Genomic DNA, 56413 nt, shown 5'->3' on the forward strand with positions numbered 1-56413 from the left:
TCGTCGAAGTCCATATTGCGCTTGCGGTCGATATAGCCGGTGGCGCAGAACTTACAGGCCAGCGAGCAGCCGATCTGCGAGGAAACGCAGGCGGTAAAGCGCTCCTCGGTGGGGATGAGCACGCCTTCGCAGAGGTGTCCTTCATGGGTGCGGAAGCGGCTTTTCACCGTACCATCGGCACTGTACTGGGTAGCATCAACCGCCAGGGCCGGGAGCGTGAAGTGGTTGCCCAGCTTCTGGCGCAGGTCCTTGCTCAGGTTGGTCATGTCGGCAAAGGAACGGGCGCCCTTCATCCAAAGCCATTCCCACACCTGCTTCGCCCGGAATTTCGGTTCGCCCAGCACTTCGAAATACTGGATGAGGTCTTCCTGCGCCAGCTGGCGGATATTGCGGATGTTTTTTTGAGTTGCGCTCATGGCGCAAAGATACGTGAACCGGCGGGGGAGGGGTGTTAACCCCTTGTCAAGGGTAGCCTGCCGGTGCGACCGAAAGCTTTATTTTTACCGAAACCAATCCACAATGAAACTGCTTACGATCCTCATCGCCTTCCTGCTGCCGCTGTCCGTCCTGGCCCAGTCAGATTCCACCCTGGCCGAATACAAAGGCACTTATACGTTCCCGGAAGGAAGCCAGGTGACTTCGGCCGAAGTGCAGCTGCGCGACGGGAAACTCTATATCAGCTCGGCCATCGGGGGCTCCATCCTGACCCAGGTGAGCAGGGATACGTTTCACCTCGACGCCTATAACGGGCAGCTCTACTTCCGCCGGAAAGCCGGTAAAGTAAGCGGCATTTACGTAGAAGTGGGCCAGATGATACTCGACGGGGAAAAAGAGGAAACGTCGAAGTCTGCCTTTCGCCGGCCGCGGATTTTCATGGCCCGCTAAGCGGGATAGCCCCTAACTTGCGCCCCTCAGGACGGCCCGCCCGGGAGGCCCGGGCGGCGCAGCTCCAAAGCGTCCTGCCCACCATTATGCGCACCGTTTACGTTATCGACACCCTCCGCACGCCCATCGGTAAATACGGGGGGGGCCTTTCTTCCGTACGCCCCGACGACCTGCTGGCCGGCGCCATCAAAGCACTGCTCGAACGCAACCCTTCCGTTGATCCCGCTGCTATTGAAGATGTGATTGCCGGCGATGCCAACCAGGCCGGCGAAGACAACCGCAACGTGGCCCGTATGGCGGCGCTGCTGGCCGGCCTGCCGGTGACCGTGCCGGGCAATACCGTTAACCGCCTTTGCGCCTCCGGCCTCCAGGCCATCATGGACGCTACACGCCAGATCATGACCGGCGACGCCGAGCTCATGATCGCCTGCGGTGTGGAGAGCATGAGCCGCGCGCCCTTCGTTATGGCGAAAGCAACATCACCCTTCCAGCGGGCCACGGAAATTGTCGACACCACGCTTGGCTGGCGCTTTGTGAACAGCCGCCTCGCCGATGTGCATTATCCATACAGTATGGGCGAGACCGGTGAAAATGTAGCGAAGCAGTGGCAGATCTCCCGCGCGGCACAGGATGCCTGGGCGCTTCGTTCCCAAAACAATTATTTCGCCGCGCTCGAAGCCGGCAAGTGGGCGGAGGAGATCGTTCCGGTGGAAGTGACCGAGGGCAAGGAAAAGAAGATCGTGGATACCGACGAGCACCCCCGCCGCACGACAGCTGAGAAGCTGGCAACGCTGAAGCCCGCTTTCATAAAGGACGGCACCGTTACCGCCGGCAATGCCGCCGGCCTCAACGACGGTGCGGCCGCGATGCTGCTGGCTTCGGAAGAAGCGGTGCAGAAATATGGACTGAAGCCGATCGCCAAAGTGGTGGCCATGGCTGTTGCCGGCGTGGATCCCGCCATCATGGGCATCGGCCCGGTGCCGGCCACGCAAAAGGCGCTCCGGCGCGCTTCGCTTTCCGTTGCCGATATTGACCTGGCGGAGCTCAACGAAGCCTTTGCCTCTCAGGTGCTGGCTTCGATGCAGGAGTTGCAGATTGATTCCGAAAAGGTGAATGTCAACGGCGGCTCCATCGCGCTTGGTCACCCGCTCGGCTGCTCGGGTGTACGCATCTCCACTACGCTGCTTCACGAGCTGAAGCGCCGCGGCGGCCGCTACGGTCTCGCTACGATGTGTGTGGGTGTGGGCCAGGGCGCGGCGATCATTTATGAGAATTTGTAATTTTTGATTTCGGATTTTCGAGATGCAATCACGGCTGGAAAAATCTCAGATCGGAGATCATAAATCTGGAATCCTGAGTGGTGTCGGGAACGAAAATTGCGACTCTTTATCATGATGAAACAAGCCGTCTTGCCTGTTGTGTTCTGCCTCCTGGCCTGCAATCCCTACAAGGCGTTGCGGAGCGACCGGGTATCGCTTCCGGCCGCGGGTGAGCTGAGCCTCAGGGTGCCGAAGGGTTTCAGGGAAGCCCGCACCGACAACGAGGCGGGTGGCCGCGTGGTGCGCAGCTATCATTACAACGACGGTACCGTATTCTATGTAGCCTATGTGCCCGACCGGGGCGATCTGCAGCCGATCGATCATGCGGTGCACGTGCCGGGGTTCAGCTCCGTTGGTGATACGCTGTTCAAGGAGCTGGGTGCTTTCGAGCGGTACTGGCGCGAGGATCGCAAGGGGTTGCTCCGCGCGGGTTATGTCAATGTAAGTAAAGGAAAGCCGGAAGTGCTTTTCGATTCAGCGGTAAACTATATCCGGCGTGTCAACCACTGATCCGTGGTGCAACGAATTCATTTAAGAAAAACAAAGCCCCGGTGTTCCGGGGCTTTGTTTTTGGGTGTTGGTGTCAGCTCTTTAGGAATCCGGCAAGATCTTCGAAAGGCACCGAGGTTTGTTTGCCGGTGGTAAGCTCTTTTACGAGTGCCGTCTTCTCGGACACTTCCCGGCTGCCGATGATCACGGCGTAGGGAATATGCTTTTTCTCTGCGTATTTGAATTGTTTGTCCATCCTGGACGCTTCGTGGTAAAGCTCACCCGAGGTGCCGGCCATGCGAAGCTCCTGGAGTAGCCCGTAAGCAACGCGGCTTTCGGCATCGCCCAGGTTGAAGAAGAGCGCGCGCGTGCTTTGCGTCAGCGCTTCGGGGAAAAGCCGCAGTTCTTCCAGCACGTCATAAATACGGTCGACACCGAAGGAAATGCCCACGCCGGGCATGTCGGGTACGCCGAAGAGGCCGGTGAGATCATCGTAACGGCCGCCGCCGCCGATGGAGCCGATCTTCACTTCAGCAGGCGCTTTCACTTCGAAGATGATGCCGGTGTAGTAGTTGAGCCCGCGCGCGAGGGTGAAGTCGAGCACGAGATTGACCCCCTCGCCGGTAACCATATTGCCTACAAACTCAATTTCTTCGATTCCCTTTTTCGCTGTCTCGTTGTCGCCAAAGAGTTCTTTAATGGCGACAAGCTTTTCTTCGTTGCTTCCGCCGATCTCGAGGTAGCGCTGGATGGTGGCGATCTGCGCTTCGTTCAGTCCGCGCCCGGCGAGTTCTTCTTTCACCTTATCCAGCCCGATCTTATCCAGCTTGTCGATGGCGATGGTGATGTCCATCATCTTTTCGGCGCCGCCGCTGATCTCGGCGAGGGCGGCCAGCAGCTTGCGCGAGTTGATGCGCAGCTCGTAGCCTTTGAGCCCGAGCTGTATAAATACGGTGTGGTAGATGGAGCAGAGGTCCACTTCGTTCATCAGCGAACGGGAGCCCACCACGTCGGCATCGCACTGGTAGAACTCGCGGTAGCGGCCTTTTTGCGGACGGTCGGCGCGCCATACGGGTTGCACCTGGTAACGCCTGAAAGGAAAAGTGAGGCTGCCATGGTTCATCGCTACGTAGCGGGCAAAGGGAATGGTGAGATCGTAGCGGAGGGCGCGCTCGGTGAGGTCTTTGGTGCTTTTGCCCCCGAGCACTTTCTCGAAGGCGGCGCGGGCCGACGCTTCCTTCTCGGGCCGGTCGAGACCGTTGTTGAGGATCTTGAAAATAAGCTTGTCGCCTTCCTCGCCGTATTTGCCCATAAGGGTGTCGAGGTTTTCCATCGCGGGCGTTTCGAGGGGCTGGAAGCCAAAGCGCTCAAAGACAGTCCGGATCGTGTTGAGGATATACTGGCGCTTGCGGACCACCTCGGGTCCGAAGTCGCGCGTGCCTTGCGGCAAAGAGGGTTTCTGGCTCATGTTAATTGTTAGGCCGTAGTATTACGGGATGCGTATTTTTCAATGATGCGGTCACAGGCGGCGTCGATCAGTTTGTATACATCATGGTAGCCCGGTTCTTCGCCATACCAGGGATCGGGCACGTCTTCGTCGGCGCCGGGATGCACCTCGTTGAGCAGCAGGTCTACTTTCCCGGCATTCCAGTGCCGGCCCGCGATGCGCTTCATATCGTCCACCACATCGCCGGCCATGGCGTAGATCTTGTCATAGCGATCCATGTCGGCGGCGGTAAACCGTCGGGCGCGCTGCTGGCAGATATCCACGCCGTTCAGTTGCGCCACCTTTTGCGACAGCCGGTGCGGCGCCTCGCCCACGTGGTAGCCGTTGGTGCCGGCGCTTTCCACCGTCCAACGGAGTCCGGCCGCCGCCGCCTTGTGCTTCAGAATGCCCTCTGCCAGCGGGCTGCGGCAGATATTACCGAGGCAAACCATCAGGATCTTCATATCGCCGCAAAGGTAATGTGGTAATGCGGTAATGTGTGAATGCGGTAATGTGGTAATGCGGTAATGTGTGAATGCGGTAATGTGGTAATGCGTGTTCGACGCCATGCTCTTTAATGTCTTCCCCCTGTTCTTCCATCCGTATTCGGCCTTCTTTTCTCACATTACCGCATTACCGGATTACCGCATTGTTTTCTGTGGATTTCGAAACGCCCCTGCATCCCATAGAAAACCCCACTGCCATGACCCACTTCGACATTCAGAAAGCATCCCTGCTCGACCTGTTGTTTGAGCAGCGCAACAAGCAGTACGGCGCCTACGTGCTTCGTAAGTATTACGCCAACCGTCTTTCGGTAGCCCTGGGACTAACGCTTACGGCCGCCTTCTCCATCTTCTTTATTGCAGGACGCCTCGGCGCACCGGGCGCTTCGGATCGCGGGAGCCTGCTTCCCGGGGAGGGTGTCGTGTTGAAAACCTTTGAGCTGCCGAAGCCCGAAAAGCAGCCCGAAGTAACAAGGACGGTCCAGAAGAAAATGCAGACGGAGCACTACACCAAGAATATCCAGATCGTGAAAGACATCGATAAGCCCGACCTGGCGCGGATCGATGCGCTCGATAAAGCAGTCATCGGCGGTCACCAGGCGACAGGCGATGTGCCGACGGCCGATGTGCACGTGGACCTGCCGGTAGGGCCGAAAGTAGTGGCCCCGCCAGTTACGCCGCCGGCCCCTCCGGAAGAACCCACCTTCGTTCCGAATCCTTCGGAGGCGCCGCAGTTCCCCGGCGGTGACGCCGCCTGGCGCGGATACCTCGGCAAGATGCTTACGACGCCATCCGATATGGAAGCCGGCGAGAAACGCTCGGTGCTGGTGCGCTTCCTCGTATCGGAAGAAGGTGTGGTGACCGGCTTCCAGATCCTGCGCTCGGGCGGCGCCTCTTTCGACAACGAGGTGCTCCGCGTGCTGCGCCGCATGCCCCGCTGGAAGCCTGCGCGGCAGAATGGCCGCGCCGTGGCCACCGCCTTCCAGCAACCCGTCACCTTCCAGGCCCCCGAAGAGTAGAAGGGACGGCAGCCCGGTTTTTGCAACTTGGAAGCGAAAATTGCCTAATTTGCCCAACCCAACAGGAATCAATGGTAGAAGAGTACGAAAAGAAACGCCGCCGCCAGGTCGGCACCATGCGCGCGATCATGGACTATGCCATGGGGATCGTGTTTGTGCTGGTAGGGCTCTTCTTTTTCTATGCTTTTTTTACCAAAACGCCGATCATGGGCCGCGAGCCCGGCGGGCTTGACGTAGCCATCGGCGTCCTGTTTGTGGTATATGGAGTTTGGCGCGTTTATCGCGGCTATAGGAAGAATTACTTTAAGGAATGATGAACGGCACCCGGATGGCGCGATTTGGCAACCGATTACTGGCTTTACTATTGGCAGGAGCCCTGCTCACCGGCTGCGGTGGGGAGCGCGATCCTGATGAGCCGACAGATACCCGCACAAGCGGCACGATCCATATCAGTGCCGACGAGTCTTTCCGTCCCGTCATCGACTCGGAGATCCGGGTATTTGAAGCCTTGCATCCCGGCACCCATATCATCCCCCATTATAAGCCCGAGGCTGAGTGCTTCCGCGACTTCGGGGTCGACTCCATCCGCTGCGTCATCGCCACCCGCGCCTACAGCCCGCAGGAAAAGGCCTTTATCAACGATTCGCTGAAAACCGAAGTATCCTACAACGTGGCGGCCTACGACGCCATCGCGGTGATCGTTCACCCTTCCTCCAAAGACACGCTCTTTACCCTTCCCGAGATCCGCGACCTGCTTACCGGCAAGTCGCAACGCGGTCTGCGCCCGGTGATGGATGGCCTCAAGGCTACCAGCACGGTGCGCTTCCTGATGGACTCGGTGCTCCGCGGCGCCCCACTCGGCGCCAACGTAACGGCGGCCGATAACAGCGCCGGCGTGATCGATTATGTGTCGCGCAACCCCGACGCTGTCGGCTTTCTCGGGGTCAGCTGGGTGGGCAACCCGCAGGATAGTACCCAGCTCAGCTACCTGAGCCGCATCAAGGTGGCGCTGCTACAGGATGCCAAAGACACGGCCCGCTTCGTGTGGCCCGCCCAGTACAATATCTGGTATAAGCGTTACCCGCTCCGGCGCGACCTCGTGGTAGTACTCAAGGAACGTCACAATGGCCTCGGCCATGGTTTTGCGAATTATCTGACCACTACCAGCGGCCAGATGGTGTTTAACCGCGCCTTCCTGATGCCCGCGATGATGAACTTCCAGGTGCGCTCGGCGGAGGTAAAGGAATAGTTGCACAGGCATTGAAGGTTGTTAATGAAGGGATTAATTAAGTGTTAGAACTTCAACCTTAACAACCTTTAGGTAAACTAAAGAACAAAATTTGAGCTCTTACTAAAAACGAAAAAGAAACGGATCATGAAGAAATCAGCCATTGTTTTGTTGCTTGCTGTGTTTTTCGCACTCGGTGCGGGCGCCCAGTCGGTTCAGGAGGGGATAGGTCACCTCTACGCCGACCGTACCGCCAGCGCCAAAAGCACCTTTGAGCGGATCCTGTCGGCTAACCCGAACAACATCGAAGCCATTTACTGGCTGGGCCAGACATACCTCCAGCTCAATCAGCCCGCGGAAGCGCGCAACGTTTACCAGAAAGCCCTTTCCACCAACGGGAATGCGCCCCTGCTGCTTGCCGGTATGGGCCACGTACTCCTGGTTGAAAATAAAGCCGGCGAAGCCCGCCAGCAATTTGAAACCGCCATCAACCTGAGCCGCGGCAAAAAGGGTGAAGACCCCGCCGTGCTCAACGCCATCGGCCGCGCCAACGTGGAAACCACGAACGGCGATGTAGCCTACGGCCTCGCCAAGCTCCAGCAGGCTGCCCAGCTGGCGCCTACCAATGCGGATATCCAGATCAACCTCGGTAACGCCTACCGCCGCGCCAAGGAAGGTGGCCAGGCTGTAAAGGCCTACACCGCCGCCGCCGCCAACGGCATGCCGGCCGTAGCTTACTACCGCATGGCCCGCATCTACGAAACCCAGCGCAACTGGGACGTGGTGACCGAGAACCTCAACCGCGCCATTGCCGCCGACCCCAAATTCGGCCCGGCTTACCTGCGCCAATACAACTATAACCTGTTCTACAAGCAGGACTTCAACGCGGCCGAAGACTGGGCCCGCAAGTACGTGGCCGTGGCCGACCCGAGCATCCAGAACGAAGTGTTCGGCGCCCAGACCGCCTTCCTGCAGAAGAACTACGATAAGGCCATTGAAATAGGCAACCGCATCATTACCCAGAGCGGCAGCACGCCCGCCAGCCCCGGTGTTTACCGACTGATGGCCTACTCTTATGTAGAAGGCAAGAAAGACACCGCTGCGGCCCGCAAGTATGTTGATCAGCTGTTTGCAACCGCCAAGGGCGACGAGCTTGTTGCCAAAGACTACACCCTGAAGGCAACGATCTATTCGAAAGAAGACCCGGCCCAGGTGGTAAATATTTATATGGATGCAGCAAACGATGACACTACCCTGCGCAACAAGCTCCTGATTCTCCAGGAAGCCGTTGACTGGGCCAAAACCAACAACCGCAAGGTTGCCGAGGGCGATCTCCGCCTGGCCCTGCATCGCCTCAACCCCAACTCGAGCCCGGCCGGCCTCTTCCAGATTGGTCTGCCGTACTACCAGGGCGCAGCCTTCGTGAAGGCCGACAGCGTATTCCAGGCTTACAGCCGCGCGCTTCCCGACTCGATCTATGGTTACCTCTGGAGCGCCCGTGCCCTCGCCAATATCGACACCACGGGTAAGCAAGGCCTGGCGGTTCCCCAGTACGAGCAGGTGCTCCGCGTATCGTCGGCGGACAAAGCCCGCCTCGGCATCTATGGCTACGAAGCGGCTACCAACCTCGCCAACTACTACGTGAACGAGAAGAACGACCGCGTCAAAGGAGCTGAAATGCTCCGCAAGGCACTCGAGTTCGACCCGAGCAAGCAGGCACAGCTGGAGCCGGTTATCAAGCGGCTTGAATCTGCGCCGGCCCGGCCCGCAGCCCCCTCGAAGCCCGCGGCACCCACGAAAGTGAAGACTGCGCCCAATAAAACGAAAGTGAAAAAAGGATAACACGCGGAAACCGCGGAAACCACGATAGTTCAGACAGAAGTCCCGCTTGGCGGGACTTCTTTATTTTTCAGCGTTTTCAGCGTTTTTCGCGTGCGAAACCGCGGTTTTTTGCCTCAAAATATTCACGCTCCAGATTGATGGCTGTACTGTATTTTTGCCGCCGATTCAACAGCCTATGTTCCATTTGCTTCAAGCCGACATTACCCGTGCCGTCCGCGACGTCAACAGCGCCGGCAGCTACCTGCCCGTGGCGCTCCAGTTTCTCTTCGCCGCCGGCATGATCGGTACCCTGATGGCCGTGACCCACCTGCTGGGCCCCAAGCGCAAGACGGCCGACAAGCTCGCCAACTTCACCTCCGGTATCGAAAGCCATGGCGACGCCCGCCAGCCGATGGCCATCAAGTATTTCCTGGTGGCGATCCTGTTTGTGCTTTTCGACGTGGAAGTGATCTTTTTCTATCCCTACGCGGTTAATTTCAAAGGGCTCGGTTGGAGCGGTTTTTGGGCTGTAGTGATGTTCGTCGCGTTCTTCCTTTGCGGGTTTATTTATATCGTGAAGAAGGGTGCGCTGAAGTGGGAAGACTAGTTCATCCGCAGAAGGGCGCCGTGCGGACCGGACTTTGACAATCGCGCGCTCTTTTGCAAAAGTTAAAAAGAAGAATTTATGGCACGTCCTGTTTCCTATAATATCAACGAAAAGCCGCTGGAGAAAGACATCTCGCTGGTGGATATGCCCGACGGCTACCAGGGTGAAGGTTTTTTCGCCCAGAAGCTGAGTGAGGCTGTGGGCCTTGCCCGCAAGAACTCCATCTGGCCCCTTCCTTTCGCTACTTCCTGCTGCGGTATTGAATTCATGGCCACCATGGCCTCCCACTACGACCTGGCCCGCTTCGGCGCCGAGCGCCTCGGCTTCTCGCCCCGCCAGTGCGACCTGCTGATGGTGATGGGCACCATCTCGAAAAAGATGGCACCCGTGGTGCGCCAGGTATACCTCCAGATGGCCGAGCCCCGCTGGGTGATGGCGGTAGGCGCCTGCGCCTGCTCCGGCGGCGTGTTCGACTCCTACAGCGTGCTGCAGGGCATCGACCAGGTGGTTCCGGTAGACGTTTACGTTCCCGGCTGCCCCCCGCGCCCCGAGGCGATCATCGACGGCATCCTCCGCATCCAGGACCTGGTGGGCAAGGAAAGCCTGCGCCGCCGCAACTCCGAACATTATCAAAAGCTCCTGGCGAGCTACGGTATTCAATAAAAACACTCCGGGCTCCCCTTCCCATCGGGAAGGGGCCGGGGGATGGGTCTTATGGCATTGACAAACGAACAAGTACAACAGCAGCTCCTGGAGCGTTTCGGCGACAAGGTGAAGGCCTTCGAGGAACCCTATGGCATGCTGACCTTCGAAGCCGACCGCGATCAGAACATCGCGGTGCTTCAGTATTTATACGAGAACGGCTTCCGCTTTCTCACCGACCTCACCGCGGTGCACTACCCGGCCTACGCGGGCCGCGAGCTTGCGGTGGTATACCACGTGCACAACCTGGTAGAGAACTTCCGCCTGCGCTTCAAGGTGTTCGCACCCGTGGCGCAGCCCGACGTGCAGAGTGCCACGGTGCTTTATGAAAGCGCCAACTGGCAGGAGCGCGAGGCCTACGATTTCTATGGGGTCAACTTCACCGGGCATCCCAACCTGAAGCGGATTCAGAACGTGGATGAGATGGACTACTTCCCGCAGCGCAAGGAGTTCCCGCTCGAAGACCAGACCCGCATCGACAAGGACGACGAGATGTTCGGCCGCGGCGGCTCCTTCGACTTCGGCAACCGCCGCGAAGACGGAGCGCCGACGCTGCACACGCTGCCGGAGAGCGAAAAATAACGCTTCGGCATACTTCGCAGGTCACTCTTCGGCAGGCTCAGAGTGACAGGCCTTACCAAACGAAGAGCCCGCAATGTCAGGCCGAGCTTGCCGACGCCTACGACACAAACGACGATAACATGGCTACGAACACACCATATTCCCATATCCCGCTTCCCGAAGGCTCTATCGAGAAGGAAACGACCACCATCAACCTCGGGCCGACGCACCCCGCCACGCACGGCGTGTTCCAGAACATCCTGGAGCTCGACGGCGAAAAGATCGTGTCGGCGGAGCAGACGATCGGTTATATCCACCGCGCCTTTGAGAAGATCGCCGAGCGCCGCCCCCTGTACCAGATCACCCCGCTGACCGACCGCCTCAACTACTGCTCGGCGCCGATCAACAACATGGGCTGGCACATGACCTGCGAAAAGCTGCTGGGCATCCAGACGCCGAAGCGTGTGGACTACCTCCGCGTCATCATCATGGAGCTCGCCCGCATCGCCGACCACATCATCTGCAACTCCGTAATCGGGGTAGACACCGGCGCCTTTACCGGCTTCCTTTACGTGATGCAGTACCGCGAGCTCATTTACGAGATCTGGGAAGAAGTGTGCGGCTCGCGCCTGACGACCAATATCGGTCGCATCGGCGGCTTCGAGCGCGACTTCAACGATATCGCCTTTACCAAGCTCGAGAAATTCCTCGACGAGTTCCCGGCCGTGCTGAAGGAGTTCGAAAGCCTCTTTACCCGCAACCGCATCTTCATGGAGCGCACCATCGGCGCCGGCCCCATCTCGGGCGAGCGCGCGCTCAACTACGGCTTCACCGGGCCCAACCTGCGCGCCGCGGGCGTCGACTACGACGTGCGCGTGCACACCCCTTACAGCTCTTACCAGGATTTCGAATTCAGCATTCCCACCGGCAACACCGGCGACTGCTACGACCGCTTCCTGGTGCGCAACGGCGAGATGTGGGAATCGATTTCCATCATCCGCCAGGCTTACCGCAAGCTGCAGGATATGAAAGGCGACGAGGCGGGCATCTACCATGCCGACGTGCCGGAATACTACCTCCCCGAGAAGAAGGACGTATACACCAAGATGGAAGCCCTCATCTACCACTTCAAGATCGTGATGGGTGAGATCGACATTCCGCCGGGCGAGGTATACCACAGCGTGGAAGGCGGCAACGGTGAGCTGGGCTTCTACCTCATTTCCGACGGAGGCCGCACGCCTTACCGCCTGCACTTCCGCCGTCCCTGCTTCGTCTACTACCAGGCCTACGAAGAACTGGTAAAAGGTTCGATGCTCTCCGACGCCATTATCGTGATGTCGTCGCTGAACCTCATCGCCGGCGAGATGGACGGGTAAGAAATCTTTAGATCTTGGATCTCAGGATCTCGGATCTGTTGTAGTGAAGTAAATGTGCTGATAGAATTGTGGTTTGGTGAGTGGGAAGGATGGTTTGAACAGAAGACACCTTACCAATTAACCAATAGACCAATTAACTAATAAACCGTTTTTGACCGTGACGTTTTCTGAAGAGAAACTCAATAAAGTACGCGAGATCGTGGCGCGCTACCCGCAGGGGCAGCAGAAGAGCGCCCTGATTCCGGTGCTGCACCTGGCACAGGAAGCCAACAGCGGCTGGCTGTCGGCCGAGGCCATGGACTACGTTGCCTCCCTGCTCGATCTGAAACCGATCGAGGTGTACGAGGTGGCTACTTTCTACAGCATGTTCAACCTGAAGCCGGTGGGCAAATACCTCTTCGAGGTGTGCCAGACCGGGCCCTGCATGCTCAACGGCTCCGACGACATCATTGCCTATATCAAGGAAAAACTGAACATCGGGATCGGTGAAACCACCACCGACGGAATGTTCACGCTCAAAACCGTGGAGTGCCTCGGCGCCTGCGGCTATGCGCCGATGATGCAGCTCGGTAAGTTCTACAAAGAGCACCTCACCCGGGAGAAGGTGGATGCCATTATTGACGAATGCCGCCGCAACGCGGTTCAAAACAATTAAGATGCGTTTAGCTCCCTATATCATGTTCAACGGCAACTGCGAGGAAGCCCTGAACTTTTACGCGAAGGCACTTGGCGGACAGATCCAGGGCCTGCAGTATTTCGAAGGCGCGCCGGTGGAGACTGCTCCAGAGGATGCAAAAAAGGTAATGCACGCCCAGTTTTCGGCCGGCGGGTTGTTCCTGATGGCCTCCGACGGCCAGCAGAACGAAGCCGTGGGCGGCATGGTGCACCTGAGCCTCGACTTTTCTTCGCAGGAAGAGATCGACCGCACCTTTGCGGCCCTGAGCGAAGGCGCCCGCGTTACGATGCCGCTGCAGGACACCTTCTGGGGTGCCCGCTTCGGCATGCTCACCGACCAGTTCGGTGTTAATTGGATGTTCAATTTCGACAAGGAACCCAAGCAAAAACAATGATCCAAAGCGGCACTGCCGCATATCTGATAGACCATGGGTAAAAAATTATTGCTCGAACACGCACACGTAGAAGGCATCCGCTACTTCGACACCTACCGCCGCCACGGCGGTTATGCCGCGGTGGAGAAGGCGTTCAAGATGGCGCCCGCCGACATCGTGGAAGAGGTGAAAAAGAGCGGCCTCCGCGGCCGTGGCGGCGCCGGCTTCCCCACCGGCATGAAGTGGAGCTTCCTGGCTAAGCCCGAAGGCGTTCCCCGCTACCTCGTGTGCAACGCCGACGAATCGGAGCCCGGCACCTTCAAGGACCGATACCTGATGGAGTTCATCCCGCACCTCCTCATCGAAGGCCTCATCATCTCCTCCTTCGCCCTTGGCTCGGAGCGCACCTATATCTACATCCGCGGCGAATACGCCTGGATCGTAGATATACTGGAAGAAGCCATCGCCGAAGCCAACCGCGCCGGGTTCCTCGGAACGAATATCCTCGGCACCGGCTTCAACTGCCAGATCTATGTGCAGCGCGGCGCCGGCGCCTATATCTGCGGTGAAGAAACGGCCCTGATCGAGTCGCTCGAAGGCAAGCGCGGCAACCCGCGGATCAAGCCGCCCTTCCCGGCCATCAAAGGCCTTTACGATTGCCCCACGGTGGTAAACAACGTGGAGACACTCGCGGCGATAGTGCCCATCATCAACGGGGGAGCTGAAGCCTATGCCGCCATCGGCGTCGGCCGCTCCACGGGTACCAAGTTGATCTCCGCCTGCGGCAACATCAACAAGCCGGGCATCTACGAGATCGACATGAATATTTCGGTAGAGGAATTCATCTACAGCGACGAATATTGCGGCGGCATCCCCAACGGGAAGCGCCTCAAGGCCTGCATCCCGGGCGGTTCTTCCGTTCCCATCCTGCCGGCCAACCTACTGCTGAAAACGGCAAAAGGCGAGACCCGCATGATGACCTACGAAAGCCTCGCCGACGGCGGCTTTGCCACCGGCTCCATGATGGGATCGGGCGGTTTTATCGTGCTCGACGAAGACCAGTGCGTGGTGCGTCACACCTTCTCGCTGGCGCGCTTCTACCGCCACGAAAGCTGCGGCCAGTGCTCGCCCTGCCGCGAAGGCACGGGCTGGATGGAAAAGATCCTCCACAAGATCGAGCACGGCAAGGGCGATATGCGCGACATCGACCTGCTGTGGGACATCCAGGCCAAGATTGAAGGCAACACCATCTGCCCGCTCGGCGACGCCGCCGCCTGGCCCGTGGCTGCCGCCATCCGTCACTTCCGTGATGAGTTTGAGTGGCATGTGCTCAATCCCGACGAAGCGCAGAAGCGCAACTTCGGGCTCGCACACTACGCAGATCCTATTTCTGTAGCTGTTAGTTAATCATGAAAACGACGCTCCGGAAGGAGCACCCTGTATATGGCTGAAGAAAAAAAGATGTTCACGGTAACCATCGACAACATCAAAGTTGAAGTGGAAGCCGGAACGACCATCCTGATGGCGGCACGTAAGATCGGCGGAGACATCGTTCCCCCGACCATGTGCTTCTACTCGAAGCTCGATAAGACGGGCGGTTACTGCCGCACCTGCCTCGTGCGGGTATCGGCCGGTTCCACCGCCGACCCGCGCCCCATGCCCAAACTCGTGGCTTCCTGCCGCACCGCAGTTATGGACGGTATGGTGGTGGAAAATATCACCAACCCCGCGGTGCTCGAAGCCCGCAAGGGCGTGGTGGAATTCCTGCTGCTCAATCACCCGCTCGACTGCCCCGTGTGCGACCAGGCCGGTGAGTGCGACCTGCAGGATCTTTCCTACGAGCACGGCAAGGAAGGCACCCGCTACGAGTTCAAGCGCCGCACCTTCGAGCGCATCGACCTCGGCCCCTATATCCAGTTGCACATGACGCGCTGCATCCTGTGCTACCGCTGCGTGCACGCCGCCAACCAGGTGGCCGGCCAGCGTGAGCACGGCGTGCTCGACCGCGGCGACCACGCACAGATCGCCACCTATATCCAGCAGTCGCTCGAAAGCCCCATGATCGGCAACGTAATCGACGTATGCCCCGTGGGCGCCCTCACCGACCGCACCTTCCGCTTCAAGAACCGCGTGTGGTTTACGAAGCCGGTAGACGCGCACCGCGACTGCCCGCACTGCACCGGCAACGTACGCCTTTGGCTGCGCGGCGACGACGTGCTCCGCGTTACGGCCCGCAAAGACCAGTGGGGTGAGGTGGAAGAATGGATCTGTAACGAATGCCGCTTCGAAAAGAAGAAGGTGAGCGACTGGACCATCGAAGGCCCGACACGCGTTGACCGTCATTCGGTGATCGGCGCCGGCCACTACACCGGTATCCGGAAGCCGAAAGAAATCTTCAAGGAGGTAATGGACGGCCGCGACCCGAAACTGCTGATGGACATCCATACAGTCTCCGACGTGAACAAGGTCAACCTGAACGAGATTCCCGGCCCGGCCACCGGCGCTACGTTCAGCGGCAACCCGAAATCCGCCGGCACTAATATTACCGATGTGAAGGAAGGTGTCGGCCGCAATATGCTGGGCACCGACTCGACGAACCCGAACACTCCGTGAACCGTGAGCCGTGAACCGTGAGGGTGTTTGACGACGCTTTCTCCGGTTCACGGTTGATGGCTGACGACTCACGATAACAAACCGGGAGCATCCTCCCACACCGACGACAACGCTATGTACCTACTTATGGCCGAATGGCTGATCACCCTGATTGAAAAGTTCGCACTCATTGCGATCATCGTTACCACCGCGCTGGTGGTGGCCATGTACAGCACCTATGCCGAGCGCAAGATCGCGGCCTTCCTGCAAGACCGACGCGGTCCCAACCGCGCGGGTCCTTTCGGACTGCTGCAGCCCCTCGCCGACGGCGTGAAGCTGTTCATGAAAGAAGAGATCATCCCGAACGCTTCTTCCAAAGTGCTCTTCATCATGGGCCCGCTGCTGGCCATGATCACCGCTACCATGACCTCGGCGGTAGTTCCCTGGGGACCGACCTCGGAGTTCTTCGGCCACCTGATGCCGCTGCAGATCGCCGACATTAATATCGGTGTGCTGTACATCTTCGGCGTCGTATCGCTGGGCGTTTACGGCATCATGATCGGCGGCTGGGCATCCAACAACAAATTCTCGCTGCTGGCCGCCATCCGCGGCGCCTCGCAGATGATCTCCTACGAACTGGCCATGGGCCTCTCGCTGCTGGCTGTACTGCTGGTGGTGGGTGACCTCCGCATGAGCGTCATCGTCGACTACCAGGTGCTGCATGGATGGAACATCCTGTACCAGCCCCTCGGCTTCCTCATCTTTTTTGTGTGTGCCCTTGCCGAGTGCAACCGCACACCCTTCGACCTGCCCGAAGCGGAGAACGAGCTCAACTTCGGCTACCACCAGGAATACTCCTCGATGAAGCTTGGCTTCTACCTCTTTGCCGAATACATCAACATGTTCATTTCGGGTGTGGTGATGGCAACGCTTTTCTTCGGCGGCTGGGATATTCCCTTCTTCAACGAGGCGGCCCACAACGGCGCCTGGTGGGTAGGCCTCCTCGGCTTCGCCTCGCTGATGGGCAAGGCCTTCCTGTCTATCTTCCTGTTCATGTGGATCCGCTGGACCATCCCGCGCTTCCGCTTCGACCAGCTGATGAACCTTGGCTGGCGCGGCCTGCTGCCCCTGGCACTTGCCAACATGATCATTACCGCGGGAGTCGTCCTGTGGCTCAATAAAGACAATAACGGCGCACAGCCCCAAAATGGGCTAAATTCGCAGCCGTCCAAATCCGAACAAGTAAGCCTGACACATGCAACTCACCAATAGAAACAAACAGGTCGAGCGCAAGCCGATGACGTTTGCCGAGAAGATGTACCTGCCCTCGATCTTCAAGGGCATGGGGATCACCTTCAGCCATATGTTCAAGAAGAAGCCGACGATCAACTACCCCGAGCAGCAACGTCCCTTCTCGGCTGTGTTCCGCGGCCTGCACATCCTCAACCGCGATGAAGAAGGACGCGAGCGCTGCACCGCCTGCGGCCTGTGCGCCCTTGCCTGCCCTGCTGAAGCCATCACCATGGAAGCGGCCGAGCGCCAGGTAGGAGAGGAGCATCTTTACCGGGAAGAGAAGTACGCCGCGAAGTACGAGATCAACATGCTGCGCTGCATCTTCTGCGGACTCTGCGAAGAGGCCTGCCCGAAGGACGCCATCTACCTGTCGCAGACCTTTGCCCAGGCCAACTACGACCGCAAAGGCTTTATCTATAAAAAGGAAGACCTGCTGATCCCCAACCCGGTGACCGATCCGGAAGGTTTCGCCAAGGCAAAAGGAACGATCCCCCAATCCAAATAATCTACTCATGGGCATTACCGAAATCCTGTTTTGGGTCCTGGCGATGGTCTCGCTGTTCAGCGCGTTGATGGTGATCACCAGCAAGAACCCCGTGTTCAGCGTTATCTGGCTGATCGTGACCTTTTTCACTATCTCCGGCCACTATGTGCTGCTCAACGCGCAGTTCCTGGCCATCGTTAACATCATTGTTTACGCAGGTGCCATCATGGTGCTCTTCCTCTTCGTGATCATGCTGATGAACCTCGATAAGGACACCGAGCCCCAGAAAAACCGCTGGCTCCGCCTCGGCGGCGCCGTTGCCGGCGGCTCGCTGCTGCTGGTGCTGGTGGCGGCCCTCAAGAACACCGAAGCCCGGCAGACCGAGCTTGGCGGTGGCGGCATTGGCCTGATCCAGAACCTGGGCCGCGTGCTTTTTACCGAATACGTGGTGCCTTTCGAGCTTTCCTCGATCCTCTTCCTCACCGCCATGGTGGGTGCAGTGGTGATCGGCAAGAAAGATGAAAAGAGCCGCACGCCGAAGCAAGACGAGCACCACCACGCGGTGCGCGCTGCCATCGAAGTGGAGTAATGAATTAATCAAGCAATAAAGCCCCGCGGGGTCTCTTATGGATATCAGATATTACCTGTTTCTTTCGCTCGCCCTCTTCATCATCGGGATCATCGGCGTGCTCACACGCCGCAACGCCATCATCGTGTTCATGTGCATTGAGCTGATGCTTAACGCCGTGAACCTGCTGCTGGTAGCCTTCTCGAAGATGCATTACCTGGCGGCAGGCACGCCTGCGACAACGGCCGGCACCGACGGGCAGCTGTTCGTGTTCTTCATCATGGTTGTGGCAGCCGCCGAAGTCAGTGTGGGCCTCGCCATCATCGTGATGCTGTACCGCAACACGCGTTCCGTAGACATCAACTTCCTGAATCGCCTGAAACACTAAAAGACCAAGACCGCTGAAAGCTGATTGCTGACGGCCGAAAGCTTTACTGTATATGAAGAATCTGATCGCGCTCATTCCCTTGTTGCCCCTCGCCGGCTTCCTGATCAACGGCCTGGGCCGCAAGTACCTGGCTAAAGGTCTCGTCGGCCTTGTCGGCTCGGGCACTGTGCTGGGCTCCTTTATCATCAGCTGCATGCTGTTTGCAAAAGGTGAGTTCTCACAAACGCCCTACACCTATTTCAACTTCTTCACCGTAGGCAACCTGCGCGTGCCCTTCGCCTTCCAGATCGACCAGCTGTCTTCGCTGTTCCTGCTGATCATCACCGGCGTCGGCTTTCTCATTCACGTATACTCCACCTCGTATATGCACGAGGAAAAGCGCGAGCACTTCGCCCGCTACTTCGCTTTCCTGAACCTCTTCGTGTTTTCGATGCTGCTGCTGGTGATGGGCGCCAATTACCTCATCATGTTCATCGGCTGGGAAGGTGTGGGTCTTTGCTCGTACCTGCTGATCGGCTACTGGTTCAAGAACATCGACTATACGAAGGCTGCCAAGAAGGCCTTCGTGATGAACCGCATCGGCGACCTCGGTTTCCTGCTGGCCCTCTTCTGGATCCTGGAGCGCTTCGGCTCGCTTAACTATATCGACCTCTTTGGCGCGAAAGGCGCCGTGGCTGCCATCGATCCCGCCGGCCCCGTTTCCAACTCGAAGGCGATCGTGGGCATTACGCTGCTGCTCTTCCTCGGCGCTACCGGCAAGAGCGCCCAGATCCCGCTGTATACCTGGCTTCCCGACGCCATGGCCGGCCCGACACCGGTATCGGCCCTTATCCACGCCGCCACCATGGTGACCGCGGGTATTTATATGATCGCCCGCAGCAACCTTCTTTATAACCTCGCACCCGGCACGCTCAACGTGGTTGCCGTTACCGGTGCCGCCACGGCGCTGCTCGCCGCCACCATCGCACTCCGCCAGAATGATATCAAAAAAGTGCTCGCTTATTCAACAGTGAGCCAGCTGGGATACATGTTCCTTGCCCTCGGCACGGGTGCCTATGTGGCTGCCGTGTTCCACGTGATGACGCACGCCTTCTTCAAAGCCCTCCTCTTCCTCGGCTCCGGCTCGGTGATCCACGCCATGAGCGGGCAGCAGGACATCCGCTATATGGGTGGCCTCAAGGGTACGCTGAAGATCACCTACATCACCTTCTTTATCGGCTGTCTCGCCATCGCAGGCATCCCGCCTTTCAGCGGCTTCTTCTCCAAGGACGCCATCCTGCTGAGCGCCTTCCATGAAAACAAGTTTCTCTACGCAGTAGGTCTGCTCACCGCGGCCCTGACTGCCTTCTATATGTTCCGTCTCCTGTTTATCACCTTCAACGGATCGTTCCGCGGCACCGAAGAAGAGCGCAGGCACCTGCACGAGAGCCCCGCGGCCATGACGATCCCGCTGATCGTGCTGGCCATCCTCTCGGTAGTTGGCGGTTTTGTGGGTGTACCGGAGATCTTTATGCACGGCGGCGAAAAACTTTCTGAGTTTCTCGCCCCGGTAGTGCATACAAAACATGTGGATGTTGACCATGGCACCGAGTGGATCCTGGTAGGACTCACCACGGCCGTAGCGATCGCGGCGATCCTCTTTGCGTGGTCGCGCTACCGAAACTACCGCGAGGAGCGGAGCGGCGCTTTCGGAAAGGTGCTGGAGAACAAGTGGTATGTAGACGAACTGTACGACTCCGTTTTTGTAAAGCCCCTCAACGGTCTTTCGCGTGTGTCGGCCAACCTCTTTGAGCGCAGTGGTATTGATGCCATTGTGAACGGCGTGGGTAAGGCCGTGAACTACGGCGGACGCCAGATGCGCTGGCTGCAGAGCGGCCAGGTAGGCTCCTACGTGCTGCTGATGGTGGTGAGCATGGTGCTCTTCTTTGTACTGGAATTCTTTTTGAAAAAGTAAAAAGTAATAATTCAAAATTCAAAAACAGAACCGGCGCAAGCGCTTTTGACTTTTGACTTTTGACTTTGAATTGACTGCGTTATGACCGTATTACTACTGTTCCTGATCCCCCTCATCGGCGGCCTCGTCACCTTCTTCCTGAAGGAAGACAAAGCGGCACGCGGCTGGTCGCTCCTGGTGGCCTTCGCTGCGATGGCTGTTTCCATCAAGGGTTTTGCCGATATGAAGTCGGGCCTGACGCCTGAGTTCAGCGCGCCCTGGATGGGTTCGCTGGGTGCTTCCTTCAGCCTCTCGCTCGACGGGCTGTCGGGTATCCTCACGCTCCTCACCGGCATTGCCTATCCCATCATCCTGCTGGCAACCTGGAAGACGCCCTACCGCAAGCCGGGCAACTTCTTCGGGCTCATGCTGCTGACGCAGGCGGGACTTATGGGGGTTTTCACCGCCACCGACGCGCTGCTGTTCTACTTCTTCTGGGAGCTCGCGCTGATCCCGGTTTACTTCCTCTGCTCCGGCTGGGGCGGCGAGCGCCGGATCCAGGTTACGTTCAAGTTCTTCATCTACACCTTCACCGGCTCGGTGATCATGCTGATCGCCCTGCTTTATCTCTACTCGCTTACACCCGACCAGAGCTTCTCGCTCGAGTCGTTCTATGCGCTCAATCTTTCGCACAGCACACAGGGCTGGATCTTCTGGATGCTCTTTATTGCCTTCGCCATCAAGATGCCGGTATTCCCCTTTCACACCTGGCAGCCCGACACCTACGAGCAATCGCCCACGGCGGTTACCATGGTGCTCAGCGGCCTCATGGTGAAGATGGGTGTTTTCGGTGTGCTCCGCTGGGTGCTGCCCGTGGTGCCCGACGCTTCTTATATCTGGGGCGACGTGGTGATGAGCCTCTCGGTGATCGGCATTCTCTACGCTTCTATCATCGCGCTGCAGCAGGACGACCTGAAGCGGCTCGTGGCCTATTCGTCTATCGCGCACATTGGCCTTATGTCGGCGGCCATCTTCGCGCTGAGCCGCAGCGGCATGCAGGGCGTAATGATCCAGCTCTTTCACCACGGCGTCAACATCATCGGGCTCTGGATCGTGGTGGAACTCGTGGAGCGCCAGTTCGGCACCCGCAAGCTGTCGCAACTCGGAGGCATCGCCGCAGAAGCGCCCGCGCTGACCATCCTGCTGGTGGTGGTGGCCTTTGCCAATGTGGCGCTTCCGCTCACCAACTCCTTCCCGGGTGAATTCCTGATGTTCAACGGCATCTGGAACTCGGGTGGTACAAAATATAATATCGTGTTCACCGTGCTGGCCATCCTGAGCATTATCCTCGGGGCGGCCTACACCCTGCGCATGGTGCAGGCGGTATTCTTCGGAGCGGCCAACGAGCGCACGGCAACGGGCTATCGCCTGAAGGCCAACGAAACAGTGGCGCTTTGCATCGTGGTGGCGCTCATCCTGTGGTTCGGCGTTTACCCGCAGCCGCTCATCGACGCTACGAAGGCTTCGGCCCAGGCTATTCTTAAAGCCGCCAATTACACTAACATCGCGATCAAGTAAGCTATGAATGCATTAATCCTTTCGGCACTGAGTGGTATTGTGATGATGTTCAGCGGATTCGTCTTCAAGCGCGAGACCGCCATCCGCAACCTCGCCGTATTCCTGCTGCTGCTCACCATCGGCGGCTCCGTACTCGACCTCCGCAACGTTTCGCTCGTTGATATCAATGTTGCCGGTATGCTGCAGTTCGACCGCTTCGCCACCCTCTTCACGCTGGTGGCACTCGGCTGCACGCTGGCCTATTTCCTGCTGTCGGGCCGCGATATGGCGCGTGTGGGCCGCAACTACAATGACTATTTCGTCCTCATCTTCTTTGTACTCTCGGGTGTGGCCATGACGGCGGCCTTCCAGTCGCTGCTGATCCTCTTTCTGGGAATCGAGGTGCTTTCCATCCCGCTCTATATCCTGGCCGGATCGGAAAAGAGTAACCTTAAAAGCAACGAGGCGGCACTCAAGTATTTCCTTATGGGCTCTTTCTCCACCGGTCTTATGCTGATGGGTATCGCGCTCATTTACGGAGCCACCGGGTCTTTCGCAACCACCTTCGTGGTGGCCCCCGATAAGGTGCCCGTGCTGCTGGTGGCGGGCATGATGCTGATGCTGTTTGCCCTTTCGTTCAAAGTGTCGGCCGCTCCCTTCCACTTCTGGACCCCCGACGTATACGACGGGTCTCCCACGGTGTTCACTTCATTCATGGCCACCGTAGTTAAAGCTGCCGGCTTTATCGCCTTCATGCGGCTTTTCATGAACGCTTTCAACTCGATCGCGCCCCAGTGGAAGTTGCTGGTTGCGATCATCGTGGCAGCCACCCTGTTTATCGGCAACATCACCGCGGTGTTCCAGCAAAGCGTGAAGCGTATGCTGGCTTATTCGTCCATTGCCCAGGCCGGCTTTATGATGATGGCGGTTTACGCGCTCAACAGCGATGCGCAGGAAGGTCTTATTCTTTATGGTGCCGCTTACTCGCTGGCCACAATCGGCATCTTCGCCGTGTTGATCCGCATGCAGGACCAGAGCTTTGAAGGCTTCAACGGCTTTGCCCGCCAGCAGCCCCTGGTGGCCGGCGCGCTGGTCATCTTCGTGCTGTCGCTCGCGGGCATTCCGCTCACCGCCGGCTTCCTTTCCAAGTTCTATATGCTCCGTGCCACCATCGCCAGCGGCTCGCTGGCGCTGGCCCTGTTCGCGGTGCTGATGGCCGCCATCTCGGTATATTATTACTTCCGCCTGCTGCAGGCCATGTATTTCCGCGAAGGCAATGCCGGCGCTACCCTGCAGCTGAGCGGCGGTTTCAAGGCAACGCTTGTGGCGCTCGCTGCGGTGACGATCCTGCTCGGATTGTTCCCATCGCTGCTGACGAACTGGCTTTATTTTTAAGCCCGGTCCCCCACCAGGGGGCACTTAGTTCAAGCAGACTTTTTTCGATCAATCTCCAGGTCGATAGTAAGAAAAGGTCCGGATCGCTTCGCGATCCGGACTTTTTGCTTGAACGAATGGCTTTAAAAAGACCAACGATGGGGTAAGTATCATCCACCTGAGTGCTCCCCTGGGGCGACAGGGGGCTTTTTGCTTACCTTAGGAGCTTAGAATTATGCGCTTCCTCGACGTATACGCACTCGCCTCCCGCACTGTGCGCGGCAACAAGCTCCGCACCGGCATTACTGTGGCCATCATCGCGCTTGGCATTATGGCCCTGATCTTTATCATCACCTGCATCGAGGCCATGAGCCAGAAGTTCACAGAGAGCTTCTCGACCATGGGCGCCAACGGTTTCACGTTGCGCTACAAGGAACGGAACATCAACTTCGGTGGTAACAGCAACGAGATGAAGGTGTCGAAGAAGGGACGGCGTCAGAAAACGTCCAGCCTCGGTAAGCCGATCTCGATCGAGCAGGCCGAAGCCTTTGCTGCATCTTTCCACTTCCCGGCGCAGGTGGGCCTATCCACGTTTGCTTCGCGCAATGCCATCATCAACAGCGGCACCCGCAAAACGACGCCGAACGTATTTCTTTTCGGCGCCGATGAAAATTACATGCTTCTCAACGGCTTCAGCCTGCATTCAGGCCGCAACCTGTCGCGGCAGGAAGTGCAGGGCGCCGGCAACGTTTGTCTCCTGGGCTACGATGTGGCCAAGCGCCTCTTCAAGCCGCGGATGGAAAGCGCCGTCGGCAACGTGGTCCGTGTGGACGGGATCCCGTTCCGCGTGGTAGGCATCCTCGGCAGCCGCGGCTCCTCCTTCGGGTTCAGCCGCGACAATATCGTGGTGATCGGGTACAAGTCGGCCCAGCGGAACTTCAACCCGAACGGCTCCTTTGCCATCGGCGTGATGGCCAATGACCTCAACCAGGTGGAGGAAGCGATGGGGGAGGCCGAAGGTGTTTTCCGCTCGGTGCGCCGCCTCAACACCACCGAGGAGAGCAACTTCGTGATCGACCGAAGCGACTCGGTAGCGGAGAAAGCCATGAACAGCCTCGGGTTCCTGACGCTTTCGGCAACGGTGATCGGGCTGATCACGCTTGTGGGCGCGGCCATCGGGCTCATGAATATCATGCTGGTGGCGGTAACCGAGCGTACCAAGGAAGTAGGACTCGTAAAAGCAATCGGGGGGAAAAGCAGCAGCGTCCGACTGCAGTTCCTGATCGAGTCGATCATCATCAGCCTTGCCGGTGCCGTGTTCGGTATCATCCTCGGCGTGGCGGCGGGAAATGTTATTGCAATGCTTATGGGAACCGGTTTCGTAGTGCCCTGGAACTGGGTAGGCCTGGGCATTGTGATCTGTTCTTTGGTGGGTCTGCTGGCCGGACTCTATCCCGCGTTCAAGGCAGGACGACTGAACCCGATTGAAGCATTACGCTACGAATGAGGCGGGGCGCGGGTTTCAGCTTTAACGTAATCTTTCCACAGCCCGGCAAAAAAAATGCAACAAGGTTAACGTTTAATCCGTTTTTTCGTTAGAATTGTGACCTCTTAATCGATCTATTTTTATTTTTCATTTTTCAAATCCAAAAAACAGAATCATGGCAGAACAAAGACCCGCTGCAAGTACAACTTCCACCAAGGCTACTTCCGTACAACCGAAGCGTAGCAGCAATGCCATCTCCTGGCTGGCCCCCATCATCTGCGTTGTGGCCGGTTATATCATCTGGCGCTTTGTCATGGGTGCCGACTCTGGTTTTACCCAACCTGGTAAAGGCTGGTTCTGGCCCTCGCATAAAGGTCCCAAGTCGGGTCTCAACGCGATCTACGAAGGTGGTATCATCGTTCCCCTGCTGATCGGTATGTTCCTGATGGTAATCACGTTCTCCATCGAGCGCCTCCTCACCATTCGTCGCGCCCTCGGCAACGGCTCTATCGCCGACTTCATCCGCAAGGTGCAGTATCACCTCGCCAACCGCAACGTTGACGCCGCCCTCGCCGAGTGCGACAAGCAGCGTGGCTCCGTAGCCAACGTAATGAAGGCCGGCCTGCGTCGCTACAAGGAAATGATCAGCGAGCAAGGTCTCGACACCGAGCAGAAAGTTCTCTCCATCCAGAAGGAAGTAGAAGAAGCTACTGCCCTCGAGCTCCCGATGCTGCAGAAGAACCTGGTGTTCCTCTCCACCATCACTTCGGTTGGTACCCTCGTAGCCCTGCTGGGTACGGTACTGGGTATGATCCGCTCCTTCTCGGCCCTCGGTGCTGAAGGCGGTGGCGGTAACGCCGGTGCACTCGCCCAGGGTATCTCCGAGGCCCTGTACAATACGGCCCTCGGTATCGGTACTTCGGCCCTCGCGCTGATCATGTACAACGTGTTCACCACCCGTATCGACGCCATCACTTACGGTATTGATGAGTCTGGCTTCACCCTGACCCAAAGCTTTGCTTCGCTTTACAAATAAGCGCGGCGGTTTTTGTGGAAACGGCGATAAAAAAGCATCTCATTAAAAAATTACGTAACACAACATGCCAAGTGTAAAAATTCCCAGAAAAAGCACCGATACGGACATGACGCCCTTCGTGGATGTGGCGTTCTTGATCCTGTCGTTCTTTATGCTGGCGACCAAATTCAAACCACCGGAGCCCGTGGAGATCACCACGCCCAATTCCGTGTCTACCGAGAAGCTGGCGGATAAAGACGCCGTGATGGTAAGCTGGGATAAAGAGGGCCGTGTGTTCTTCGACCTGGTAACCACCGATCCCCAGGTGAAGTACGACCTCATTTCGAACCTCAACAAGACCCGCAACCTGGGCCTTAGCGAGGCGGAAATGCAGCGCTACAAAGTTTCGGGTCCGCTCGGTGTTCCCTTCACCGGTCTCAAGCAGATCCTGAGCTATGCGCCTGCCGACCAGGCCAAGGTGCGCCAGCCGGGCATCCCCGTAAAGGATTCCGCTACCAATGAGCTCGCTTATTGGGTGCGCGACGCGGTGACCCTGATGTCTGGCCGCCAGGTGCAGTACATGATCAAAGGTGACAATTCATCAAAGTACCCCGACTTCAAGAATGTGCTTTCCGCCTTCACACGGAACGACATCTACAAGTTCAAGCTGGTGACCTCTCCCGAAGAGGCGCCGGTGGGCAGCCCGCTGTATGTTACCCGCAACTCGCAGAAATAACGTTTTTAACTAAAAGAAATCCGAAATGGCAAGTATAGATTCCGGTGGGGATAGTGGCCATAAGAAAGGCCCAGGCGTCAAGAAAGCGAAGAAGCTGTCTACCCGTGTAGACATGACGCCGATGGTGGACCTGGGCTTTCTGCTGATCACCTTCTTCATCTTTACCACGACCATGAGCACGCCGGCAGCAATGTCGCTGTTCATGCCGAAGGATACCGACAAGCCCGACGAGCAAAACAAGGCCAAGGAATCCGGCGCCCTCACCATCATGATGGGCAAAGGCAACCAGGTGTATTATTACGAAGGCCAGCTGCTGCCCGATGGCTCTAACTTCAAGACCGCCTCTTACGATCCGCAGAACGGGATCCGCAAGGTGATCATGCAGAAGAAACAGAGCACCGACGCCGCCGACCTCGTAGTGGTAATCAAGCCGAACGAAGAGGCCACCTATAAGAATACGGTGGACATGCTCGACGAGATGACCATTGCCGAGATCAAGCGTTTTGCCCTCATCGACATCACCCCGCAGGAAAACCAGCTGGTGAAGGCGACCGAGGCCGGCGCAGGTGTCAAATAAGTGGTATTAAGCTTGTGGAATGTGCTACGTGGCGCATCCAATAAAAACAAATTGCAACAATGGAAGCAAACAAAATTTTAAGTGCCGATATCCTGGACCTCGTTTTCGAGGGACGGAATAAGGACTACGGGGCCTACGACCTCCGTACGACTTACCCCAGGAGGATCCGCATCGCGCTGATCGTCACTGCCAGCATTTTCCTGCTGGTGGTGCTGGCTGCCATCGTTTCGAAGCAGCTCGAAAAAGACACGAAGGTGCTGGACGTGAAGGATGTGGAGCTGGCCAAAGTAGAAGAGGCACCGCCGCCGAAGCCGGAGCCCCCGCCGCCCCCGCCGCCCAAGACAGAGCCGCCGCCGAAGGTGGAAATGACCAAGTTCACCCCGCCCAAGATCGTTCCCGATGAGCAGGTAAAAAAGGAAGACATTCCGCCGGAAGTGGAAAAGCTTCAGGACACCAAGATCGACGTCGTGAGCCAGGAAGGTGTGAAGCAGGATATCGCTGTTCCGCCGGTGGATGAAGGCAAAGCCGTAGTGGCCGCTCCCAAAGACGAAACCAACTACGACCAGACCTTTACCAAGGTGGAAAACGAAGCCGAATTCCCCGGTGGCCAGAAGGCCTGGATCGCCTACCTGCAGCGCACGCTGCAGCCCCCGAGCGACGCACCCGCCGGTACCTATACCGTTAAAGTGCAGTTCATCGTGGACAAGGAAGGCAACATCTCCGATGTAAAGGCCCTCAACGATCCGGGCTATGGCATGGCTGATGAAGCTGTTCGTGCGATCAAGCGCGGTCCGAAATGGCAGCCCGCCATCCAGAACGGCCGCCAGGTAAAGGCTTACCGCACCCAGCCGATCACCTTCGCGATCTCTGAGTAACAACTCCGGATCACAATTACCTTAATAGTATCAAAGCCCCTCGCAAGAGGGGCTTTTTGTTAATGGGTCTATTAGTTAATCGGCACTTTCCGCCACCAGCCAACTGAACCCCTTGGGCCCCTTGAACCAATTCCTTATTACCCCATTAGCACATTCCCTCATTACTTTTGCAGATGCTTCAAAAGTTAAGCGGCTGGTCCGACACGATCGTAGCCCTAGCAACCCCGCCCGGTATCGGCGCTATTGGCGTGATCCGCCTCAGCGGCACCGGGGCGATCGAAATTGTTGACCGGCTCTTTCCCGCCAAAGACCTTCAGGTCCAGCGTTCGCACACCCTCCACGTGGGCCTGTTACGCCGCGAAGGGGAAGACCTCGACGAAGTGGTGGTGGCGCTCTACAAGGGCCCCCGCAGCTATACCGGCGAACATACGGCGGAAATATCCTGCCATGGATCCCCTTACGTGCAGGGACGCATCATCGACGCCTGTATTGCCGAAGGCGCACGCCTGGCGAAGCCGGGTGAGTTCACGCAGCGTGCCTTTCTCAATGGCAAGCTCGACCTCGCGCAGGCCGAGTCGGTGGCCGACCTGATCGCGGCTAATTCTGCCGCGTCGGCGCGCACGGCGCTCCAGCATATCCGCGGCGGCTTTTCCAAAGCGCTGGCGCAGCTGCGCGAGGGGCTGCTGCAGTTTTCGGCACTCATCGAGCTCGAACTTGATTTCTCGCAGGAAGACGTGGAGTTTGCCGACCGCAGCCGCCTCCGTGCCTTGCTGCACGAGACACGTACGCTTACGGAGCAGCTGCTCCATTCTTTTCGCCTCGGCAACGTAATCCGCAATGGCATCTCGGTGGCGATCGTTGGCCGGCCCAATGCCGGCAAGAGCACCCTGCTCAACTCCCTGCTCAACGAGGAGCGCGCCATCGTAAGCGCCATTCCGGGCACAACCCGCGACACGGTGGAGGAAGTGCTCAATATCGACGGCATCCTTTTTCGCCTCATCGACACCGCGGGCATCCGCAGCCACACCGCCGACGTGATCGAAAGCGCGGGGATCGAGAAGAGCCGGCAAAAGCTGCAGTCGGCCGACCTGGTGCTGCTGCTTTTCGACATCGCCGAAACCGATCCCGTAGAACTATGGGAGCTGGAAGAGGAGCTGGAGGCGCTCGCCAAGCCCTGGCTGCTGGTGGCGAACAAAGTGGACATTGCCAACGAAGCCGAAGGGCGCCGTCGGTGGCAAGACCGGCCGAATATCCTTTTCATCTCGGCCCGCGAAGACCGCGGCATCGAGGAGCTGAAAAAGGAGATGGTGAGCCGCGTGCTCGAAGGCGATACCGGCGGAGAAAATGTGGTGGTAACCAACGCCCGTCATTATGCGGCCCTCCTGGAGGTGCAGCGCTCGGTGAACGACGTGCTCGAAGGCCTCGACAACGGTATCCCCGGCGACCTGATCGCGCTTGACATCCGGCGCTGCCTGCACTTCCTTGGCGAGATCACCGGGGAGATCACCAACGAGGACCAGCTGGATTATATTTTCAGCAAGTTCTGTATCGGGAAGTAGTTCGTTCCTGCGCCGGCAGGCTTGCTGTTCTGCCTGTTCCTCGAAGGGCGACCACTACTGCCCGCATTAATTGCCATCGCCGATGGCATCCTGGAATTGCTTCTTGATCTTATCGCGGTGGTTTCGGCCCCAATCCGACAGTGCGTCGAGGACCGTGCTCAGCGTCCTGCTGTACGGGGCCAGCTGGTACTCAACAACCACGGGCGGCCCGGCAAACACTTCGCGCTTTACAAAGCCGTTCAGCTCCAGCTCCTTTAGCTCTGCCGCGAGCACCTTTGCGGAGATGCCTTCGATGGTGCGCTGCAGCTCGTTGAAGCGGCTTCTCCCTTCCAGCAGCGCTACAATGATCGGTAGCTTCCACTTGCCGCCGATGGCATACAAGGCATCTGAAATGGCCTGAAGCCGCAGCTTACAGTCGGCAGGTGCGGCCAGGGCTTGCTTTGTGGGGATCTTTTTCATGTCTTCGATATTGGTTACCAAAAGGTAACTACTTACCTTTTGTATAGTAGTTACATTTTGTAAGTAAAGATAGGTAGTTTTGCTTCATCAACGAAAAAGAAGCAAAATGAACAACCATAAGACCTCCACCCGCCCCAAAGTTGTCGAGGCGGTCTACCCGGTAAACCCGGTGGATTACCACGGCCTCATCACGTACACGGCGCTGCCGGCCAGCAAGCTGCCGATGGAGCGGCTCGACCCCTTTATTTTCCTGAACCACCACGGTGTACAACGTTTCGGGCCCAACAATAAGGGCCTGCCGTTTGGCCCGCACCCGCACAAAGGCTTTGAAACAGTAACCTTTATCGTCGAAGGCGACCTGGTGCACAAGGACAGTACCGGCTTCGAAAGCAACATCAAGGCCGGCGGTGTTCAGTGGATGACCGCAGGACGCGGTATCATTCACAGCGAGCAATCTTCAGCAGAATTCATGCGGAACGGCGGCAACGTTGACATTCTTCAACTCTGGGTGAACCTGCCTGCCCGGCTGAAATCAAGTGCACCGAACTACATCGGGCTGCAAAAGGACCAGGTTCCTGACCTCACACTTGACAACGGTAGCGTAACGATACACCTCGTCTCCGGCCTGTGGGAGGATCGAAAAGCGCCGATCCTGTCACTGTCGGATGTGCACCTCGCCACTGTCGGATTTAAAGAAGGCGGAACCGTGGACATCCCGGTTCCTGGCGATCACTCGGTACTTTTCTATGTGATCAAAGGGAACGTCACAGTAAACGGCGCTTCCGCAGCGGCGCATAATCTGGTAGTTTTCGGCGCTGGTGAACAAATCAATGTCGAGGCAACGAGCGATGCGCTGATCCTGTTCGGCCATGCTGCGCCGACCAATGAGCCGATCGTTGCGCGCGGTCCCTTTGTGATGAACACACAGGCGGAGATCGACCAGGCTTACCAGGATTTTCAACAAGGAAAATTCGGCGGCTGGAACCACTGAGACAACTATTTCTTAAACACATACAATCTGTAAAACGACAATATCATGGCAACAACAAAATGGTCATTAGACCCCACACACAGCGAACTCGGATTTAAGATCCGCCATCTCATGATCACCAACGTTTCCGGCTCCTTTCAGACCTTTTCGGTTGAAGCGGAAACTGAGGGAACCGACTTCACTACTGCAAAAATTTCGGTGACTGCCGATATGGCTTCCATCTCCACCAACAACGCACAGCGCGATGCGCACCTCCGGACGGCCGACTTCTTCGAAACGGAAAAGCATCCGGAGCTGAAGTTCGTTTCCACGCGCATCGAAAAAGTAGGCAGTGAGAACTTTACGCTCTATGGCGACCTGACGCTGAAAGGTGTGACCAGGCCCGTGAAACTGAACGTGGAGTTCAGCGGTGTTACTAAGGACCCCTGGGGAGGCGAACGTGCCGGATTCACGGTTAACGGTAAGATCAACCGAAGCGATTGGGGTGTCAGCTTCAATGGGGCACTCGAAACAGGTGGCGTCATGCTGGGAGAGGAAGTGAAGATCCACAGCGAAGCGCAGCTGGTAAAGCAGGCCGCGGTCCAGGCAGCATAATGTTCTGCCGGCAAACGTTTCATAATCGCCTCGAAATCCCGCGTAGACCGTCTGGCTAAATCCCGCACCTGGTTCGCACAATACCCGCTCCTGCAGCGGGTATTTTTTATGTGTCGCGAAAATAGACACGTACAAAGCTCATTTCCGGTCATCCGGAGCGATTCCGGCAGACTGCCGGTATGCACTCTCTATTATTGCTCCGTAAGAAAACTACCTAGCTGGTCAAAAAGGCCCGCGCCGGTTCAACCAGATCAATAGTTTTGTCTACCCTTTTATGAACCATACGACAAAATCCCTGGACGCATTGCAGGAAGAATTGCGCCATTACGAAGCCCGCTATCATCATATTTATTCAAACCGGCAACCGGCGCTGGAGCTGATCCGCGTCAGATCCCGGATCGTAGGCCTGCAAAAGCAGATCGCCCGCCTCGGGGAGCACGAAATACAGGAACACTTTTCTTCAACACTTCAAGCGCACTGATTATGGCAAGCCGGGAAAAGAAGTTATTGCTACAGGGCGTGCTGTTGCTTTTTGCGTTGTTTTTTGTCGCTTGTATTTTGTTGGCGATCCATTTCCTGACCTGACACGATAGAAATGCAGTTTTCACAAGAAGAGCGCTTCGAGCAGCAGATCGGCGGGCGGCGCTATCTTTTTATCCGGATGTACCACCCGGATTTACCGCTGACCTATCACATTCATACTGAAGTGGGGCACCGGCGCCAGGTCTTTCGCCTGCAACGGGTACAGGAGGAATGGAAGATCCTGTCTTCCGCCCAGGTGCCCGGATTTGCCTATATCGACCGGGAGCAACTGGTTGCCGCCATACTGGATTACGAAAAAAGGCGGACCTGAAATTCCTGGGTAAGGCGCGCTCCGTGGCGCGCCCGGTTGCACCGATAACTTCGCTGCATACCCGGAAAAATTTTTGGAAAACGGCAGAGCTTCACATTTGTTTTTTATTCGATATTTGGCCGATTACTTTAGACACCCTACCATACTTAGCGCCACATGGAACCGTTATCAAACTTCCAGGATATGGAGCCCGCCAGGCTGCGGATCCTCCTGGATTCATTAAAGAAAGATTTTGAAGAGGCCGTTGCCCTAGGCAGGCCTTATAAAGAGATCAATGCGCTGTACAAAGCCCTGAAGAGCGCCCAGTTTACCCTCAGTCATAAAGAAGCGGAGTTGGCCAAAACGGAATAGGGTACCTGTTTCTTGCCTGCTATTGTATTCTTTCCAGTGAAAGGGGATCTGACAGGATCCGCAGCCGTTATCCTGCTACCATCCGTATGAATTCGGTCGCACGGGCCATCGTGGCTTCCATTGCTTCCTTATGCGGTGTATGTCCCACGCCGTCCGGTAGAAATACGGATACGGTTCCCCGCACGCCGTCCCGGATGCCGTTCACCTGCGCGTCCGTTCCGAAATTGTCTGCGCTGCCCTGGATTAGCAGCACCGGGCAGGTGATGCGGGGGAGGAAGTGCGTGATGTTCCAATTGCGGAAGCCGGGATTCAGCCAGGTATCGGTCCAGGCACGGAAGACTGCTTCCGTCTTGTCGCCATGGTAGCGCGCGAGGCGCGCCTTCAGGTCGGTTTCGATGTAGGCGCGCAGGGCTGCGCGGATGCCGTCCAGCGTTTCTTCTTCAACAAAGATGTGCGCCGCTTCGGAAATCACCGCGCGGATGCCTTCGGGATATTTGGCAGCCGTGATGAGTGCGATAGAGGCGCCGTCGCTGTGCCCGAAGAGGAGCGCATTGCCGATGCCCAGTTGCAGCAGCAGTGCCTGCAGCGTGTCGGCTTCCTGCTCGAGGTAGACGGGCGTGCGGGCGCCGGTAGCGAAAGGTTCGGAACGGCCATAGCCCCTGCGGTCGTATACCAGCAGGTTGCAATCCGTAGCCCCGGCTAGCCGTTGCGGGAAGTCGCGCCAGAGGCTGACGCTACCCAGCGAGTCGTGCAGAAACACGAGGGTAGGGCGGCCGGGATGGTCTTCGGCCCGATGAACAAAAAGCCCTTGCCCCTTGCAGGTAATCATGCTATCGGTAGTGCTCATGGGAAAGCGGCAAATATCGGAACCTACGGGTCGCCATGACCGCAAAACAGAAGGCCAAAACCCAATTCCGGCCTGATATTCGCTGATGCGCGGTCGTGATGGAGATCGTCAAAATACAGTTCCAGACGCCGCAGGACTTCCAGCGCTTTCGCAAGCTGGCGCTGGAGCGTGTGGTATCGGTCAACATTGCCGAGCTGTCGATGATCTGCCATTGCTTTATGTCGGATATCGCCAACGCCATCAACCTCTTCGGTGCCACTATTACCGACGCGCCGATACGGCCATCCGGCTAGTGCCAGTTCTGACAGGGAAACGATTTTACTTCGCAGATCAGCTTGGCCTTGCCTGATACCGGCGAAGGCGCCTGCTTTCACATCACGCTACCGGCTGAAAGGGTCGGCAGCAGACACTGAGGAGGTACACCGAAATTTTTTTCAGGAAAGAATAATCATCGGGCTTGGTGAAGAAAACCGCACCCTGCCGCTGAAAGTGCTCCTTGTCCACCGGGTTGGCGCTGGAGGTGAGCACCACCACCGGCACGCTCCGCAGCACCTCGTCGTGCTGTATGCGCTCGAAGGTGGCCTTGCCATCGAGCAGCGGCATGTTGATGTCGAGCACGATGAGGCAGGGAAGCTTTTGCGCGCTGGACCGCATCTCGTCGAGGTAGTCAAGGGCTTCGAGCCCGTTGCGCACGCAGTCGATCTCCACCTGTGGGTTTACGAACGCCAGGGTGCTGATCAGCATCTCGCGGTCATCGGAGTCGTCGTCTACAAGCAAAATTTTATTGGGTTGCATCATGTGGTTTCGGGTTGCACAAATCGGGTTCCGGTATTTTCTGTTATAGACGGCGGCGTTGCCGCGGGTAAAAGAATGGTGACGGTCGTGCCTTTTCCTGTTTCGCTTTCGATCGTGATCTCGCCGTCGTGGTTGGCCGCGATCTTACGGCACAGCGCGAGGCCAACACCGCGGCCGCTTTGCGTGTGCAGGCGCTTGAACAGCTCGAACACCTGCTCGCGGTACTGCGGCTCGAAGCCGATGCCTTCGTCGCATATCTCGATCCGCAGGTATTCATCGTAGCGGTAGTGTCCTTCCACGTTGCGGAAGCGGTTGCGTTGCAGCGGTGTCAATTGCACCCGCACCCGTGCCGTGCCGCCCGGCTTACGGAAGCGCACCACGTTGTGCAGCAGCTGGTACAACAACAGTTGCAGCTGCTCGCCATCGGCCCTGATGGGCAGCAGGTTTTCTTTTTCAATGAGAAGTGCGGCGCCCGGCAGGTCTTGCTCCACCTGCTGCTGCACCAGGGGCAACAGGTGGCAGAGATCCACTTCGCGGAGGCGAAGTGGCCGTTCACTTACCCACACAAATTGCTGCATGCCCTGGATGATCTCGCGCAGGTGGCTGGTGACGCGGCGGATCTTGCCGGTCATTTCCTCCACGCCTTCGCTGCCCTGTAGCTCCGTGAGCATGGTGGTGAACACCGACAGCTTGCGCAGGGGCTCCTGCACTTCGTGGGTAACGGCATGATTGAGCTGGCGCAGCTCGGCGGCCCGCCATTCGGCCAGTTGCATCTGGCGTTCTATCTCTTCAACCTGCTGCTGCAAGGCTATCCCCGCGCCAAGCAGCTCGGTGTTTTCGTGCAGCGCCGTTTCTGCTGCCTTTCGCGCGGCGATAAGTTCGCCCTCGTACTGCTGCCGGCGGCGCACTACAATGCCGGCGCAATGGAACTGTCCTTCAGCTCCGGAGCGCGCATTGAGCAGCACCGGCAGCTCGCTGCCGTCGGCACAGCAAAGCGACAGGTAAATTTCTTCGGCACTGCCCTGCAGGCGCAGCAGGGGATGCAGGTGGGTTTGAATAAAGATGCGCGTGGCTACGGTGAAGATGCGCGTAGCCGACGATCCGTCAAGGCTTCCCGGCGCATAACCGAGCACCTCGTGGCAGGTGGCGTTTGCTGTAATAAGGGTGCCCTCCGCGTTGACCACGAAGTAAAGGCAGGGTGCATTTTCCAGGTAGGCTTCCATGTCAGGCGGCCGTGGCCAGGTATTCTTTGATAAGTCGGATCGTTTCTTCGGGCTCGCTCATATGCGGGCAGTGGCCGGTGGCCTTCATCACGCGCAGGGTGCTTTGCGGCAGGGTTTGCGCGAGGTAGTCGCCCACGGTGCGCGGCGCGATGATGTCGTCGGAGCACTGGAGGATGAGCGAGGGCACGCGGGCATGACGCAGGTCGCGGCGGTTGTCGGAGAAAAAGGTGGTCTCGGCAAAGCGGCGCGCGATCTTCGGGTCGGTGGAGCAGAAGCTCTCGGTGAGCTCGGCGCCCAGCTCGGGACGCCCCGGCTGCCCCATGATGGCCGGCGCCAGGAAGTTGGCCCAGCCGATATAATTCTTCTCCATCGTATCCAGCAGTCCTTCGATGTCGGCCCGCGAAAAGCCGCCGTTGTAGCCGTCGTCGTTGATATAGCAGGGCGAAGGGCCCACCATGATGAGGCGCTCAAAGCGCGCCGGCTCCTCGTTGGCCGCCAGCAGCCCGGTCATCGACGATACGGAATGACCCACCAGGATCACATCGTAGAGGTCGAGCTCGCGGCAGATGTCGAGGATGTCCTGGGCGTAGCCGCGGAGGCTTTCGTAGCGCGCCGGGTTCCAGGCGCTGATGTCGGATTTGCCGGAGCCCACATAGTCGAAAAGGATGATCTTGTAGTCGTTTTCGAAGGCGGGAGTGAGGTAGCGCCACATGTTCTGGTCGCAGCCAAACCCGTGGGCGAAGAGCAGGGGCCGGGTGCCCTTGCCGGAAATGCGAACATTGTTGCGCCGGAGTACGGAAGAATCCATTGTATGTGCAGGTTGAAGGGTGAAAACCCGTTGAGGGGACTGACAAATTTGGTCTAATTCCGGCAGACCTCCAACCCCGGCGGCCCGCCGGACCGGTATTCTAATGGCAGCGTCGCTCCACCGGCCGTTCTCACCCTGCGGGCGGTAGCGTTAATTCTTGCTTTCTAATACGGAAACCGGTCTTCATTGCCCGGCCGTCGTTAATTTTATGCACAGTTTGACCTTTTATCAAAATTCACCCTTGATCTGTAAACACCCCCATGGAAGTAACTCCTGTCCCTGCATCGCATAAGTTCTTGCAAGGCGGCGGCCGTATGGGTGGCTATATCCGGGACTTTGATTGGGCCGGTACGCCGCTGGGCCCCGTGGAAAGCTGGCCGCAGGCGCTCCGCTCCGCGCTCAGCATCTGCCTTAACGCCGGCTTCCCCATTGCCATCTATTGGGGGCCGGAACTGATCCTCCTTTACAACGATGCCTGGAGTCCCATTCCCGGCGACAAGCACCCCGGTGTGCTGGGCTGTCCCGCACACGAAGCCTGGCCGGATATCTGGGATACCGTAGGGCCCCAGTTTGAAGCCGTACTCCGGGAAGGGCGCTCCTTCCGCTCCACCGACCAGCTGCTGCCGATGCATCGCTTCGGCTATACCGAGGAAACCTATTTCGACTATAACCTGTCGCCCATCTTCCTGCCCGACGGCTCGGTGGGCGGCGTTTTCAATGCCGGCATCGAAACCACCTACCAGGTGGTGAACGAGCGGCGCAACGCGCAGCAGCACCACCTGCAGCAGCAGGTGAACGCGGCCCGCACCGAGAGCGACACCTGGAGCGCGGCCATGGCCGCCTTTGGCCAGATGCCCCTCGACCTGCCCTATGTGCTGCACTACAGCACCGATGGCGATGCCGAGCCGCAGCTGCGCGCCGCCACCGCTCCGGTGCAGGCACCACGGGTGTGGCCCTTCCGCGAAGTACTGCTATCCGGCGCTTCGCTTGCCGTGAGCACTCCGCCCGTTCAACTGGCCCATGGCGCCTGGCCCGAAGCCTGCACCCAGGCCCTGCTGGTGCCGCTGCGCCAGGGCACGGGCCGCGACCAGCACTTCCTGGTGTTCGGCATCAGCGCCCGCCGCCGCCTCGACAAAAGCTACCAGCAATACCTCGAATCCCTCGCCCTGCACCTCTCGTCGGCCCTGCAGCAAAGCCGCTCCGCCGAGCAGGAGCTGCGGGCCCGCCGCCAGCTCGAGCAAAGCGAGGACAACCTGCGCCGCCTCTTCATGCAGGCACCCATGGGCATTTGCATCCTCCGCGGCTCCGAGCTGTACGTGGAGCTTGTCAACGATGCCTACCTCGCCATCGTGCAGCGCGAACGCGGCCGCTTCGAGCACCGCCCCATCTGGGAAGGCCTCCCGGAAGTAAAAGACCAGGGCTTTGACCTGCTGCTGCAAAACGTGCTCCGGACCGGCGAAGCCTTTATCGGCCGCGATCAGCCCGTGCAGATTTATCGCAACGGCGCCGAAGAAACCATCTACGTCGATTTTGTATATGAGCCCCTCCGCGCCGGCGATGGCACCGTAGACCGCATCATGGCGCTGGTGATCGACGTGACCGACAAGGTACTCGCACGCCAGGAGATTCTCAAGACGGGCGAGCGCGCCCGCCTTGCCATCGGGTCGGCCGACCTCGGCACCTTCGACGTCAATCTTATCACCAACGAGATCGTCGCTTCCACCCGTATGGCCGAGATCATGGGCGTAGAGCATACCGACGACCGCTCGCGCTACGTATCGGCCATCCACCCCGATGACCTGCAGACCCGCACCGAAGCCTACCGGCGCGCCTACGAAACGGGCTACCTGCAATACGAGGGACGCGTGCTGTGGAAAGACGGCTCCGTGCACTGGATCCGCGTAAAAGGCCGGGTGTTTTCCGGCGACGACAACAAGCCGCAGCAGCTGCTGGGTGTGGTACAGGATATCACTGAACTGAAAGACTTCGCCGCCGAGCTCACCCGCCAGGTAGAGGAGCGCACGCAGGCGCTGCAGGCCGCCAACATGGAGCTTGAGCGCCGCAATGCGGAACTGGAGCAGTTCGCCTACGTGTCGAGCCACGACCTGCAGGAGCCGCTGCGCAAGATCCGCCTCTTCACCAACGCCATCCTGGAGCAGGAAGGCGACAAGCTGAGCGCGCTGTCGCGCGGGCGCTTCGATAAAGTAGTCGCGGCCACAGAGCGCATGAGCCGTTCCCTCCGCGACCTGCTGGAATACGCCTCGCTGGAGCGTCGCGAGGAGCGCGAGCCCGTCGACCTCAACGAGGTGCTGCGCCAGGTGCAGTCCGACCTCGAGCTGCTGCTGCAGCAAAAAGAAGCGATGATCTGCACCGACGCGCTGCCTACGCTGCCGGCCATCCCGCTGCAGATGCACCAGCTTTTTTACAACCTCGTAAACAACGCATTGAAATACGCGCGTCCTGACGTGCCGCCGCGCATCACCATCACCTGCATAAAACACGACGGCCGCTACGAGATCCGCGTAACCGACAATGGCATCGGCTTCGAGCAGCAGAATGCGCAAAAGATCTTCACCATCTTCCAGCGCCTCCACGACCGAAACTCTTATTCGGGCTCGGGTATCGGCCTCGCGCTTTGCAAAAAAGTAGCGGAGAACCACGGCGGCTCCATCCGCGCCGAAGGGCGGCCGAATCAAGGGGCGACATTTATCGTCACCCTTCCTGTCTGACCTCACCCCCGGCCCCGCTCCGGGACGGAGAGGGGTGCCTCTGTTCAACATGCATTACTGTCCGATACGTTCCTCTGATTGAGCTTAAAGAAAAAGAGCGGATGCCACAGGCATCCGCTCTTCATTTCAATATTCATTATTCCTTATTCGCTGTTCGATATTCAACTCCCCTCTCCCCAGGGAGAGGGGCCGGGGGTGAGGTTTACGCGCGGAGAAGGCGGGAGGATGCAGTCATTCCACACGACTAAACTTCTCCGTCCGCCCCAGCAACGAAAACCCGATATACCCCCGCACGTTCATCACTTTGTTGTTGTCGGTGAGCCACAGCTTGCAGCTATAGGTCTTGCCGCTTGTGGGGTCGTAGATCTTGCCGTCCACCCACTCTTTATCATCGGCATCGTAGGCGAAGCCGGTGAACAGGTTGATGCCGACCAGGTCGCGGCTGCGGAGGGCGGGGTCGGGGTTCTTCTCGTCTTTTTTGCCCGGCGTCTTGCCCCAAATGAGTTTGCCGAAGTACTTGCCGCTTGTTGCCTTAAAGACCTCGATCTGGCCGTCGCGCTTGGGCGTCCACCATTTGCCGACGGCAGCGTCCTGGGCGGTGGCGGCGATGGCGCTGGTGAGGATAGCGAACGAGACAAGAAGGGCTTTCATGACGGATGATTTGCTTGAAGTTAAAGGCAATAAATAAGAAGGCAAAGATGAAGAAGCGTCTTTCACCGCAAAGAAAAAAAGGGGCTAAGGGTTTCGCTAAGTTTTTACTTTGGTTTGTCGCAAACAAAAGGTCCCGCCTGATGGCGGGACCTTTCAAGTGTATTCCTTAGCGTATCGCTTTTTCAACTTCTTTCTTTGCGGTGAAAAACGCTTCTTTCCCTTCAATACCTTATTTCCCGATACGCTTCATCATCTCCTCCGGGTACCGTTCTCCCGCCGCCACGCCCCTGGGGGCGATGCGCTCGAGGACCTCGAGCTCCTCGGTGCTGAGGGTCACATCCATGGCGCCTACGTTTTCCTCGAGGTAGGGGAGGTGCTTGGTGCCGGGGATAGGGAAGATGTCGTCGCCCTGGGCCAGCACCCAGGCGAGGGCCAGCTGGGCCGCCGTACAGCCCTTCTCGAGGGCGAGGCTTTCGATCTTGCGCACGAGCTCGATGTTCTTATTGAAGTTTTCGCCCTGGAAGCGCGGTGAGTGACGGCGGTAGTCGTCGGGGGCGAAGTCGTCGAAGCTTTTGAACTGTCCGGTGAGAAAGCCGCGGCCGAGGGGACTATACGCCACCAGCGAGATGCCGAGCTCGCGGCAGGCTTCCAGCGGACCGTCTTCGGGGTCGCGCGTCCACAGCGAGTACTCGCTTTGCAGGGCCGTGATGGGGTGCACCGCGTGGGCTCGGCGCAGGGTGTCGGCGCTCACTTCGGAGAGGCCGAGGGCGCGGATCTTGCCTTCGTCGCGGAGCTTTGTCATCTCGCCCACCGTGTCTTCGATGGGAGTGTTGGGGTCGAGGCGGTGGAGGTAGTACAGGTCGATCACTTCCACGCCGAGGCGCTTCAGCGAGCCCTCCACCGAGGCGCGCACGTATTCGGGGCGGCCGTTGATGCCGCGCTTCTGCGGGTCGGCCGGGTCGCGCACGAGGCCGAACTTGGTGGCCAGCACGATGTTCTGGCGGAAGGGCTTGACGGCCCGGCCCACGAGCTCCTCGTTGGTGTGCGGGCCGTAGGCATCGGCCGTATCGAAAAAGGTAATGCCGCGCTCATAGGCCTTGTGGATCACCAGCACCGACTCTTCGTCGTTGGTACTGCCATAAAATTCGCTCATGCCCATGCAGCCAAGGCCGAGGCGCGAGGCATGGAGCGTGGAGTTGCCGAGTTGTCTTGTACGCATAGAGAGGTTACGCTTGAAAGCAAATTATTGCAAATTCTTCGCCGGAAGGGTGCGAAGTAAAACAAGAGTTTTTCACCGCGAAGAAAAGAAGGGGCTAAGGTGATACGCTAAGTTTTTATTTGGATGATACCCGGTAACAAATAAAAGTCCCGCCGTCAGGCGGGACCACTATCCTTAGCGTAATAACTTCTTTTCTTATTCTCTTCGCGGTGAAAAACTCTTCTTTCCCTTCTCCACCTTATTTCGCCATATCAATCTTGATCTTCCTTCCCTTCAGCTTTTCATCCTTGATGTCGCTCAGCACGCGGCTGGCCGCACTGCGGCGCACGGCCACGAAGGCGGCATAGTCTTTCACCTCGATGAGGCCGATGTCTTCTTTCTTAAGGCCGCCTTTCTGCGACAGGAAGCCCACGATGTCTACCTTGTTGATCTTGTCTTTTTTGCCGGCGGCTACGTAGAGGGTGGCCCATTTCGGCTTCTCGGGTGCGGGCGCCTCGCGGTCGATCTCGAGCGGTGTTACGGGCTCGGTGATGAAGTCGGGCACTTCCTCGTCGGGGGCCAGCAGCAGCACGGCGGTGCCGGAGGCTTCCACGCGGGCCGTGCGGCCGTTGCGGTGGGTGAAGGTGGCCGCCGTGTCGGGGAGGTGGTAGTGGATGATAAAGCGGATGTGCGGGATGTCGAGGCCGCGGGCCGCCAGGTCGGTGGTGACGAGGAAGGAGGCCGAGCCGTTGCGGAACTTGGCCAGGGCGATCTCGCGGTCGCGCTGCTCGAGGGCGCCGTGGTACCACACGTGCGATACACTCTTTTCGGCGAGGAAGGCGCCGACGCGCTCCACGCTCTCGCGGTGGTTGCAGAAGATGATGGCCGGCCCGCGGCCCACGTAGCAGAGCAGCTCGTAGAGCGTCTCCAGCTTGTCGCGGCCGTCGGAGCGAAGCGACTGGATCAGCAGGGCCTCGGGGCGCTCCGGTGTTTCGGGGATGAAGTCGATGGTCCTGGCGTCGCTCATACCCACGAAGGCGGGGAGCTCCTCGCCGCGGGTAGCCGAGGTGAGGAGGCGCCGTTCCAGGTTGGGCAGCTGCGAAAGCACGAACTCGAGGTCTTCCTGGAAGCCGAGCTCGAGGCTCTTGTCAAACTCGTCGAGCACGAGCGTGTGGATGGTGTCGGGGTCGATGTTTTGGCGGCGCAGGTGGTCGCCGAGGCGGCCGGGCGTGCCCACGATGAGGGCGGGCGCTTCGCCGGCCATGCTGGTCTCCTCGATCTCGCGCTTGTGACCGCCGTAGCAGGCCAGCACCTTGAGGCCGGTCTTCATCTTGCGGAACACCTCTTCGATCTGCAGCGCCAGCTCGCGGGAGGGCGTCACAATAAGGGCCTGCGTGCCTTTCACGCCGGGCTTGATGCCGCGCAGCAGCGGCAGCAGGAAGGCCAGCGTCTTGCCCGTGCCAGTGGGCGAGAGCAGCACAATGTTGTTATGCTCCTGCGACTGGAAGAGCACGTCTTCCTGCATCGGGTTGAGCGCTTCGATATTGAGGTTGACCAGGTACCTGGGGAGGTCGAAAAGGGGGGAAGACATGCGGCGAAGGTAACTGGAGTTTGGTGAAACGGTTTTGCGACTCAGGTGATGAAACGAAAACACCGCTGGCCGGGCAAGCATTAGCAGGGCATTAAGATGCGGTGATTATCCATAATCCCGGCTAAGAGGGAGGGCTTAATTCTCCGAAAGTCCGCCGCGCAAGCTCATCGGCGCGTTTCTTTATCGTATTTTTAAAAACAGAACCATACTGCACCCGATGAATACCTGCCTTTCCGCTTTTTCCTGTCATTACCGGCTTCGCTTCAATACCAGCTGCCTTTCGTCCTTCAGGCTGCGCCGTTGGTAAGGGAGTTCCCTGCCGCTATTGCCAACGCGTTAATTTCAGGAACCTTTCCATACCGAATTGAATATGTTCAGCCCGCAACCATCAACACAGGATATACTCGAAAGCATCTCCGACGGCTTTGTATTTTACGACAGGGACGGGATCGTGCAATACTGGAACCGCAGGGCCGAAGAATTCCTCGGCATCCCCCGCTCGGAGATCATCGGCCGCAATCTCTGGAGCTGCTTTCCCGAAGAAACCGGGAAGCTTTTTTACCAGCGCTATGCCCGCGCCCTCGAGTTGCAGGAGCATGACGTTTTTGAGGGCTACCTCGGGCGTGCCGACCGCTGGTTCCTGGTGGATGCCTACCCGTCGCCGGGCGGCCTCGGCATCTTTTTCCGCGATGTGACCGAGCGCCACAACCGCGAGCGCGAGCTGGAGGAAACCAGGGCCCGCTTCGAGCTGGTGCTCCAGGCCACCCATGAAGCCATCTGCGATGTGGATCTGGTGCAGCAGCACACCTTCTGGCACGGCGATAACCTGCGCAATCTGTTCGGCCACGACCCTTCTGTTTCGGGCACACCCGAGCGCGCCTGGCTCGACCATGTGCATCCCGACGACCTCGAACGGGTGCTGCGCGAATACAACGATGCAATAGCAAATGGCGCGGACGGCTTTGCCACGCGCTACCGCTTCCGCCGCGCCGACGGAACCTACGCGGTGGTGCGCGGCCGCACCGTCATCGTACGCGATGAAGCCGGTGTCGCCGTCCGCGCCGTGACGGCCATGGAAGATGTGACGGCCGAAGAAAAAAATATCCACCTGCTCCGCCAGCGCGAGGCGGAGTTCCGCCTGCTGTTCGACAACGCGCCCCTGCCGCAGTGGATCTTCGACCGCGATACGTTCCGCATCTTAGACGTCAACGAGGCGGCGCTGATTGAATACGGCTATACCCGGGAGCAATTCCTCGGCCTCACCCTGCTGGACCTGCGCCCGCCCGAAGACCGCGCGGGCTTCCGTGAATTGGTGGAGCATATTCAGGACGAAAGGAAGAATTGGGCAAACCTGCGGCATGTGCGCAGCGACGGCAGCATCCTGCACGTGGAGGTGCATGCCGCGCCGGTGCAGTTCCGGGGGCAGGCCGCGTCGCTTGCCACGGTGAACAATGTAACCCGCTACCGCGACGCAAAACAGGCCCTGCGCAAAAGCCAGGAAGACTACAAGCGCCTGTTCAACAACGCCCCCCTGCCGCAATGCATCAGCAGCTGCGACGGGCAGCGCATCATCGAGGTCAACGAGGCGGCGACGGCGCTGTATGGCTACAGCCGCGAAGAGCTCCTGGCGATGTCGGCCTTCGACCTGAGCCTCCCCGAAGATCATGCGGCGCTCCGCGAAGGCATCCGGCTGGTGCTGCGCACCGGCTCGCTGAAAACCCTTTCGCGCCACCGCGTCAAAGGTGGCGCCCTCATCATCGTGGAGGTCAACGCGGCGCTGGTGGACTATGAAGGCGACGCCTGCCTCATGGTCACCATCAACGACATCACCTACGAGCGCCAGCTCGAAGAGAACATCACCGCTCTCAAGGTGTCGGCGCAGAAGATGGTAACGCGGGCCCAGCTCAATGCACAGGAAGAGGAGCGCGCGGAAATAGGGCGCGAGCTGCACGACAATATCAACCAGCAGCTTACCTCGGTAAAGCTGCACATCGGGATGGCCCGCAGCCGCCCCGACATGGCCCCGGAGCTACTGGCACGCACCGAGGGGCTGGTGCAGGATGCCATCAACGGTATCCGGGCCCTTTCGAAAAACCTGGTGCAGCCCCTCTTTGGCGAAGAAGGCCTGCCGCAGGCCCTGGCCGAACTGTGCGCCAGCTTCGAATCCACGGCCGGCTTTGCCGTGACGCTGGAAGTGTCGGCCACCGTTGACGATCCCGAGCTGGCGCTGACCCTGTACCGCGTGGTGCAGGAGGCGCTCACCAATGTAAGCAAGTACGCCGCCGCCAGCCAGGTGCGGGTGGCGTTGGCAGAAGTGCAGGGTAACCTGCGCCTGACGGTGGCCGACGACGGCCGCGGCTTCGACCCCGGCATCCGCGGCAAGGGCATCGGTCTTATCAATATGGAGCGCCGCATGGACCTGTTCAACGGCCGCCTGGAGATAACGGCCGCGCCCGGCCACGGCTGTACGCTCACCGCCACCCTGCCCGTGCCGGGTGCCGACGGTGGCGCCCTCTTTGTGGCCATCGCCGAAGACGACGCCGACGACCGCGAGCTGCTGGAGCTCGCCTTCCGCGAGCTGGTGCCGCAATGCCGCCTCCATTTTGCCGGCAACGGCATGGAGCTGCTCGAGCACCTCCGCGCCACCACCGACGTCCCCGACCTCATCGTGATCGACCAGAACATGCCCCTGCTCAACGGCATCGACACCCTGCAGGCCCTCGGCCTGGAGCCCCGCTTCCGCCGCGTGCCCAAGGTGCTCTACTCCACCACCATCCGCTCCGAATACCGCCGCGGGGCGTACGCTGCGGCTTATATCGAGAAATCGCACAATCTGGCGGGGATTAAGAATAGTGTGCGGCAGATGTTGGTGTTGGTGCGGGGGAGGCGGTAGGGGGCTTTCCCAGTGGTTCGCAGGAATCGGGTTACTGATTTGTTGTCGCTAGCGGTAAGTCAGTGAATTTCGTACTATAATTATGTGTGCGAAACAGAAAGGAATTTGCATGCTGGTGTTGGTGGCAAAAAGGGCTTGGTAAGTTCGTATGATCCGTCAATTGGTGATATTGATTTTTCCAAAAGTATTGAGTTGACTCCGTCAGGTGCGGAACACTATTATTGGTGTATTAATGATACCGACTATGCACACACTATGTTAGAGGTAACCCCCATAACTGATAGAATACTTTTCCGGCAATTCTCAGATGAATATTATCATCCTCGAACAAAGTTTGAGATCACTATTAAGTTCATTACTTATTTAGAGAACGAGGATATGGCTTATTGCAAGGTTCCTGACCATGTTGCATATAATGGACAAAAGTTTATTCGGAAACGGCTAGATTGGCAAAAGCAATTATTAGAACGAAACAAAATTGCAGGGTCTGAAGGCGGGTTTCGTCGTACAAAAAGGACAAAACCGTACTCTCGATAAACGTCATCGAAAGAGTCGTTCATTATGTACATGTACAACATTTTAATTTGTAGGTATTGTTAGGTTTGACTACCTTAACCCTCAAGCCGCTATTGGCCCTAAACCACAAACTACCGCTTATGCCACGTAGCACAGAAACCGGCAACGCCGTCAACCTCGGTAAGTTCGCCTCCACGGTTTCGATCGTCGAATCACTCGGCGCCACCTTCACTCCAGTAAACGAGATCATCCAGAAAGACAAGTTGCAGGCGTTCTTCAACGAATGCAAGGCGGCTCACGAGCGCGTGGCCTCGGCTCAGGACAACTACGACCGGGCCGTGAACCGGCGCAGGGACCTGTTCAAGTCCCTGAAGCGTACGGGCACCCGCGTGGTCAACGCTTATATTGCCGCGGGTGCCGCGCCCGGCGATGTGGAAGACATCCGCGCCATCAACCGCAAGCTGCAGGGAGAAACATCCCGAGCCGTGAAAGATCCCGGCTCCGACGAAGCGGCTAAGCGTGCTTATTCGACCTCGCAGCAAGGCTTCATCAACCAGGCCGACCACGTTGCCGGTCTTGCGGCACGCTGCGCCGGGCTCCGCGGCTTTGCACCCGCCGATGCCGACATCGACTTGCCCGCGCTGCAAACCCTGGTAGCCCAGCTCCAGGACGCCAACAAGGCTGTTGATACGCTGGCCCAGGAGTTCCGCTCCGCCCGCGAAGCACGCACCCGACTCTTCTACGACGAAGAGCGCGGCATGGTAGCCCGCAGCCAACTCCTCCGATCTTATTTTAAAAGCCGCAAAGATGGTGGCGATCCCCTCAAAGGGATCCAGTTCCGCACCGTTCGCTGACCGCTGTTTTCTGGTCTCGTACAATGATTGTTTTGGTTAAGCCCGCTGGTTCCCCGGTGGGCTTTTTGTTTGGCCGGCTTTCAGGCACCCATCGCCGTTACGGTGCCCGTTGCCCGAAACGCATTGCCGGAATGTGCGGACGCAACGCCCGGATTTCGTCATCACCGGCCCGTATTTCTACCGGCAGCGCCCGTTCGCCGCGGCGCAGTGCCCGAACAGGAGGGTGCAGTGCCCGTTATTGCCAACGCACTGACCGGATTTCCGGCTGCAGTGCCCGTGGACGCGGTACGACTGCCAGAATTTCAGGGGACAGTGTCCGTACGGGCGGGGGTAGCGATGCTGGAAAAGGGTACAGTGCCCGTACAGAAAGGAGCAGTGTCCGTGTGGAAGGGAGTAGGGGCGCTATGGGAGGGGACAGTGTCCGTGCCGGTGCGTGCAATGCCAAATGAAGAGGGATCAGGTCTCTTCAGGGTAGGGGCGTTGAGGAGGTTTTAAGAGTTTCTAAGAGGTTCCGGGGTTCTGGGTTTGTTTTAAGGAAGTTTGGGGTGCTGCGGATTCCGCTGACGCTCGCAGGCAAAATTTTCTCCCGGTCGTATTTTTACAAGAAGAAAAACGTCGTGCCGTCGCGTCGTCGTGTCTTCGTGAATAAGGCCGCCTGCGGCCGGCATGTGTCGGAAGTAAGCATAGGGACAAAACCGGAACGGAAATAAAAAGGGGAGCAACGCTCCCCTTTTTGTCTTCCTAATAACCGCGGTAGTAGCCGCCGTTGGCCGTGTTGCCGCGGCCGTTGGCGTAGTAGCGGTCGTTGAGGTCGCGGAGGCGTTGCTGGCGCTCGCGCTCGATGGCGGCGAGGGCGTCGCGGCGGTCGCGGGCCCGGAGGCGGTTGTCGCGGCGCACATAGTCGGCACGCTCATCGTAGCTGCGGTTAAGCGCCTGCACCTCGCGCTCGTAGCGGTCGCGCTCGCTGTAGGATGCGTTGCTGCCGTAGCTGCCCTTGTTGTTGTAGGCGCCGCCCTTGCCGTAGCCGCTGTTTTTGCGGTCGCAATCGCGCTTGTCGCTGCGGTCGTTGCGGTCGCGGTCATAACGGTCGCGGTCGTTGCGGTCGCGGCCATAGCCATCGTTGCCGCGCGATTCGTAGCCGCCGCGGTTGTCGCCACCCAGGATGGCGCCGGCGGCATTGCGGGAGTTGCCCTGGGCGGAGGCGGTGCCGGCAACAGCCAGCAGGAGGAGACCCATCATCAGGTTCTTCATGTTCGGAGTTTTTTTGAGGTTAACAACGAAGGCGATTGCCTTCGTACTACTAGACCCAAGCACGGCCGTTGCGTTTACGAAGGAGGTGTTAAAACCCCACCCCCGGCCCCTCCCCGCTTGGGGAGGGGTGAAGCTACCACCAACTTGCTCGCGACAGGCTGTCTAACTAATTCATAGCAGGGCCGCCCGTATTTCATCGAGCACGGCTGTTATCCGGGTTTCTACTGCTTCGTTTGAAAAACGCAAGACCCGGAAGCCGAGCCCGGCTAACTCGGCGTCACGATCCCGATCAAGTTCGGGTTGATCACCTTCCTGGTGGTAGCCGCCATCGACTTCAACAATCAGTTGCCGCTCGAGGCAGGCAAAGTCTACGATAAACCTACCGATAACCGGTTGCCTTCGGAACTTATTCCCGCTTACCTGGCGACGCCGGAGCTGCTGCCAAAGCAGCCATTCGGCATTTGTAGGTTGCTTACGCATGGAACGGGAAAACCCGATCCTGTTTCGAAATTGAACCGGCGATGCGTGGTAGCAACGGCGGCGATGCTCTGAATTTTTCATGCCGTAAACCACGTAAAACAGCAAATCAAAACCCGGGGCATATCAACGGCCTTTCTTGTTGTTTTTCTCCTCATTAAAAAGCTGCCTTTCCTTCCCCCCTCCCCATGCGGGGAGGGGCCGGGGGTGGGGTCTGGTCCGTCCCTAGCTTTGTTTCCCGATTATGAAAAACGCATTCAACATACCCTTATCCGTTCTCGATCTCGCCACCGTGGTAGAGGGCGAGGGCGTCGCCGGCGCCTTCCGCCGCGCGGTGGCCGGCGCGCAGGGGGCCGAGCGCCTTGGCTGCACCCGCTACTGGTTTGCCGAGCACCACAATATGGAGTCGGTGGCCTCCGCCGCCACCAGCGTGCTCATTGGTCACGTGGCCGGGCATACGGAGCGCATCCGCGTCGGCGCCGGCGGCATCATGCTGCCCAACCACGCGCCGCTGGTCATCGCCGAGCAGTTCGGCACCCTCGAAGCCCTTTACCCCGGCCGCATCGACCTGGGCCTCGGCCGCGCCCCCGGCACCGACCCGCTCACCGCCGGCGCGCTGCGGCGTAGCCTGTCGGGCGGCGATGACTTTCCCAACGACGTGGTGGAGCTGCTCCGCTACCTCGGTCCGCAGGAGCCCGAAGCACGCGTGCGCGCCATCCCCGGCGAAGGCTCCCACGTGCCCGTGTGGCTGCTCGGCTCCAGCACCTACAGCGCGCAGCTGGCGGCCATGCTGGGACTGCCCTTCGCCTTTGCGTCGCACTTTGCGCCCACCTACCTGCACGAGGCGCTCGCGCTGTACAAGGCGCGCTTCACACCGTCGCAATATTTGCGGGAACCCTACGCCATGGCCTGCGTGGGTCTCATCGCCGCCGACACCGACGGGGAAGCGGAGCGACTCGCTACCTCGTTCTACCAGCTCGTGCTCGGCCTCATCCGCAATAAGCGGCGCCCGCTGCAGCCACCCACCGACAGCCTCGAAGGACTTATGACGCCCGCCGAGGAAGCCGCCGTGGCGCAGTTTACCCGCTATGCCTTCGTGGGAAGCCCGTCTACGGTGCAGCAGGAGCTCGGTGACTTTATTGCCGAAACGGGCATCCAGGAACTGATGGTCACCAGTCATATCTACGGGCTCGAAGAGCGCAGCCACTCATTGGAATTGGTGGCGCCGCTGTTTCAGCCCGCATCTTAATAATTCAAAAGAAGCAACAGCAAGGAAATGAAAGCGATCGTATTGAACGGCGCCGGCGGCACCGACCGCCTGCAGGTAACGGAAGTGGAAAAGCCGCGGCCCGCCGAGGGCGAGCTGCTGGTGCGGGTGCGCGCCATCAGCGTCAACCCCGTGGATATCAAAACGCGCAAGGGCGGTGCCTTCTACGCGCAGCTGGAGCAGCAGGGCCCGGTGATCCTGGGCTGGGATGTGTCGGGCTTGGTGGAAGCGGCCGGCCCCGGTGCGCAGCGGTTCAAGGTGGGCGATGACGTATTCGGCATGGTGAACTTTCCCGGCGCGGGCAAGGCCTACGCGGAATATGTAACGGCGCCCGAAGCGCATTTCGCCCGCAAGCCGGAGCATATTTCTCACGAGGCCGCCGCGGCCACTACGCTGGCGGCCCTCACCGCCTGGCAGGTGCTGGTGCACGAAGGCGGGCTGCAGGCCGGCCAGCGGGTGCTGGTGCATGCCGCCGCCGGCGGCGTGGGGCACTTCGCGGTGCAGATCGCGCGGGAGCGGGGCGCCACGGTATACGGCACCGCCTCGGAGGCCAACCATGAATTCGTACGCGGGCTCGGCGCCGCGCTGGTCATCGACTACCGCTCGGAGGATTTCCGCGATCGTCTTAAGGACATCGACCTCGTGCTGGACCCCGTTGGCGGCGAAACGGCGCTGCGCTCGCTCGACGTGCTGCGCCCCGGCGGGCAGTTGATCTCCATCGTCGGCGGCGCGAAAGAACCGGTTGCTACCACCGCTACGGAACGAGGATTGACAGCCCGTAACTACCTCGTGCACTCGAGCGGCGCCGATATGGAAGCGCTCGCGCGGCTGATGGCGGATGGCAAGCTGGTACCCACCGTCGGTCATGTAGTCCCGTTCGGGGAAATGGCAGCCGCCCACGCGCAGGTGGAGTCGGGGCATACCCGCGGCAAGGTGGTATTGACGCTCCGGTAGCCGGGCGCACGCGGGGCATGCTGAAAAAGCCGATCTTCGGTATCCCTTAAAACTTACTGCATGTACCCGCTCCGTATCCTGGCCTTCCTGTGTGGCCTTAGCCTGCCGGCAGCCCTTTGCGCCCAAACTTATTGCAGCCCCCCCGCGTCGGCCTGTGGTTCCAACTACCACATCAGCAATGTGCGCATCGGCACCATCAACAACAGCACGGGCTGCAGCGCCTCGGGCTATGGCGATTACAGCAGCAGCGTCGGCGCCGCGGCACTCAACGCGGGCAGCAGCTACAGCCTGCAGGTGTCGCAGCTTGCGGGCAGCGCCGCCATCGGCGCCTGGATCGACTGGAACCGCAACGGCACTTTCGAAACGGGCGAGTATACCGCGGTGGGCTCGGGCAGCGCCAGCTTTTATTCGGTCACGATCGCGGTGCCGGCTACCGCTGCCGGTGGTGTCACGCGTTTGCGCGTACGCCGGAGCGTTGGCGGAACGCTGGCAGCCGGTGATGCCTGCAGTGTCATCACCAATGGCGAAACCGAAGACTACAGCCTGAATATCCTGAAGCTCTCGCTCACCTTCACCGCCTTTCCGGATACGGCCTATGCCCCGGCGATCACGCTCACCGCCACCATTCAAAGCCTTAACCCGGCACAGCCCGTCGACGGGGCCGCCGCCAACGCGCCCCGGCTTTGGGCGCGTGCCTATGGCGGCGCCACCTGGACTGCTTTCGCCGGTACGCTGAGCAGCGGCACGGCCACCTCCGGCTCCTGGAAGTTTGCGCTCGCGCCCGACGCGATCGGTCTTACCCGCAACGGCTGCGACTCGGTGCAGTTTTACTTTGCCGCCCAAAACACGGCGTCGCCGGCCAACGTGGTGACGCTCCCCGCGGGCGGCGTGCACATACAGACGTCGGTAGCAGGCACCGCGCCGGCTACGCTCTACGGCTTCCGCACGCGCCCGCAGCTGCGCGATACGCTCCTGGTGGGCAACACCGGCTGTCGCTTCGGCACCACCTCGCTCACCAACACCGGCGGTCTCTTCGAGCAGATCAACAGCAAAGGCCTCAGCGGCAACCTCACCGTGCTCATCGCCTCCGACCTGTCGGAGCCGGGCTTTACAAAACTGCGCGGCGCCAAACTCAATGGCTACAGCCTCACCATCCGGCCCCTGGATGCCACGCTGCGTACCATCGCGTTCATTACCAACAGCAACCCCTCGCCCAACGGCATGACGATCCTCACGCTTGACAGCGTGCACCGCTTCGGCATCGACGGCAGTAATAACGGCAGCGGCCGCTACCTGCTTTTCCGAAATATCATCAACTACAACAACTGGGATACGCTCTCGGCCATCCGTCTTGTCAACTCGTGCGATACGGTGGCCATCGTCAACAGCATTTTTGAAACGCAGACCATCAGCGCGCAATGGAACAACGATGCCGGCATCTGGCTGCGCAACGGCAGCAACCGCAACGTGCTGATCTACGGCAACCTTTTCCGGAAGGCGCCCGGCGTTTATTATGCGCCCTTTCACCAGGTGCTCAGCTCGGTGGGCAGCAACCAGGCCATCGTGCGCCGCAACGAGTTCAACAACTTTTCGGGAAGCGGCGTGCTGGTCAACTCCGGCTCCGGCTGGATCATCGACAGTAATCATTTTTACCGCAAGGGTGCCGAAGGGTCGTCGCAGTGGGGCGCCACGGCGGCCATCCGCTTCTGGGGTTCCGGTCACCAGGTGCTGCGCAACTGGATCGGGGGCAGCGCGCCTTTCGCCGCCGATTCGGCCATGACCTTCCGCGTCAACCGCGACTCCGTGATCGGCATCGACCACCTGGGTCCCATCAGTGCCACCGGGAACCTGATCGAAGGCAATGTCATCAACAACATCCTGATCACCACCAACGAAGTGGGCGGCAGCTTCGGGGCCTACTTCTGCGGCATCCGTGTTGCGGGGCAGGCAGCGGTGCGGGGCAACCGCGTGGGAGCCACCACTGGCTATGGAATCGACGCCATGCAAAAGCAGATCGATGGCATCTCGCTCATGGTGAACAGCGATTCGCCCATAGAAGACAACACCGTTGCCGGCATGACCACCAACCGCGGCGGGCCGATTTCGGTGCTCTCCTGGACGCTGATGAATGGCATCATGGCGGCCTCTGGCGGAACCAGCCCCCTCATTATCCGCAACAACCGCATCTACAATCTCTGGAACAAGGAAAATTCGGAAGCGGCCACCAGCACCGACGTCCGTTCCACTGTGGGGATCCAGTTCTATACCGGCGGCGACGCGATCGTGGAAGGCAATGAGCTGCATACCATCCGTGTGAGCAAAAGCTATAGCTGCGGCATCGGCATGTACGCAGCCCATGGCGCCGGCAGTGTCCGGATCCAGCGCAACCGGATTTATGACTTCATCAACGACGACACCTGGAACGATGCGGCCGAAAGCCGGCGCAACGGCAATATCGGCGGCATCGTGCTGGAAAGCTTCAGCAAGCCGGTATACATCGTCAACAACCAGGTGGCGCTCACCAACGGCGGGCTGTCGCTGCCCGTGCGGATCCGCGGGGTGGTTGTGCGTTCGGGTTACCCGGGAGCGCAGGTCGGGATCTACTACAACAGCATTTACCTGGGCGGCACGTCTTCGCTCAACGGCGCCAGCGCGCTCTTTTCCACGGGCAATAGTGTTGACGGGCGCGTCTACAACAACCTGCTCTGGAACACCCGCAGCGGCGGCAACACCACGCACCTGGTTCACGAAAACCAGTGGACGATGGGGGACGAGACATTCGCCACTTTCCGCTTCAACAATAATCATTATGCGGTGAGCGATACGGCGTCGGCCTTTCGCTGGAACCTGTTTGAGCCGCCCGTTGGCTGGGCTGCCTGGAAGCGCAACCTCGGCTCCGAAGATTCGAGCTATTGCAAGCCGGCGGCGCAGGCGCTGACCGCGCTTTTTGTCAACGCAGCCGTCGGCAACCTGGACATCAACAGCCAGCACCCGCTCGCCCCCGAGCTCAATGAAAAAGCAAAGCCGCAGGCCGGCATCGCCGACGACTTCGGCGCGCTCAATGTGCGCAACACCGGCAGCGGCACCTCCGACATCGGCTCCGACGAATTCCTGCCGGGTGTTTCCACCGCACTTCCGGCAATCAGTGCCGCTGCCGGCTATAGCTCCGGTCCCAACCCGGCCCGCGACGTACTCACTTTGCGCAAGCCGCCGGTCAGCGGCGACGCCATCATGACGATCACCGCCTCCGACGGACGGGTGCTGCGCAGCCTCGCCTTCCGGGGCAGCAGCCTGCAGGTGCAGTTGGCGGGACTACCCGCCGGAACCTATTTCGTAAAGGTTATTGGTAAGGATGGCCGGAAGCTGCAGCAAACGATCGTGCACTATTGATGATCAGGCTTTGATGCCGCAAGGGCATACAACAGAAAGCCCCGGAACCAGTGTCCGGGCTTTCTGCTTACAGGCAGGCTGCGTATTATTTCAAGCCGCCAACGGAGCCGCCGGGCTCCTGCGGTGCCAGCACTTTTTTGCGGAAGCGCTCGTTCATCTCCACCGGCAGGTGTTGCCGGATGATGGTTGTCAGCGCATCCACCACCTTGCGGCGTGCGAAGTGCTGCTGGGTAACGATCGAGATGGCGCGCACCGGCGCGGGGTTTCGGAAGGCGCGTACCTGCTGCTTTTGCTTTGCCGTGAGGCCACTCAGCGCCAGCTCGGGCAGGATGGTGCTGCCGCCGTTGGCATCCACGAGGCGGAGGAGCATTTCGATGGAGCCCGTTTCAAACTCGAGGCGGCGTGCTTCCTGCCGCGGCAGGTGGCAAAGTTGCAGCACCTGTGCGCGCAGGCAGTGGCCTTCCTCGAGCAGCCACAGGTTTTGCGGGTCGATATCGGAAGGAGCGAGGGTTTCTTTCTTTAGTTGTTTCTCACCGGCTGAGGCGTACACGAAGAAGCGCTCGTGAAAGAGCGGGTGCTCTACCAGCTGCGGCCGCTCCAGCGGCGTGGCCAGCAGGCCCGCATCGAGCCCGTTTGATTCGAGGCGCGCAATGAGCTCCTCGGTGGTGGCCTCGCTCACCTTCACCTGCAGGTTGGGATACTTCGCCATCAGCGCCGGCAGGAAGCGCGGCACCAGGTAGGGTGCCAGCGTCGGGATGATGCCGAGGCGCAGCTGCCCGCTTACCTCGCCCACGGCTTCGTGCACGAGGTCGGGGATGCGGCGGGCCTCCTGCAGCACGCGCCGCGCATGCGCCACCACCTCGGCGCCGAGCGGGGTGGGCGACACCGGGTGCCGGCTCCGGTCGAAGATGCGGATGCCCAGCTCCTCCTCGAGCTTTTTCACCATCATGCTCAGCGTGGCCTGCGTAACATAACAATGCGCGGCCGCGGTTACAAAGTGGCGGTGCGTGTCGATGGCGACGATGTATTCGAGTTGCTGGAGGGTCATGGCGGGTGTTTGAGGGGGATCGGAAGAACGCAGATCTGCGTATTCCACTCAGTGGAATCAGCGTTCCTGCTCTCCCGCCGCAATATAGACAAACCTTATCACATAGCCGGTTGTATCGGTTTGGTCAATCGGCAGGCGCCATCCGCGGCTCATCGCTAACCCGCATCGGTGCAGAATTTGCTGCGATTCGTGCATTGTGAACCATTGAAAAAACATCAACTATGGCAGAGCACAACCAGGATCAATTCAACTACGGCCGCAGGCAGGACAGCGGTAGCTATGGCCAGTCCGGCGGCTTCCAGGACAAGTGGATGCGCGGCGAGGAGGACTATCCCGATCGTGGCGAGTATCCCTACAACCAGCCCGGCGGCAGCCAGCAGCAATACGGCAACGCAGGCCAGCGCCGGCAGGGCGGGCAGCAGCAGTCGGGCGATGATCAGCGCTTCCGGCACCAGGAGCATAACCGTCCCAACCCCGGCGACTCCAGTCAGCCCGGCAGCCATTACAACGACCAGCCGCAGGGCCAGCACCTGGGCTTCCGTGGCGCCACCCGCGGTCAGGATTTTTATGAGCAGTCGAACTACGGGCAGCCCAACTACGGCATCCAGCAGCGCGGGCAGGATTTTTACGAGCAGGGCGGGCAGCAATACCGCAACACCAATTACGGCGGCTACGAGCAGCATCAGTCGCATCGTGGCGACCAGCGTTTCGGCAACCCGGTATACAACCAGGGACAGCAATACCCCGAGCCGTGGGAGCGGGCGCCGTATGCACCGCATCATTACGGAGGCCCGCAGCCCGGTAGCCAGCAGCATTATAGCCTGGCCGGTTACGGGCCGCAACAGCCAGGTGGCTATAACTTCCACCCCGACGAAGGACAGCACCGCAATCCCTATTTCGGCGTACAGCAGCCGGCATTTGCCCATCACCCGGGCGGCTTCCGCGGCCGCGGCCCGCGCGACTACCATCGCTCCGAAGAACGCATCCGCGAGGACGTATGCGACCGCCTCACCGATGACGACTGGCTGGATGCCTCGCACGTGCAGGTGCAGGTGCAGGGCAACGAAGTGATCCTGTCGGGCGAAGTGAACAGCCGCGAGGAGAAGCGCCGTGCTGAAGATGTGGTGGAATCGATCTCGGGCGTACAGCACGTTGAGAACCGCATCCGTGTCAACCACCAGGAAGGCCGCG

At 59.1% G+C, this 56413-nt stretch carries 56 protein-coding genes (2 of these 56 running past the window's edge); 42 read left to right on the top strand and 14 right to left on the bottom strand.

The window, feature by feature from the left end:
* Window positions 1–416, bottom strand: partial view of a dual-specificity RNA methyltransferase RlmN gene (gene rlmN / locus EPD60_RS10415; protein ID WP_131449387.1) — the 5' end (the start) only. 649 nt of this gene lie to the left of the window's left edge; the window shows 416 of its 1065 coding nt (coding positions 1–416); its start codon is at window positions 414–416; the stop codon falls past the left edge of the window.
* Window positions 417–519: 103 nt separating this feature from the next.
* Here rlmN and EPD60_RS10420 point away from each other — a divergent pair, with 103 nt between their 5' ends.
* The 3 genes from EPD60_RS10420 (at window position 520) to EPD60_RS10430 (ending at window position 2714) form a co-directional block, all read left to right on the top strand.
* Window positions 520–885: a hypothetical protein gene (locus EPD60_RS10420; RefSeq protein ID WP_131449388.1), complete on the top strand. Its 366-nt coding sequence runs from the start codon at window positions 520–522 to the stop codon at window positions 883–885.
* 17 nt (window positions 886–902) lie between these two features.
* Window positions 903–2165: a thiolase family protein gene (locus tag EPD60_RS10425; RefSeq protein ID WP_317126059.1), complete on the top strand. Its 1263-nt coding sequence runs from the start codon at window positions 903–905 to the stop codon at window positions 2163–2165.
* Window positions 2166–2276: 111 nt separating this feature from the next.
* A complete protein-coding gene (locus EPD60_RS10430; protein WP_131449389.1) occupies window positions 2277–2714 on the top strand; it encodes a hypothetical protein in 438 nt (145 codons plus the stop codon).
* Between the two features lie 73 nt (window positions 2715–2787).
* On the opposite strand, the gene hisS is transcribed toward EPD60_RS10430, so the two are convergent.
* Together hisS and EPD60_RS10440 are read right to left on the bottom strand one after the other, a co-directional pair.
* On the bottom strand, window positions 2788–4161 hold the full coding sequence (gene hisS / locus EPD60_RS10435) for a histidine--tRNA ligase (RefSeq protein WP_131449390.1): 1374 nt from the start codon (window positions 4159–4161) through the stop codon (window positions 2788–2790).
* Window positions 4162–4169: 8 nt separating this feature from the next.
* The gene (locus EPD60_RS10440; RefSeq protein WP_243647807.1) at window positions 4170–4643 is read right to left on the bottom strand and encodes a low molecular weight protein-tyrosine-phosphatase; all 474 of its coding nucleotides are present in this window, start codon (window positions 4641–4643) and stop codon (window positions 4170–4172) included.
* Between the two features lie 239 nt (window positions 4644–4882).
* On the opposite strand from EPD60_RS10440, the gene EPD60_RS10445 reads away from it, so the two are divergent.
* From EPD60_RS10445 to mnmE, 25 genes are all read left to right on the top strand, one after another.
* Window positions 4883–5701: an energy transducer TonB gene (locus EPD60_RS10445; protein WP_165871505.1), complete on the top strand. Its 819-nt coding sequence runs from the start codon at window positions 4883–4885 to the stop codon at window positions 5699–5701.
* A 71-nt stretch (window positions 5702–5772) separates the two neighbouring features.
* On the top strand, window positions 5773–6015 hold the full coding sequence (locus EPD60_RS10450; protein ID WP_131449392.1) for a DUF1206 domain-containing protein: 243 nt from the start codon (window positions 5773–5775) through the stop codon (window positions 6013–6015).
* Complete coding sequence (locus tag EPD60_RS10455) at window positions 6012–6950, top strand: PstS family phosphate ABC transporter substrate-binding protein (RefSeq protein WP_131449393.1); 939 nt, start codon at window positions 6012–6014, stop codon at window positions 6948–6950. Before EPD60_RS10450 ends, EPD60_RS10455 begins: the two co-directional genes overlap by 4 nt.
* Before the next feature lie 126 nt (window positions 6951–7076).
* Window positions 7077–8771 (top strand): tetratricopeptide repeat protein, encoded by a 1695-nt coding sequence (locus EPD60_RS10460; protein WP_131449394.1) that lies wholly within the window; start codon window positions 7077–7079, stop codon window positions 8769–8771.
* Window positions 8772–8946: 175 nt separating this feature from the next.
* Window positions 8947–9357: an NADH-quinone oxidoreductase subunit A gene (locus EPD60_RS10465; RefSeq protein WP_131449395.1), complete on the top strand. Its 411-nt coding sequence runs from the start codon at window positions 8947–8949 to the stop codon at window positions 9355–9357.
* Window positions 9358–9435: 78 nt separating this feature from the next.
* Window positions 9436–10020, top strand: coding sequence for an NADH-quinone oxidoreductase subunit B (locus EPD60_RS10470; RefSeq protein WP_165871506.1), 585 nt, complete (start codon window positions 9436–9438; stop codon window positions 10018–10020).
* A gap of 51 nt (window positions 10021–10071) precedes the next feature.
* Complete coding sequence (locus EPD60_RS10475) at window positions 10072–10641, top strand: NADH-quinone oxidoreductase subunit C (RefSeq protein ID WP_131449396.1); 570 nt, start codon at window positions 10072–10074, stop codon at window positions 10639–10641.
* A 119-nt stretch (window positions 10642–10760) separates the two neighbouring features.
* Window positions 10761–11996: an NADH-quinone oxidoreductase subunit D gene (locus EPD60_RS10480; RefSeq protein ID WP_131449397.1), complete on the top strand. Its 1236-nt coding sequence runs from the start codon at window positions 10761–10763 to the stop codon at window positions 11994–11996.
* Window positions 11997–12153: 157 nt separating this feature from the next.
* Window positions 12154–12651, top strand: a complete 498-nt coding sequence (locus EPD60_RS10485) for an NADH-quinone oxidoreductase subunit NuoE family protein (RefSeq protein ID WP_243647808.1) — start codon at window positions 12154–12156, stop codon at window positions 12649–12651.
* 1 nt (window position 12652) lies between these two features.
* The gene (locus tag EPD60_RS10490; protein ID WP_131449399.1) at window positions 12653–13066 is read left to right on the top strand and encodes a VOC family protein; all 414 of its coding nucleotides are present in this window, start codon (window positions 12653–12655) and stop codon (window positions 13064–13066) included.
* 33 nt (window positions 13067–13099) lie between these two features.
* Window positions 13100–14452 carry an NADH-quinone oxidoreductase subunit NuoF gene (gene nuoF, locus EPD60_RS10495; RefSeq protein ID WP_131449400.1) on the top strand — a complete coding sequence of 451 codons (1353 nt, stop codon included), beginning with the start codon at window positions 13100–13102 and terminating at the stop codon, window positions 14450–14452.
* Window positions 14453–14488: 36 nt separating this feature from the next.
* Window positions 14489–15658, top strand: a complete 1170-nt coding sequence (locus EPD60_RS10500; protein ID WP_131449401.1) for an NADH-quinone oxidoreductase subunit G — start codon at window positions 14489–14491, stop codon at window positions 15656–15658.
* A gap of 114 nt (window positions 15659–15772) precedes the next feature.
* Window positions 15773–16909: an NADH-quinone oxidoreductase subunit NuoH gene (nuoH, locus tag EPD60_RS10505; RefSeq protein WP_131449402.1), complete on the top strand. Its 1137-nt coding sequence runs from the start codon at window positions 15773–15775 to the stop codon at window positions 16907–16909.
* Window positions 16893–17435 (top strand): NADH-quinone oxidoreductase subunit NuoI, encoded by a 543-nt coding sequence (nuoI, locus tag EPD60_RS10510; protein ID WP_131449403.1) that lies wholly within the window; start codon window positions 16893–16895, stop codon window positions 17433–17435. Before nuoH ends, nuoI begins: the two co-directional genes overlap by 17 nt.
* Window positions 17436–17442: 7 nt before the next feature.
* Entirely contained in the window at window positions 17443–18003 is a 561-nt protein-coding gene (locus EPD60_RS10515) for an NADH-quinone oxidoreductase subunit J family protein (RefSeq protein ID WP_131449404.1), read from the top strand.
* A gap of 37 nt (window positions 18004–18040) precedes the next feature.
* Complete coding sequence (nuoK, locus tag EPD60_RS10520) at window positions 18041–18370, top strand: NADH-quinone oxidoreductase subunit NuoK (RefSeq protein WP_131449405.1); 330 nt, start codon at window positions 18041–18043, stop codon at window positions 18368–18370.
* A 52-nt stretch (window positions 18371–18422) separates the two neighbouring features.
* Window positions 18423–20324, top strand: a complete 1902-nt coding sequence (nuoL, locus tag EPD60_RS10525) for an NADH-quinone oxidoreductase subunit L (RefSeq protein WP_131449406.1) — start codon at window positions 18423–18425, stop codon at window positions 20322–20324.
* A gap of 81 nt (window positions 20325–20405) precedes the next feature.
* Window positions 20406–21881 (top strand): complex I subunit 4 family protein, encoded by a 1476-nt coding sequence (locus EPD60_RS10530; RefSeq protein ID WP_131449407.1) that lies wholly within the window; start codon window positions 20406–20408, stop codon window positions 21879–21881.
* A 3-nt stretch (window positions 21882–21884) separates the two neighbouring features.
* Window positions 21885–23255 (top strand): NADH-quinone oxidoreductase subunit N, encoded by a 1371-nt coding sequence (locus EPD60_RS10535; protein ID WP_131449408.1) that lies wholly within the window; start codon window positions 21885–21887, stop codon window positions 23253–23255.
* A 214-nt stretch (window positions 23256–23469) separates the two neighbouring features.
* Window positions 23470–24741: an ABC transporter permease gene (locus EPD60_RS10540; protein WP_131449409.1), complete on the top strand. Its 1272-nt coding sequence runs from the start codon at window positions 23470–23472 to the stop codon at window positions 24739–24741.
* Between the two features lie 154 nt (window positions 24742–24895).
* The gene (locus EPD60_RS10545) at window positions 24896–25756 is read left to right on the top strand and encodes a MotA/TolQ/ExbB proton channel family protein (protein WP_131449410.1); all 861 of its coding nucleotides are present in this window, start codon (window positions 24896–24898) and stop codon (window positions 25754–25756) included.
* A 64-nt stretch (window positions 25757–25820) separates the two neighbouring features.
* Complete coding sequence (locus EPD60_RS10550) at window positions 25821–26471, top strand: ExbD/TolR family protein (protein ID WP_131449411.1); 651 nt, start codon at window positions 25821–25823, stop codon at window positions 26469–26471.
* A 25-nt stretch (window positions 26472–26496) separates the two neighbouring features.
* Window positions 26497–27048, top strand: coding sequence for an ExbD/TolR family protein (locus tag EPD60_RS10555; protein ID WP_131449412.1), 552 nt, complete (start codon window positions 26497–26499; stop codon window positions 27046–27048).
* A gap of 59 nt (window positions 27049–27107) precedes the next feature.
* Window positions 27108–27923, top strand: coding sequence for an energy transducer TonB (locus tag EPD60_RS10560; protein ID WP_131449413.1), 816 nt, complete (start codon window positions 27108–27110; stop codon window positions 27921–27923).
* Between the two features lie 173 nt (window positions 27924–28096).
* Window positions 28097–29482 (top strand): tRNA uridine-5-carboxymethylaminomethyl(34) synthesis GTPase MnmE, encoded by a 1386-nt coding sequence (gene mnmE / locus EPD60_RS10565; RefSeq protein WP_131449414.1) that lies wholly within the window; start codon window positions 28097–28099, stop codon window positions 29480–29482.
* Between the two features lie 66 nt (window positions 29483–29548).
* On the opposite strand, the gene EPD60_RS10570 is transcribed toward mnmE, so the two are convergent.
* Window positions 29549–29941, bottom strand: coding sequence for a winged helix-turn-helix transcriptional regulator (locus EPD60_RS10570; protein WP_131449415.1), 393 nt, complete (start codon window positions 29939–29941; stop codon window positions 29549–29551).
* Between the two features lie 106 nt (window positions 29942–30047).
* On the opposite strand from EPD60_RS10570, the gene EPD60_RS10575 reads away from it, so the two are divergent.
* From EPD60_RS10575 to EPD60_RS10595, 5 genes are all read left to right on the top strand, one after another.
* Window positions 30048–30932, top strand: coding sequence for a pirin family protein (locus EPD60_RS10575; RefSeq protein WP_131449416.1), 885 nt, complete (start codon window positions 30048–30050; stop codon window positions 30930–30932).
* Window positions 30933–30977: 45 nt separating this feature from the next.
* Window positions 30978–31526 carry a YceI family protein gene (locus EPD60_RS10580; RefSeq protein ID WP_131449417.1) on the top strand — a complete coding sequence of 183 codons (549 nt, stop codon included), beginning with the start codon at window positions 30978–30980 and terminating at the stop codon, window positions 31524–31526.
* A 274-nt stretch (window positions 31527–31800) separates the two neighbouring features.
* Window positions 31801–32007: a hypothetical protein gene (locus EPD60_RS10585; protein ID WP_131449418.1), complete on the top strand. Its 207-nt coding sequence runs from the start codon at window positions 31801–31803 to the stop codon at window positions 32005–32007.
* Between the two features lie 114 nt (window positions 32008–32121).
* A complete protein-coding gene (locus tag EPD60_RS10590; RefSeq protein ID WP_131449419.1) occupies window positions 32122–32379 on the top strand; it encodes a hypothetical protein in 258 nt (85 codons plus the stop codon).
* A gap of 156 nt (window positions 32380–32535) precedes the next feature.
* On the top strand, window positions 32536–32730 hold the full coding sequence (locus tag EPD60_RS10595) for a hypothetical protein (RefSeq protein WP_131449420.1): 195 nt from the start codon (window positions 32536–32538) through the stop codon (window positions 32728–32730).
* Between the two features lie 67 nt (window positions 32731–32797).
* Here EPD60_RS10595 and EPD60_RS10600 read toward each other — a convergent pair whose 3' ends face one another.
* Window positions 32798–33577 (bottom strand): alpha/beta fold hydrolase, encoded by a 780-nt coding sequence (locus EPD60_RS10600; protein WP_131449421.1) that lies wholly within the window; start codon window positions 33575–33577, stop codon window positions 32798–32800.
* A gap of 95 nt (window positions 33578–33672) precedes the next feature.
* Between EPD60_RS10600 and EPD60_RS10605 the strand changes: the two genes are divergently transcribed.
* Window positions 33673–33870 (top strand): hypothetical protein, encoded by a 198-nt coding sequence (locus EPD60_RS10605; protein WP_207896608.1) that lies wholly within the window; start codon window positions 33673–33675, stop codon window positions 33868–33870.
* 82 nt (window positions 33871–33952) lie between these two features.
* On the opposite strand, the gene EPD60_RS10610 is transcribed toward EPD60_RS10605, so the two are convergent.
* From EPD60_RS10610 to EPD60_RS10620, 3 genes are read right to left on the bottom strand one after another with little or no spacing between them, the layout of a single operon-like run.
* Entirely contained in the window at window positions 33953–34375 is a 423-nt protein-coding gene (locus EPD60_RS10610; RefSeq protein ID WP_131449423.1) for a response regulator, read from the bottom strand.
* A complete protein-coding gene (locus tag EPD60_RS10615) occupies window positions 34372–35595 on the bottom strand; it encodes a PAS domain-containing sensor histidine kinase (RefSeq protein WP_131449424.1) in 1224 nt (407 codons plus the stop codon). The genes EPD60_RS10610 and EPD60_RS10615 overlap by 4 nt, the downstream gene beginning before the upstream one ends.
* 1 nt (window position 35596) lies before the next feature.
* Window positions 35597–36403 (bottom strand): alpha/beta fold hydrolase, encoded by an 807-nt coding sequence (locus tag EPD60_RS10620; protein WP_131449425.1) that lies wholly within the window; start codon window positions 36401–36403, stop codon window positions 35597–35599.
* A gap of 260 nt (window positions 36404–36663) precedes the next feature.
* Here EPD60_RS10620 and EPD60_RS10625 point away from each other — a divergent pair, with 260 nt between their 5' ends.
* Window positions 36664–39132, top strand: a complete 2469-nt coding sequence (locus EPD60_RS10625; RefSeq protein WP_131449426.1) for a sensor histidine kinase — start codon at window positions 36664–36666, stop codon at window positions 39130–39132.
* Window positions 39133–39363: 231 nt separating this feature from the next.
* Here EPD60_RS10625 and EPD60_RS10630 read toward each other — a convergent pair whose 3' ends face one another.
* The 3 genes from EPD60_RS10630 to EPD60_RS10640 all read right to left on the bottom strand — a co-directional run bounded on the left by EPD60_RS10630 (window position 39364) and on the right by EPD60_RS10640 (window position 42572).
* The gene (locus EPD60_RS10630) at window positions 39364–39783 is read right to left on the bottom strand and encodes a DUF2147 domain-containing protein (RefSeq protein WP_131449427.1); all 420 of its coding nucleotides are present in this window, start codon (window positions 39781–39783) and stop codon (window positions 39364–39366) included.
* Window positions 39784–40012: 229 nt separating this feature from the next.
* Complete coding sequence (locus EPD60_RS10635; protein WP_131449428.1) at window positions 40013–41002, bottom strand: aldo/keto reductase; 990 nt, start codon at window positions 41000–41002, stop codon at window positions 40013–40015.
* 238 nt (window positions 41003–41240) lie between these two features.
* Window positions 41241–42572, bottom strand: a complete 1332-nt coding sequence (locus EPD60_RS10640) for a DEAD/DEAH box helicase (protein ID WP_131449429.1) — start codon at window positions 42570–42572, stop codon at window positions 41241–41243.
* 370 nt (window positions 42573–42942) lie between these two features.
* On the opposite strand from EPD60_RS10640, the gene EPD60_RS10645 reads away from it, so the two are divergent.
* The 3 genes from EPD60_RS10645 to EPD60_RS10655 all read left to right on the top strand — a co-directional run bounded on the left by EPD60_RS10645 (window position 42943) and on the right by EPD60_RS10655 (window position 46835).
* Window positions 42943–45465 carry a PAS domain S-box protein gene (locus EPD60_RS10645; RefSeq protein ID WP_131449430.1) on the top strand — a complete coding sequence of 841 codons (2523 nt, stop codon included), beginning with the start codon at window positions 42943–42945 and terminating at the stop codon, window positions 45463–45465.
* An 84-nt stretch (window positions 45466–45549) separates the two neighbouring features.
* Window positions 45550–46002 carry a hypothetical protein gene (locus EPD60_RS10650; protein ID WP_131449431.1) on the top strand — a complete coding sequence of 151 codons (453 nt, stop codon included), beginning with the start codon at window positions 45550–45552 and terminating at the stop codon, window positions 46000–46002.
* 119 nt (window positions 46003–46121) lie between these two features.
* On the top strand, window positions 46122–46835 hold the full coding sequence (locus EPD60_RS10655; RefSeq protein WP_131449432.1) for a hypothetical protein: 714 nt from the start codon (window positions 46122–46124) through the stop codon (window positions 46833–46835).
* Between the two features lie 741 nt (window positions 46836–47576).
* Here EPD60_RS10655 and EPD60_RS10660 read toward each other — a convergent pair.
* Together EPD60_RS10660 and EPD60_RS10665 are read right to left on the bottom strand one after the other, a co-directional pair.
* Window positions 47577–48086, bottom strand: coding sequence for a hypothetical protein (locus tag EPD60_RS10660; RefSeq protein WP_131449433.1), 510 nt, complete (start codon window positions 48084–48086; stop codon window positions 47577–47579).
* Between the two features lie 171 nt (window positions 48087–48257).
* Complete coding sequence (locus EPD60_RS10665; RefSeq protein WP_207896610.1) at window positions 48258–48566, bottom strand: endonuclease domain-containing protein; 309 nt, start codon at window positions 48564–48566, stop codon at window positions 48258–48260.
* Window positions 48567–48807: 241 nt separating this feature from the next.
* Here EPD60_RS10665 and EPD60_RS10670 point away from each other — a divergent pair, with 241 nt between their 5' ends.
* Genes EPD60_RS10670 through EPD60_RS10680 form a run of 3 tightly spaced genes read left to right on the top strand, consistent with a single transcriptional unit; the run spans window position 48808 to window position 54174 of the window.
* The gene (locus tag EPD60_RS10670; RefSeq protein WP_131449435.1) at window positions 48808–49812 is read left to right on the top strand and encodes an LLM class flavin-dependent oxidoreductase; all 1005 of its coding nucleotides are present in this window, start codon (window positions 48808–48810) and stop codon (window positions 49810–49812) included.
* 27 nt (window positions 49813–49839) lie between these two features.
* Window positions 49840–50784 carry an NADP-dependent oxidoreductase gene (locus tag EPD60_RS10675; RefSeq protein WP_131449436.1) on the top strand — a complete coding sequence of 315 codons (945 nt, stop codon included), beginning with the start codon at window positions 49840–49842 and terminating at the stop codon, window positions 50782–50784.
* Between the two features lie 60 nt (window positions 50785–50844).
* The gene (locus EPD60_RS10680) at window positions 50845–54174 is read left to right on the top strand and encodes a GEVED domain-containing protein (RefSeq protein ID WP_131449437.1); all 3330 of its coding nucleotides are present in this window, start codon (window positions 50845–50847) and stop codon (window positions 54172–54174) included.
* Between the two features lie 85 nt (window positions 54175–54259).
* Here the strand turns inward: EPD60_RS10680 and EPD60_RS10685 are convergent, their stop codons facing one another.
* Entirely contained in the window at window positions 54260–55222 is a 963-nt protein-coding gene (locus EPD60_RS10685; RefSeq protein ID WP_131449438.1) for a hydrogen peroxide-inducible genes activator, read from the bottom strand.
* A gap of 221 nt (window positions 55223–55443) precedes the next feature.
* On the opposite strand from EPD60_RS10685, the gene EPD60_RS10690 reads away from it, so the two are divergent.
* A protein-coding gene (locus EPD60_RS10690; RefSeq protein ID WP_131449439.1) for a BON domain-containing protein crosses the window boundary here: on the top strand, window positions 55444–56413 show its 5' portion. It continues 209 nt past the right edge of the window; the window shows 970 of its 1179 coding nt (coding positions 1–970); its start codon is at window positions 55444–55446; the stop codon falls past the right edge of the window.

It is taken from the genome of Flaviaestuariibacter flavus, from assembly GCF_004337505.1.
GTDB lineage: Bacteria > Bacteroidota > Bacteroidia > Chitinophagales > Chitinophagaceae > Flavisolibacter > Flavisolibacter flavus.

Excerpts from the sequence above, each read along its gene's own strand:
- EPD60_RS10585 (WP_131449418.1), top strand. The coding sequence starts at position 31,801 with ATGAACCATACGACAAAATCCCTGGACGCATTGCAGGAAGAATTGCGC.
- EPD60_RS10685 (WP_131449438.1), bottom strand. The coding sequence starts at position 55,222 with ATGACCCTCCAGCAACTCGAATACATCGTCGCCATCGACACGCACCGC.
- nuoL (WP_131449406.1), top strand. The coding sequence starts at position 18,423 with ATGAAGAATCTGATCGCGCTCATTCCCTTGTTGCCCCTCGCCGGCTTC.
- EPD60_RS10555 (WP_131449412.1), top strand. The coding sequence starts at position 26,497 with ATGGCAAGTATAGATTCCGGTGGGGATAGTGGCCATAAGAAAGGCCCA.
- nuoH (WP_131449402.1), top strand. The coding sequence starts at position 15,773 with ATGTACCTACTTATGGCCGAATGGCTGATCACCCTGATTGAAAAGTTC.
- EPD60_RS10430 (WP_131449389.1), top strand. The coding sequence starts at position 2,277 with ATGATGAAACAAGCCGTCTTGCCTGTTGTGTTCTGCCTCCTGGCCTGC.
- EPD60_RS10590 (WP_131449419.1), top strand. The coding sequence starts at position 32,122 with ATGCAGTTTTCACAAGAAGAGCGCTTCGAGCAGCAGATCGGCGGGCGG.
- EPD60_RS10470 (WP_165871506.1), top strand. The coding sequence starts at position 9,436 with ATGGCACGTCCTGTTTCCTATAATATCAACGAAAAGCCGCTGGAGAAA.
- EPD60_RS10620 (WP_131449425.1), bottom strand. The coding sequence starts at position 36,403 with ATGGATTCTTCCGTACTCCGGCGCAACAATGTTCGCATTTCCGGCAAG.
- nuoF (WP_131449400.1), top strand. The coding sequence starts at position 13,100 with ATGGGTAAAAAATTATTGCTCGAACACGCACACGTAGAAGGCATCCGC.
- EPD60_RS10580 (WP_131449417.1), top strand. The coding sequence starts at position 30,978 with ATGGCAACAACAAAATGGTCATTAGACCCCACACACAGCGAACTCGGA.
- EPD60_RS10465 (WP_131449395.1), top strand. The coding sequence starts at position 8,947 with ATGTTCCATTTGCTTCAAGCCGACATTACCCGTGCCGTCCGCGACGTC.
- EPD60_RS10655 (WP_131449432.1), top strand. The coding sequence starts at position 46,122 with ATGCCACGTAGCACAGAAACCGGCAACGCCGTCAACCTCGGTAAGTTC.
- hisS (WP_131449390.1), bottom strand. The coding sequence starts at position 4,161 with ATGAGCCAGAAACCCTCTTTGCCGCAAGGCACGCGCGACTTCGGACCC.
- EPD60_RS10660 (WP_131449433.1), bottom strand. The coding sequence starts at position 48,086 with ATGAAGAACCTGATGATGGGTCTCCTCCTGCTGGCTGTTGCCGGCACC.
- EPD60_RS10570 (WP_131449415.1), bottom strand. The coding sequence starts at position 29,941 with ATGAAAAAGATCCCCACAAAGCAAGCCCTGGCCGCACCTGCCGACTGT.
- EPD60_RS10535 (WP_131449408.1), top strand. The coding sequence starts at position 21,885 with ATGAATGCATTAATCCTTTCGGCACTGAGTGGTATTGTGATGATGTTC.
- EPD60_RS10460 (WP_131449394.1), top strand. The coding sequence starts at position 7,077 with ATGAAGAAATCAGCCATTGTTTTGTTGCTTGCTGTGTTTTTCGCACTC.
- EPD60_RS10630 (WP_131449427.1), bottom strand. The coding sequence starts at position 39,783 with ATGAAAGCCCTTCTTGTCTCGTTCGCTATCCTCACCAGCGCCATCGCC.
- EPD60_RS10530 (WP_131449407.1), top strand. The coding sequence starts at position 20,406 with ATGACCGTATTACTACTGTTCCTGATCCCCCTCATCGGCGGCCTCGTC.
- EPD60_RS10445 (WP_165871505.1), top strand. The coding sequence starts at position 4,883 with ATGACCCACTTCGACATTCAGAAAGCATCCCTGCTCGACCTGTTGTTT.
- EPD60_RS10440 (WP_243647807.1), bottom strand. The coding sequence starts at position 4,643 with ATGAAGATCCTGATGGTTTGCCTCGGTAATATCTGCCGCAGCCCGCTG.
- EPD60_RS10480 (WP_131449397.1), top strand. The coding sequence starts at position 10,761 with ATGGCTACGAACACACCATATTCCCATATCCCGCTTCCCGAAGGCTCT.
- EPD60_RS10625 (WP_131449426.1), top strand. The coding sequence starts at position 36,664 with ATGGAAGTAACTCCTGTCCCTGCATCGCATAAGTTCTTGCAAGGCGGC.
- mnmE (WP_131449414.1), top strand. The coding sequence starts at position 28,097 with ATGCTTCAAAAGTTAAGCGGCTGGTCCGACACGATCGTAGCCCTAGCA.
- EPD60_RS10560 (WP_131449413.1), top strand. The coding sequence starts at position 27,108 with ATGGAAGCAAACAAAATTTTAAGTGCCGATATCCTGGACCTCGTTTTC.
- EPD60_RS10455 (WP_131449393.1), top strand. The coding sequence starts at position 6,012 with ATGATGAACGGCACCCGGATGGCGCGATTTGGCAACCGATTACTGGCT.
- EPD60_RS10450 (WP_131449392.1), top strand. The coding sequence starts at position 5,773 with ATGGTAGAAGAGTACGAAAAGAAACGCCGCCGCCAGGTCGGCACCATG.
- EPD60_RS10595 (WP_131449420.1), top strand. The coding sequence starts at position 32,536 with ATGGAACCGTTATCAAACTTCCAGGATATGGAGCCCGCCAGGCTGCGG.
- EPD60_RS10615 (WP_131449424.1), bottom strand. The coding sequence starts at position 35,595 with ATGGAAGCCTACCTGGAAAATGCACCCTGCCTTTACTTCGTGGTCAAC.
- EPD60_RS10640 (WP_131449429.1), bottom strand. The coding sequence starts at position 42,572 with ATGTCTTCCCCCCTTTTCGACCTCCCCAGGTACCTGGTCAACCTCAAT.
- EPD60_RS10515 (WP_131449404.1), top strand. The coding sequence starts at position 17,443 with ATGGGCATTACCGAAATCCTGTTTTGGGTCCTGGCGATGGTCTCGCTG.
- EPD60_RS10680 (WP_131449437.1), top strand. The coding sequence starts at position 50,845 with ATGTACCCGCTCCGTATCCTGGCCTTCCTGTGTGGCCTTAGCCTGCCG.
- EPD60_RS10540 (WP_131449409.1), top strand. The coding sequence starts at position 23,470 with ATGCGCTTCCTCGACGTATACGCACTCGCCTCCCGCACTGTGCGCGGC.
- EPD60_RS10670 (WP_131449435.1), top strand. The coding sequence starts at position 48,808 with ATGAAAAACGCATTCAACATACCCTTATCCGTTCTCGATCTCGCCACC.
- EPD60_RS10665 (WP_207896610.1), bottom strand. The coding sequence starts at position 48,566 with ATGCGTAAGCAACCTACAAATGCCGAATGGCTGCTTTGGCAGCAGCTC.
- nuoK (WP_131449405.1), top strand. The coding sequence starts at position 18,041 with ATGGATATCAGATATTACCTGTTTCTTTCGCTCGCCCTCTTCATCATC.
- EPD60_RS10600 (WP_131449421.1), bottom strand. The coding sequence starts at position 33,577 with ATGAGCACTACCGATAGCATGATTACCTGCAAGGGGCAAGGGCTTTTT.
- EPD60_RS10420 (WP_131449388.1), top strand. The coding sequence starts at position 520 with ATGAAACTGCTTACGATCCTCATCGCCTTCCTGCTGCCGCTGTCCGTC.
- nuoI (WP_131449403.1), top strand. The coding sequence starts at position 16,893 with ATGCAACTCACCAATAGAAACAAACAGGTCGAGCGCAAGCCGATGACG.
- EPD60_RS10500 (WP_131449401.1), top strand. The coding sequence starts at position 14,489 with ATGGCTGAAGAAAAAAAGATGTTCACGGTAACCATCGACAACATCAAA.
- EPD60_RS10575 (WP_131449416.1), top strand. The coding sequence starts at position 30,048 with ATGAACAACCATAAGACCTCCACCCGCCCCAAAGTTGTCGAGGCGGTC.
- EPD60_RS10610 (WP_131449423.1), bottom strand. The coding sequence starts at position 34,375 with ATGATGCAACCCAATAAAATTTTGCTTGTAGACGACGACTCCGATGAC.
- EPD60_RS10675 (WP_131449436.1), top strand. The coding sequence starts at position 49,840 with ATGAAAGCGATCGTATTGAACGGCGCCGGCGGCACCGACCGCCTGCAG.
- EPD60_RS10645 (WP_131449430.1), top strand. The coding sequence starts at position 42,943 with ATGTTCAGCCCGCAACCATCAACACAGGATATACTCGAAAGCATCTCC.
- EPD60_RS10635 (WP_131449428.1), bottom strand. The coding sequence starts at position 41,002 with ATGCGTACAAGACAACTCGGCAACTCCACGCTCCATGCCTCGCGCCTC.
- EPD60_RS10475 (WP_131449396.1), top strand. The coding sequence starts at position 10,072 with ATGGCATTGACAAACGAACAAGTACAACAGCAGCTCCTGGAGCGTTTC.
- EPD60_RS10490 (WP_131449399.1), top strand. The coding sequence starts at position 12,653 with ATGCGTTTAGCTCCCTATATCATGTTCAACGGCAACTGCGAGGAAGCC.
- EPD60_RS10545 (WP_131449410.1), top strand. The coding sequence starts at position 24,896 with ATGGCAGAACAAAGACCCGCTGCAAGTACAACTTCCACCAAGGCTACT.
- EPD60_RS10550 (WP_131449411.1), top strand. The coding sequence starts at position 25,821 with ATGCCAAGTGTAAAAATTCCCAGAAAAAGCACCGATACGGACATGACG.